Source organism: Collinsella sp. LCP19S3_D3, from assembly GCF_052121455.1.
Taxonomy (GTDB): domain Bacteria; phylum Actinomycetota; class Coriobacteriia; order Coriobacteriales; family Coriobacteriaceae; genus Collinsella.
Genome location: NZ_JBQKEF010000007.1, coordinates 57,672 through 106,305, shown reverse-complemented (window position 1 = coordinate 106,305; position 48,634 = coordinate 57,672). Strand labels below are relative to the sequence as shown.

The following is a 48,634-nucleotide window of genomic DNA, read 5'->3' as shown; positions in this document are numbered from 1 at the left end:
GCGCCCCCGGTCCCCGGGGCGCGGCCCTCTTGCTTAAACTGCTCAATTTTTCGTGCTCACGGTGCTCATTTCCCAGTGATCACTCGGACCACTTCTTAGTGAACATCAACATTTGCCCACAGGGGCGAGATGTTGAGGGCAGGTTGCCCGGAACGGAGGAAGACATGCAGCAGCTGATGACCGAGGAAATCGCCAAGACGGTGCCGAGGTTCTATAGGCAGGACGGGGCGTACGACCCCATCGTCCAACTTGCAGCTCGTCGGCCTAGCCGGCGAGCTTTTTTGTTATTCCGGGACCGTGTTCTCGGTCCAATTCTCGGCCTCTCAAACAAAATCTCAATCTGTAACATCTAGACCCGATTTGGGCGGCTAGGTGTTACAGATCGAGATATGCCGGTGGGTTGGGTCCCGTTTGTCTAAATCTGTAACACGAGGGACGGTTTTTGCCGAGTAACTGTTACAGATTTAGATCTTTCGGCAGGCTAGATTGGTTTGTCTTGATCTGTAACAGGTGGAGGCCAAAAGTCGGTCTAGATGTTACAGATTGAGATGTTTGGTCGGACCGAGTTTGTTCGTCTCGATCTGTAACATCTGGGGTCGTTTTTGGCCTGTAGGTGTTACAGATCGAGATTTTCCGACGGAACGCTTCCGTTTGTCTTGATCTGTAACAGGTGGAGGCCAAAAGTGGGTCTAGCTGTTACAGATTTAGATTGTTGAGGATGGGTTGATAGGAATATCTCGATCTGTAACAGTAAGACCCGGTTTTGCTGGGTAGCTGTTACAGATTGAGACAAACCGACGGGCCGCCCCGCCCCATCCGCCTGCCGCTGCCTGCTATCCGCCGATTTTCGTTGTGCCGCTGTACCCCCATGCCATATCCTCTAAACAACTACGCGGCACCATCGCCGCCGCGTCTACAAGAGAGGAATGTCCATGACCGCACCTGCGTCCAAGCTGCTCCAGCCCATTACGGTTGGCCCCCTTGAGCTCAAGAACCGCATTATGTTCCCGCCGCTGACCACCGGCTATGAGGAGCGCGACGGTTCCATCGGCGAGCGCAGCCTGGCTTTTTACGAGCGCCTGGCCCGTGGCGGCGTGGGCTACATCGTCATCGGCGACGTCGCTCCCGTCATGACCGCAAGCCCCACGCCCAAGCTGGCAACCGACGCCCAGATCCCCACGTTTAAGGCCCTGGCCGACGCCGTTCACAAGCACGGTGCCAAGGTCGCGCTGCAGCTGTTCCACCCCGAGTACGACGTGCCCGGTGTCGGCCGCATGGTCATGGGCTCCATGGCTGCAGCCAAAGCCGCGCAGGAGGCCAAGGCCGCCGGCGACGAGGAGACCTTTGCCGCCAAGATGGCCGAGTCCAACGAGATCCGCAAGCAGGCATACGCCAAGCTGCACCACGACATGCAGCACTTTGTGAACGAGGCGAGCGTAGAACAGCTCACCCAGATCAAGGAGGCCATCGCTGCCTCGGCCGCTCGCGCGCAGCAGGCCGGCATCGACGCCATCGAGGTCCACGGCGACCGCCTGGTGGGCTCGCTGTGCTCCGCGATCCTCAACCAGCGCACCGACGAGTACGGTGGCTCGTTTGAGAACCGTGTTCGCTACGCGCTAGAGGTCGTCGCTGCCATCAAGGAAGCCGCGCCGCAGCTGATGGTGGAGTATAAGCTCCCCGTGATTATGGAGAACCCCGACGGCACGCCGCGTGGCAAGGGCGGCCTGCAGCCCGACGAGGCCTGCGAGTTCGCCAAGCTGCTCGAGGGCGCGGGCATCGATATGATCCAGGTTGCACAAGCCAACCACACCGGCAATATGGGCGACACCATTCCGTCCATGGGCGCCATGCCCTACAACTGGACGCTGCCCGTGGCCGAGCGCGTCAAGGCCCTGGTCTCCGTGCCGGTGGCAACTGTGGGCCGTGTTGTTTCGGTCGAGGCTGGCGAGAAGATCCTGGAAGACGGCGCAGCCGATATCATCGCCTATGGCCGCTCGCTCATGTGCGACCCCGACATTGCGCTGAAGGCCGCCACGGGCGAACCCATCCGCGAGTGCCTCAACTGCAACAAGGGCTGCGTCGATGCGATTCAAAACCGCAGGTACATCTCGTGTGTGCTCAATGCCGAGAACGGCGACGAGGCTACCATCGCCATTAAGCCGGGCGAGGGCGACAAGAAGATCGCCGTTGTGGGCGGCGGTATTGCCGGTCTGGAGGCCGCGCGCGTGGCGGCCAAGCGCGGCTACGACGTGACCGTCTACGAGGCGAGCGATCATCTGGGCGGCCAGATTGTGCTGGCGGCCGCGCCTCCGCGCAAGGACGAGATCATGCGCTCGGTCGAGTATTACGAGAAGATTCTGCCCGGCCTGGGCGTGAAAGTTGAGCTCAACCATGCCGCTACGGCAGAGGACCTCAACGCCGCCGACGCCGCGATTGTGGCTGTGGGCGCGCACGACGTGGTCATCCCCGTTCCGGGTGCCGATTCTAAGAAGGTCGTCTCGAGCTGGGACGTGCTGGCCGGCAAAGTGGAGCTTACGGGCCGCGTCGCCGTCATTGGCGGTGGCCTGGTGGGCACCGAGACTGCCGAGTACCTGCTGCAGCACGGCTGCGAAGTGGCGATCGTGGAGATGCTCGACAAGATTGCCGCAGGCGAGTCCGAGACCATTCTGCCGCTGATTATGAGCGACTTTGCAGAGCACAACGTGGAGCAGCATGTTAAGACCCGTCTGACCGCCATTACCGACGAGGGCGTGGAGGTCATTCGCACTGCCGATGACGGCGCCGAGGAGCCGGTGAAGATCGCCTGCGATTACGTGGTGATGGCCGTCGGTTCCAAGGCCAACGCGTTTGACTTGGATGGCGTTACGGTGCCCGTGACCTGTGTGGGCGACTGCTCGGGCGAGCGCACCGCCGACATTGCGAACGCCATTCGCACGGCATATCACGCGGCCAACGAGCTGTAGTTTAACATCGCGGCCAGGTGGGGCGGTAGCACGGATCTGTCTCGCCCGGCCGCGTCCCATCGGGTGTCAATCGGGGCGGGGCCTGCAAGCGCAGCAGGTCCCGCCCTTTTTGTTTTGCCCCGGTGAACGGCAATGCGCGCTAATCATGGGGAGTGAGGCGTCTACTGCCTTGCAGGCTGCTCAAAATTATTGGAGGAGGGGTTAATAATCATATCCTCTATTCCAAAGGATATAAAGAGATGCCAATTTTGCTGGCAAGCGAATGACGATTAGCTGCGAGCTAGTTACCAGCGTAAATAATCAATAAAGAAATGTCGTAAATTGGTGTCAAATTCCCAGATAGCGCCGCGTCTATTTTAATTAACTGCTTTGAGCAAACAGTAAAATGCTACTATCTAACTTGCACGTAAGAAAGCAATTTAACGTTTAAGGCTAAGAAGTAGAAGTGGCAGGTATGTCAGAAACAACAAGGACTCGCACGCATGCGCCCGAGATTAGGCAGCGCGCTGTCGAGATCCTCCAAGAAGGGGTCGGCCATCGCGCGCTCGCCGCAGAGCTTGGCATCCCCCAGGCCACAGCCCGTCAGTGGGCCCGTGCGTATGCCGTGGGCGGTGCCGACGCCGTTCTCAATGCGGGCTCTCATCACCACACATATTCGTTTGACGTTAAGCTTGCCGTGGTTAAGGACCGCTTGGAACATGGTCTGACGGTGCGTGAGGTCATGGTCAAGCACAAGATCCCCAGCGAGTCTTCGGTTAAAGCTTGGTGCCGACAGTATCGCGACGGTGGCGAGGCCGCCTTGGTCGATAAGCCGCGGGGTCGTAAACCGCGCGTTAAAAAGGCGGAATAGCGAACGGGATGGTGCGTCCGCAGGGGCGCATTTTTCTTGCCGCGCCAACTTTTTGGACCGCCGCGAGTCTATCGGGACATCCTTCAAAGTGGTCAATAAACCGCGCGCAGTGGCCCGTGCGCCCGCCGCTACGAGAGGGGGAGCGTTGCCTCTCTACTCCAAAGCGGACATGTCCTTACCCCATACGCCTAAAACTCCCCAGTTGACCGAAAACCTGCCGCCTGAACTCCCAATTTGAGCTATAACGTTAAATAATTGCAGCGTTTTTGCATGGGGGAGTGATGGTATGACGCTACTGTATTTCCTTACCCTGTTTCCGCTGGTACCGGCGATGGGCATGCTGCTCGCGCGCAGTGACCGAGCCCGCGATGCGGTAGGGCTTGTAGGCTCCGGCATTATTATGGCGGTGACCGTTGTAGTTGCCGTCTTATTTTTTGGCACGGGTCCGCAGGGCTTTGAGGTTGCCCCCGGCACCTCGCATGTGCTCTCGATCATCAGCTCCGTCATCGACGTAATTCTGTGCGCCGTCATCCTGTACAACGCGTTCAAATATAGGAACGCGCTTACCGGTGTGCTCGGCGTGGTGCAGCTGGTGGGTTCGGTTGCCTTCGCTGCCATGACGCTGCCCACGGCCGAGGTCGTCACCGCCACGCCGCTCTACCTGGACTATATGAGCGTGATCATGGTGCTCGCCGTTGGCATTGTCGGCAGCCTGATCTGCGTGTATGCCCTGGGCTACATGAAGGACTTCCAGGCGCACGATGAGCACGAGGCCGCGCTGCGTGGGCAGACCGCGCCCGACCGACGCCCGCAGTTCCTGGCGCTTATGTTCCTGTTCCTTTCGGCCATGTTCGTCATCGTGACGAGCGACAACCTGGAGTGGCTGTTCTGCGGCTGGGAAATCACCACCGTGTGCTCGTTTCTTATGATTGGCTATACGCGCACGCCCGAGGCCATCAAAAACGCCTTTACCCAGATCATCCTCAACATGCTGGGTGGCATCGCGTTTTTGGCGGGCCTTATGTTCCTGCACGTCAACGGCGTACCGCTGACCATCTCGGGCATGATCGAGCTTTCCGGCGCCGGAACCGCGCAATCCGCGCTGCTGGTGCTGCCGGTCGTCTTGCTGTCGATCGCCGCGCTTACCAAGGCCGCACAGATGCCGTTCCACACCTGGCTGCTCGGCGCCATGGTCGCCCCCACGCCCACGAGCGCCCTGCTGCACTCGTCCACCATGGTCAAGGCCGGCGTGTTTTTGATGGTCAAGCTGAGCCCGCTGTACGCCACCTATCCCGTGACCGGCTTTATGGTCACGAGCGTGGGCGCCATCACGTTTTTGCTCGCCGCCCTCATGGCCGTCTCGCAGAGCAATGCCAAGCGTGTGCTCGCGTACTCCACCATTTCCAACCTGGGCCTCATCAGTGCCTGCCTGGGTGTCGGCGCGCCCGAGGCCGTGTGGGCCGCCATCTTCTTGATCTTGTTCCATACGGTGGCAAAGTCGCTGCTGTTCCTGTGCGTGGGCACGGCCGAGCATCATATCGGCAGCCGCAATATCGAGGACATGGACGGCATGTTCAGTCGCATGCCGCACCTGACGCGCCTGATGATGCTGGGCATCATGGGCATGTTCGTGGCGCCGTTTGGCATGCTCGTGTCTAAGTGGGGCGCCCTGGTGGCGTTTGCGCAGACCGGCAATGTGCTCATGATCATGGTGCTGGCCTTTGGCTCGGCCGCGACGTTCTTCTTCTGGGGCAAGTGGCTCGCCAAGCTCTCGGGCGTGGATTCTACGGCCGAAAACGTGGAGGGCAATGTCCATAAGACCGAATGGATAGCGCTCAACACTATCGCCGCGCTGCTGATTCTGTGCTGTGTAGCGTTCCCGATTATCTCGAGCGGTCTGGTGTCGCCTTACTTGGCCATGGTGTTTGGCCGCGTGCCGCATGTTATTGGCAAGGATGCCATGTATCTAATGGTGGTTATCGTGGCTTTTATCGCCGTGGTGCTGCTGACTTCATTCCGCGTGAGCAACAAACCGCACGTAAACGTATATCTTTCGGGCGCGGGAACCGACAATTACCGTCATTTCCGCGGCTCGATGGGACACGAGGTGAAGGCCGAAAAGCGCAATTGGTACCTGGAGGATGCCCTTGGCGAGAATCGCATTGGCCCCGCGGGCAGCATCGTGTGCTGCAGCATCATCCTGTTCGCGCTGCTATGCTGCGTATGGATTGGTCCCGATACGCTCGCCATGGGCGAGCCCTCGGTGCTGCGTGGAAAGTATTTCGAAGGCTCGGGCGTCGTGGGCATCTTTATAGGCACCGTGGCGTTTGCCCTGCTGGCGCCTTTGGTTGGTGGCCTGATCGACGGCATCGACCGCAAGCTGTCCGCCCGCATGCAGGGCCGCATGGGACCACGTCTGCTGCAACCGTTCTACGATGTAGCCAAGCTCCTGCGCAAAGCCCCTGCCAGCGTAAACACCGTGGACGATACCTACATGGCGTGCGCGCTCATCTTTACCGTGGTGGGCGGCGGCATCTTTGTGTCGGGTTCCAACACACTGTTATGCGCCTTTATGGTTACCCTCGCTGCGATCTTTGTGGTGCTGGCGTCCGCCTCGACGCAAAGCCCGTTTGCCCAGGTCGGAGCCGACCGCGAGCTGCTGCAGGTCATGAGTTACGAGCCCGCCGTTTTGCTGATGAGTGTGGGCCTGTACCTTGCCACCGACAGCTTCGATTCCATCGCCGTGACGGGGCAGTCGGCCCCCATCATCGTGTACAGCGCGCCCATCTTCCTCGCGCTGCTCGCGGTGCTTACCATCAAACTGCGCAAGTCGCCGTTTGACCTTTCGTACTCGCATCACGCGCATCAGGAGATCGTCCAGGGCGTCGCCACCGAGATGAGCGGCGGCACGCTGGCCAAGATGACCCTTATGCACTGGTGCGAGACCGTGCTGTTTTTGATGTGGGTGGGCATGTTCTTTGTTTGGGATAACCCGGTGAGCTGGGTCGTCGCTCTGGTCGTTATGGTCATGACGTATTTTGTCGAGGTACTGATCGATAACACCTTCGCCCGTAGCACCTGGAGCAGCTGCTTTAAGCTCGGCTGGGGTGTGGCGCTGGTGTTTGGCCTGCTCAACCTTATGCCCATCCTCGTCGACGTGTTTATTTAGGAGGCGGCATCCATGGATCATAAAATGTCGCGCTCGCCGTGGGTTATTCATTACGACGGCTCGAGCTGCAACGGATGCGATATCGAGGTGCTGGCCTCGCTCACGCCGCTGTTCGATGCGGAGCGCTTTGGCGTGGTCAACACCGGGAACCCCAAACATGCGGACATCTTTTTGGTGACGGGGTCGGTCAACGCCCAGAACTTGCCCGTCGTGCGCCAGATCTACAACCAGATGCTCGAGCCCAAGTGCGTGGTGGCGTGCGGCATCTGCGCGTGCTCGGGCGGCGTGTTCCGCGATGCGTACAACGTGATCGGCGGCGTGGACCGCGCGATTCCCGTGGATGTGTACGCGCCAGGATGCGCCATTCGTCCCGAGACGGTGATCGACGCCATTGTGGAGGCGTGCGGCATCCTGGACCAGAAGGAGGCCGTGATGCGCGCCGGCGGCGACCCGCTTACCGTGGGCGGTGCCGCTACCTGGGATGGTGGTGTTGAGCTGGGCGAGGACGGATTTGTGGCCCCGGCTGAGGCCGGCGACGCGCCCGCCGCTGGCGACGCACCTGCTGGGACGCCCGCCGCGTCCGCCGCTGCAAGGGGGGCCGAGTAATGCAAAAGGCAATCTATACCACCGTCGAGCTCGATGCGCTGCTGTCGCATGTCCAGGCGCTCAAGGGTGCCGGTGCCCGCTTTGTGCAGATGCACGCCGAGCGCAATGTGGACGACGGCACGTATCGCTTGGTCTATACGTTCATCAACGTTCGTGCTGCCCAGGAGCAGATCGCTCAGGACGGCAGTTATGCGATTGAGAACCTGGTAGTCGAGGGCATCGACCAGTACCAGGAGATTCCGTCCATCAGCTCGTACTACCCTGCGGTGTTCCCGTTTGAAAATGAGGCGCACGACCTGTTTGGGCTTGCCATTACCGACATGCAGATTGACTTTAAGGGCTTTTTCTACCAGGTCTCGACTGCCGAGCCCATGAGCGTCATCACGCCCGAGGTTAAGGCTGCGCGCGAGAAGGCCATGAAGGTCCGTGCCGCTGCCGAGGCCAAGGCGCGCAAGGCTGCGGCCGAGAAGGCCGCCGCGGCTGCTGCAGGGGAGGGCGCTGCGAGCGTCGGCGATGCTGCGGGCGCTGCCGTCGCTCAGCCCGATGCGGCTGCCGGCTCCGATGCTCAGCATGACGAGGCTGCCGCCAAGGCCGCGCTCAAGGCTGCCGAGATGGAGGCAAAGCTCGCCGCCATGGATCCCGAGAAAGCGGCCAAGGTTCGCGCGGCGCTTGCCGCCAAAGCCGCCCGCGATAAGCAGAAAAAGGAGGCGTAAGGTCCATGGCACATCGCTCCGTTATTCCGTTTGGCCCGCAGCACCCGGTGCTGCCCGAGCCGCTTCACCTGGACCTGGTGCTTGAGGACGACCGCGTTATCGAGGCAATTCCGCAGATCGGCTTTGTGCACCGCGGACTCGAGAAACTCACTGAAAAGCGTGACATGCACCAGTTTGGCTACATCGCCGAGCGCATCTGCGGCATTTGCGCCGTGGGTCACAGCTGCGGCTATGTCAGCGCCTGCGAGCGCATGCTCGATATCGAGGTGCCTGGCCGCGTGCAGTATATTCGCACCATTTTGCACGAGCTTTCGCGCATTCACTCGCACCTGCTGTGGCTGGGCCTGCTCGCCGATGCCTTTGGCTTCGAGGCGCTGTTCTATCGTTCGTGGACCCTGCGCGAGCAGATTCTCAAGATCTTTGAGAGCACGTGTGGCGGTCGCGTGATTCTGTCGATTAACGAGATCGGCGGCCTTAAGCATGACATTGAGGACTCCGAGCTGGCGGGCATTGTCCAGACGCTCGATGCCATGCGCCCCGACTACGAGGCCCTGGTGCATACGTTTTTGGACGACAACAGCTGCGGCGAGCGCCTGCATGGCGTGGGCGTGATCAGCAAGAAAGACGCGCTGGACCTGTCGATGGTCGGTCCGTTTGGGCGCGCCTCGGGCGTGGACTACGACGTGCGCATGTTTGGCGACGGTGCCTATGCGGACCTGGCTGCGTTTGAGCCCGTCGTTGCTACCGATGGCGACTGCTATGCCCGCTGCCAGGTGCGTTGCGCCGAGGTCACGCAGGCCATGGACATCATTAAGGAGCTTGTGGGCAAGATTCCGCATGACGGCATCGGCGGGCGCACCAAGCTTACGCCAGCCGATGGCGCGCGCGGCGAGGTTGTGATTGAGCAACCGCGCGGCGAGGCGTACTACTATGTGCGCGGTAACGGCACCAAGAATTTGGACCGTTTCCGTGTGCGCACGCCGACGTCGCAAAACCTGGCGGGCCTGACGCATGCACTGCAGGGCGTGCTCATTGCCAACGTGCCCATGATTATCCTGACCATCGACCCCTGCATTAGTTGCACGGAAAGGTAGGCGCGGCATGAGTTTGATGACATTTGCCAAGACGGCCTTGGGCTCTATGGTCAAGCAGCCGGTCACGGTGTGCTATCCGCAGGAGGAGCTGGCGGCGCCCGAGCGCCTGCGCGGGCATATCGTCAACGATATGGACGTGTGCATCTGCTGCGGTATGTGCGCGCGTCGCTGCCCGGCGGGCGCGCTTGCGGTCGATCGCAAGGGTGGTACCTGGTCGATCGACCCGTACGCCTGCGTGGTGTGTGGCGAGTGCATCGAGAGCTGCCCCAAGCACTGCCTGACTATGGACACCGCGCGCACTCCAGTCGCGGCGGACAAGACTCCCACGGTAGAAACCAAGCCGGAATAGCGCTGGAATAGGGGCCGGTGGGGCAAAAATACCCCACCGGCCCCGCGCTTAAACGCGCGGTTAGGCTGCCGCTAACAAAACTATGCCGGTTTACGGGGCTGGATAGCGAACCTCCGACCATACAGATAATTGCAAAAACAAAACCGCAGGTAGACAGCCTGCCGTTTTCCAAAAAATGAAGGTATGGATGAGGGTCTCGACTTTAGCTCCGTAATCCGGCATGGTTTTGAAATGGCACCATATCCGTAACAGCCTTTGATCTCCCGTGGACGGAGGAAAACGGACCATTTTGGCCTTGCGAGGGCCGCCTCGTGACCCGTCTGCCACGAAATGGGCCTATCTACTACGTTTAAGCCGTCGCCCTCAACCATGGCAAATAATGCGAAATAAAAACCGCAGGTAAAACTCCTGTGGTTTTTCATGAAACGCGGTTATGGTCGGGGGTGCAGGACTAAACGTAGTAGATGGGCCGATTTCGTGGCGGGCGCCGTCAGCCGATCTCCGCGGGCGGAAGAAAACGGATCACTTTGGTCCTGCGAGGCTTGCGGAGGCATTCGTGCAGGGGCGCCCGAACAAAACTATGTCGGTTTATTACGATAAATTCGACATCCCCGACCATGACTGCATTTTTCTAAATGTTGCAAGCGTTCTATCTGCGGTTTTGCAAGCTCGCAATTTGCTGTGGTCGAAGGTGGGCGATTCATCGTAGTAAACTGGCATAGTTTTGAAATGGCATTAAACTGGTAGCAGACATTTTGTTATGTCGGGGCGGTCGGTCTTCGGGCAACTACCCTCGCAGGTAGGCGATGGCGATCTGCGTGCGGTTGCGCAGGCCCATTTTGGCCAGGATTGAGCTGATGTGGTTTCGCACGGTGCCTTCGCCCATATAGGCGGTGGCGGCAATCTCCTTGTTATCGAGGCCGCGGGCGATGAGCTCGGCGACCTCGAACTCGCGGTCGGTCAGGCTGACGAAGGCCGCGGGCCGGCGGGTCGTGCCCACCTCGACGCCCGCCCCATCAAAGTTGATATCCTCGATCGCCTTACCCTCGAGCACGCGTTTACCGTCCATGACCTGGGCCAACGCCGGCGGGATGGCGGCGACATCGGTTTTGATCAGGTAGCCGCGGGCACCCAGTTTGAGCGCCGACACAATGTACTCGTCATCCGAGAATGTCGTCAGAAACACCACGCGCGCCGCAGGGTCGCGCTCAAGGATCTCGCGGGCCGCCGAAAGCCCGTCGCGCCCCGGCATCTGAATGTCGAGCAGCGCAATATCGGGTGCGTGTTCGGCATAAAGAGCCACTGCGTCGTTGCCGTCGGCGCCGGTACCCACCACCTCGATCTGCGGCTGGGCGCCCAGGATTATCTTGAGCGAATCGACCACCAAGCGGTCGTCGTCGACAACGATGAGCCTCATCGGCCCTCATCTCCTTGCTGTTTGGGAACGGTGGCAAACACACGCCAGCCGCCGGCGCCGGCGCGCGGGCCGGCGGTGAAGGTGCCGCCAAGCGCCTCGACGCGCTCGCGCATGGAGCCGAGCCCCATGCCTCCTGTGACGTTGCGGCCGCTTGCTTGAGCCCCGCCCGCGCCATCGTCGGTAACGATGAGCTGGTAAAACGACGGATGCTCCATGCATCGTACGGTGACGGTCTGGGCGCAAGCGTGGCGCATGGTGTTGGATAACGCCTCGCGCAGAACCGCCGCAAAGCAGTTGGCGACATTTGCGGGCGCATGCTCGGCCAAAACCTCAAGTTCAATCTGCGGCCCGCCATCTGAGCGCGCGCCCTCCACGATGCGCTCGAGCTGTACGGAGAGATTCGCCGCGTTGTCGTTGAGCGCGTGGACGCTCGAGCGCACGAGCTGAAGCGCTTCGTCCACGGTGCGCTTGACGTCAGCGAAGTCGGCGGCGACGCCGGGCTCGTTGGCGTGGACCACGCGTAGGGCCTCGGTTTGCAGCGAGGCGCGCGTGAGCTGGTGCCCCACGTTATCGTGGATCTCGCGTGCGATGCGGGCGCGCTCGGCGAGCGTTGCGAGCTCGACCTCGTAGTCCTGGCGGTCGGCAAGGTCGCGGTTGTGCGCCTCGAGCGCGAGGGCTCGCTCCTGCAGCTCGTCGCGGGTGCGACGCATGCGCTCCTGCTCGCGCTCCAGCTGAGCGGTGCGCAGAGACAGCAAGGTGGCGGCGACTGAAAGGATGGCGGTCAACAGCAGCGCACGGGTGGGAAGCGCGCCGGCGTGGGCATATGCGACGAGTGCGCAGACAAAGATGGCGCCGGCGCCCAGCGCGACCCAAACGTGTTCACGGCGCACGTATCGCGCGATGTCATAGAGGGCGAGGGGCGCAAACGGCACAAACGACGGCACAAAGACGGCCACCATAATGTAAGCGTAGCTCGCGGACTCACCGGCGCGGCGGGCACGTTCGCCTTGCGCAATTTCCGTAAGCGAGGCGACTGCGACGCCAAGACAAAACGCCGCAACCAAGCAAGCATCCACAGCAAGGCCCAGAGCGGCCGCGATACAGCACGCCAGCATGATCGATTTGTCGAATAGCCTGTTCATACGGGTATTGTACGCGATGGTGCGCGCGACGATTGCTCAGGTGCCGCAACCGTGACATTCCTCCCGCCCGCCCCCGCCGCACTCGTGACAAAGCTCACTGGTGCGCGCCGCCCGCACCTGCGATGATGCAATCGTACCGGGCCGAAATCAACAGAAGGGCCACCTCATGACAGACATCGTCCACGTCGAAAACCTCGTCAAGCGCTACGACGATCTTATCGCGCTCGACCACTTTAACCTGAGCATCGCCCCCGGCGAGATCTTTGGCCTGCTGGGCCCTAACGGCTCGGGCAAGACTACGTCCATCAACTGCATTCTGCAGCTGCTCGCCTACGACAAAGGCACCATCGAGTTGTTCGGCGAGCCCATGACGCCCGCCCGCTACGACCTCAAGCGCCGCATCGGCGTGGTGCCGCAGCAGGTGGCGGTGTTCGACGAGCTCACGGTGCGCGAGAACATCGACTATTTCTGCAGCCTTTACGTCAACGACCGCAAACGCCGTCGCGAGCTGGTCGACGAGGCCATCGACTTTGTCGGCCTGGGCGACTTTGCCAAGTTTCGCCCCGGCAAGCTCTCGGGCGGTCTGGCGCGTCGCCTCAACATCGCCTGCGGCATCGCGCACAAGCCCGAGCTCATCTTCTTCGACGAACCCACGGTGGCCGTCGACCCGCAGAGCCGCAATGCCATCCTGGAGGGCATCTGCCGCCTGCGCGACGAAGGCGCCACGGTGGTGTATACCAGCCATTACATGGAGGAAGTCGAGCAGATCTGCAGCCGCATCATGATCATGGACGGCGGGCGCGTGCTGGCGCAGGGCACCAACGACGAGCTCAAGCGCATGATTCAGATGGGCGAGCGCGTGACCGTCGAGGTCGGCGCCGTCGAGCTCGCCACGGTCGAGCGACTGCGCGCCCTCGAGCACGTGCTCAGCGTCGAGCTTTCCGGCGGCGAGCTCATCTGCACCTGCGAAGCGAGCCCGCACAACCTGGTTGACATCCTCGACACGCTGCGCGCCGCCGATGTGGCGCTCGGCCGCGTGTGGAGCGAGCCGCCGACCCTCAACGACGTGTTCCTCGAGATCACCGGCCGCGAGCTGCGCGACTAGGGGGCGGCCATGTTCAACACCATTATCATTACGGTCAAGACGCTGTTGCGTCGGCCGAGCACGTGGGTTTGGGGCGCGATCTTTCCCGTCGCGCTTTCCACGATGTTCATGTTTATGTTTGCGAATCTGAGCTCCGACGGCACGGTCGACCCGGTGCCGGTGGCCGTCGTGGCGGATGAGGCCTGGGGCGCCTCGACCTTTAAGGACGTGGCGACGTCGCTTGCCAAGGCAGGTGACGACCAACTGCTCGAGATCCACGAGTGCGACGACGCAGCCGATGCGAGCCGTGCGCTTAAGGCCGGCGAGGTCGCGGGCATCTATGCGGTCGACGACGCGGGCACGCCCAAACTCACGTTGCTATCGAGTTACGACAGCTCGCGTGCGACGTCGGTGCTCACCGACCGCAGCATCCTGGAGACGGTGGCAAGCTCGTATACGCAAAATGCCGAGCTCATGCGCCAGATTGCCCAGGACAACCCGGCGGCGCTCGCCGACCCGGAGGCGGTTGCGCGCGCCCTGTCGCTCGAGGGCGGAACCCGCCGTGTGAGCCTGACGCGTGCCACGCCCGATGGCACGGTCATCTACTACTACGCGCTCTTTGGCCTGGTCGCGATGATGTCTGCCGAGTTTGCCGCCTTGAGCGTCGTCGACCTGCAGCCCAATCTGTCTGGCCTTGGTGCGCGTCGCTGCGTGGGTGGCCTTTCCAAGACGGCGTCGCTGGCCGGCATCTTTGTGGGCTCGTGGTTGGTCTCCTTTGCCTCGATGACGATCGCGATCGGCTACGTGCGCCTGGTCGTGGGGGTCGACTTTGGCGGGCGCGAGGGGCTCTGCCTGGTGGGCGGCGCCGTGTCCGCGCTTGCCGCCACGGGTCTGGGCCTTTTTGTGGGCACGCTTCCCGTTAAGGGCGGCAAGGCGTCCAAGTCGGGCATCCTCACGGGCTTTGCCACCACGTGTGCCCTGTTCGCCGGGCTTTATGGCGAGCCGGCGATGGCGCTTGCCGACGACGTCGCCCGCGCCTGCCCGGCCGAGAGTTGGCTTAATCCCGTCAAGCTCATCTGCGACATGTTCAACCGCTTGTATTTCTTTGAGGACCTGGGCCCCTTTGCCGTTCGCGCTGGCGCGCTGGCCCTTATGGTGTTGCTGTTCGTTGCCGCCGCCACGCTGATCTTTGGAAGGAGCCGCTATGAGCACCTTTAAGACCGCGCTTCGCATGGCGCTGGCGCACCCGTTCTACCTGCTCATCTATACGGTGTTCATCTCACTCATGGGCGTATTCATCGCGGCATCGGTGAGCTGGAACTCGTCGCAGCTCACCGAGTACGAGCCCTACGACACCAACGTGATCGTGGTCGACCGCGACGACAGCGACCTTTCGCGTGCGCTTACCAAGCACCTGGACTCACGCTTTGACCTGGTCACGGGCGTTGGTGACGACACGTACGATCTTGCGGACGCGCTCTCCAAGAGCAACAGTGCCAAGGGCAGCGCCGACTGCGTGTTCTTTATCCCGGAGGGGTTTGAGGACGACCTCGTTGCAGCCGCCCGAGCGGGGGAGCCCCTGCCCAAGCTCGATGTGACCTACGGTGCCGGCACCATGGCGGCGGCGCTTTCGTCTGCCGAGGCCTCGCGCTGGATCTCGCTCGCGGGCGCTGCGGCCGCACTTGATCCTACTGCCTCCGACGGTGACGTCGCCAAGGCCGCCGAGCATGCCGCCGTCAAGCGCGCGGAGGTCGAGATTGAGCAGGTCAAGGTCGACTCGACAGCCGCCGCCACGCTTGAGTCGTACTTCAACTTTGGCACGTACGCGATTATCTCGTCGGTCATCGTATCGGTGGGGCTGGTGTTCTCGGGCATGAACGAGCCCGAGCGCGTGCGCCGCATGGAGGCCAGTCCGGTCTCCGAGCGTCAGCGCTCGCTTGCCGTGTTTGCGGCCGCCGCCGTGCTCGCCGTCTGCATCTGGTTTGTGTCGAGCATGATGGGCGTCGTGGGCTTTGCCGGCGCGGTCGCCGAGGTCGGCGTAGGTCGTGTATGCCTGGCGCTGGCGGCAACGTTTGCCCTGGCGTGCACGCCGCTGGCCGTTGGCTTTGCGTTGTCGGGCTTGGGCGCGCGCGAGGAGCTGCTCAACGGTGTGGGTAACCTGCTCGGCATGCTCATGACGTTTTTGGGCGGCGCCTGGATGCCGCTGTCGCTGATGGGCCCGGCCGTGCAGACCGTAGCGCACTTTGTGCCGACATATTGGGTGAACGACGCGATCGGCAAGGCGCTCGCCGCGGACCTGACGTCCGCCGTGCTGGGAGACATCGCCTGCGATCTGAGCGTCACGGTGCTCTTTGCCGCGGCCATCGCCGCCGTAGGCCTAGCCCTCGCACGCGCCAAATCCCACGCCTAGCCACCTAGTCATTGGGTGCTCATTGGGGACAGACTTAAACGACCAAGAGTGGTCATTGGGGACAGACTTAAACGACTAGTCATCGGGGACAGTCTTTGCCGATTCGCCGGCTCGCCGGCAGGGTTGGCAAGGGCTGTCCCCAGCTGCCGGCAGGAAAGGAACGTCCCTAGCCGCCAGGTGGCGAGGCACTCATTTAAGTCCGTCCCAACTGCCAGGTGTCGAGGCACTCATTTAAGTCCGTCCCCAATGAGTGGTTTCAGTCATTTAAGTCTGTCCCCAATAAGTCTGTCCCCAATGACTAGGCGCCGTACTTGACTTTGACCCCACTTTAACGGGTACCATCCTCTATGTCTGTAACGCCATATAGACCGAGGGGATATATATGACCGCAACTTCACCCGCAGCACCCGCTAAGGTGTACTTCACCAACTTGCGTACGCATGCTCGCGAGAGCCAGCTTGACAAGCTCAAGCGCCTCATCCGCCGCGCCGGTATTGAGCAGATCGACTTTGAGAACAAGTTCGTCGCTATCAAGATTCACTTTGGCGAGCTGGGCAACCTGAGCTTTTTGCGCCCCAACTACGCCCGCGCCGTCGCGGATGTCGTGAAGGAACTGGGTGGCAAGCCCTTCCTCACCGACTGCAACACGCTCTATGTCGGTAGCCGCAAAAACGCGCTCGAGCACATCGACACCGCTTATCAGAACGGCTTTACCCCGTATGCCACGGGTTGCCAGATCATCATCGCCGACGGCCTCAAGGGTACCGACGAGGCGCTCGTCCCGGTCGAGGGCGGCGAGTACGTGCATGAGGCCAAGATCGGCCAGGCGCTCATGGATGCCGATATCGTGATTAGCCTCACCCACTTTAAGGGCCATGAGCAGGCCGGTTTTGGCGGCGCCATGAAGAACCTGGGCATGGGAGGCGGCAGCCGTGCCGGCAAGATGGAGCAGCATGCCGCCGGCAAGCCGAACGTTGCGACCGAGCACTGCATTGGCTGCCGTGCCTGCGAAAAGATCTGCGCGCACAACGCTATCTCGTTCGACGACACCCGCGAGCGCGAGCTTGCCAGCGGCGCTACTCGCACGGTGCACGTGGCTGCCATCGACCACGATCGCTGTGTGGGCTGCGGACGCTGCATCGGCGTGTGCAACCAGGACGCCATCAAGCCCGTCTATGACGCCGCGGCCAACGTGCTCAACTGCAAGATCGCCGAGTACACCAAGGCCGTCGTCGACGGCCGCCCGAGCTTCCACATCTCGCTTGCCATGGATATCAGCCCCAACTGTGATTGCCATCCCGAAAACGATACGCCTATCGTCAACGATATCGGCATGTTCGCGAGCTTCGACCCAGTCGCCATCGACCAGGCCTGTGCCGATGCCGTCATGGCGTCCGAGCCGCTGCCCAACACCGAGCTCACCGATAGCGCGGCCAAGATGGAGCATAACCACGAGCATCTGGAGGGCGAGCAGGCGCGTGACCCCTTCTGCATCACGCATCCCGACACCGACTGGCGCGCGTGCATCGCGCACGCCGAGAAGATCGGCCTGGGCACGAGCAAGTACGAGCTTATCGAGGTCAAATAGCGCCTAGCTATTGGACAATATAAGCGCCTTTGTGGCGTAATTCGAGCAAAAGCCGCTCGCGAGCACAGCGCTCACGGGCGGCTTTTCGGAAGTGCGGGGAAAAGTCGAATACCGCCGACCACAAGGCGTTTTTGGCAACAAAACCCAGACGTTGCTTGTTGCCTAAAAATACTCGTCGAGGAAGTTTGTTGACTGTGTTCCAGTAGAGCTCGGGGTCAACTTGCGCACTCTTGGCGTGGGCGGCGCCGTGGATAAACAACATGGAAGCCGTCGCGTGTTTGAGTTGCTCCACACTGCTTGCCTTATGAAAGTCGTAGCCTGCGCGCACGTTGCACACCAAGTTTGCTACATCGAGCAAGGGAAAGCTGGGCAGGCGCGAGCTCGGTTCCGTCGCCCGCGGTGAGACTGCTGCTCTCGCGATTCTCTTTAAACCACGCCCGCGCCTCGGTTTCCTCGGCATCCGGCTGCTCACCTTTTTTGTCGTCTTTGCCATCCTGCATCATCTTCATGGTGTACGGCGCTTGGGGGTTCAGGGCAAAGTCAAACAAAAAGTTGCCGGCAAATCCGAGCAACGTGACAACGAGCGCCAGCGCAACAACGACGGTCATCTTAAGCTTTCGATGGGGGTGTGCGCTTTGAGACATTTACGGTTCTTCTTAAATATGTTGATACGTCAACACTTAAAACAAGCGCATTATGGATGTTCGCCGTTGATGCGTCAACAAGAAAAGAATGGGTAAACAAGGGGTCACGTATGGTGCAAATTTCGCACGTACCCAGACGCTTTGATATAGTGTTGAGAACTATTTACTTGGAGGATGTAACCGGCATGTCCGATTCGAGCGACAGTTCCAAGCCGCGACCCAAGGCCGCGGCCGTTCCGCACTACACGGTGGGCGAGGAGATCATGAACTCCGTCACCCATGGTGTCGGTTGCCTGCTGGGCATCGCGGGCTTGGTGCTCCTGATCGTATTTGCCGCTCTTCGCGGCGGAGGCCCGGCTCACATGGCCGCGGCGATTGTCTATGGCGTCAGCATTATCCTCGAATACCTAGCCTCTACGCTCTACCACGCGATTCAGCCCGCACGCGCCAAGCGCGTGTTTCGCATCATCGACCACAGCTGCATCTACCTGCTCATAGCTGGCAGCTATACGCCGTTTTGCCTCATCACGCTCGCAAACGATGGCGGCCCTATGCTGTTCTTTGCCGTATGGGCCATCGCCATTATCGGCATCGCCCTCGAGTGCTTTATGCGCGAGCGTCAACCGCACTGGGTAAGCGGCCTGGTCTACCTGCTGATGGGCTGGCTCGTCGTCTTTAAGCTGCCAGAGCTCGTGTCGCTGCTCAACCCCGTGGCACTTGCCCTGCTCGCTGTCGGCGGCGTGTGCTACACCGTGGGCGTGCCGTTCTACATCGCTAAAAACGTGCGCTACCTGCACAGTGTGTTTCACTTGTGGGTGCTCGCCGGCAGTATCTTCCAGTTCATGGCGGTGATCCTCTTCGTAATCTAGCGATCACGTCTGTGCCTGCGGACCCATCCAAGCGGCCGCCGGACGCAACTGCCCTATTCGTTATCTACGCTTACTACCTAACGTCCCGAATCTTGGAGGTTCGAGAAACTCCCGATGGACATAACCATCTCCCTTATCACCACCCTCGTTTTGACCCTCATCAACGGCTACTTCTCTATGTCCGAGATGGCGCTCACCACGGCAAAGCGCGCCGTGCTGGAGCACGAGGCCGAGGAAGGCGACAAACGCGCCGAGCGCGCCGTTAAGCTGGCTGCCGACTCCGACCAGCTGCTCGCCACCATCCAGGTCGCCATCACGCTCGTGGGCTTTGCCTCGTCCGCCGTCGCCTCGACGAGCTTGTCCGACCCGCTCGCCACGTGGCTCATGAGCTTTGGCATCGCGCCGCTCTCTGCCATCGCGCGCGGACTGGCGCCGGTCATCATCACCGTTGCGGTCGCCTTCGTGTCCATCGTGATTGGCGAGCTTGTGCCCAAGCGCATTGGTCTGGCCAATGCCGAAGGCGTGTCCAAGCAGGTCGTGGGGCCGCTGTCGTTTTTCCAAAAGATCGCCCGTCCGCTCGTGTGGCTGACTGGTGCTTGCTCCGATGGTCTGGCCCGCATCCTGCGCATCAAGAGCGCCGACGATCGCCAAAACGTCTCGGAGGAAGAGATTAAGTACATGGTCTCGGAGCAGGACGACCTGCTCGACGAGGAAAAGCGTATGATCCACGAGATCTTCGACCTGGGCGATACCGTTGCCCGCGAGGTCATGGTGCCGCGCGTGGACACCACCATGTGCGAGGACGACGAGACGGTCGCCGACGTGCTGTCCACTATGCGCCAGACCGGCTTTAGCCGCATCCCCGTCTATCACGAAGATCCCGACAACGTGGCGGGCATCGCGCACATCAAGGACCTGATTCAGCCCTCGCTCGACGGCGAGGGCGACCAGCCCATCGCCGGTTATTTGCGCGACGCCACCTTTGTGCCCGACACCAAGGACATCCTGCCGCTGCTGTCCGAGATGCAGACTTCGCACGACCAGATCGTGGTGGTCGTGGACGAGTACGGCGGCACGGCTGGCATCATTACCATCGAGGACATCGTCGAGGAGATCGTGGGCGAGATCGAGGACGAGTTCGACCCCGACAACAAGTACCTCACGCGTCTTTCGCGCCGTGAGTGGCTCGTCGATGGGCGTTTTTCGTGCGATGATGCGATTGAGCTTGGTTGGCCGCTCGAGGAAAGCGATGATTATGAGACCATCGCCGGCTGGATTTTGGAACTTTGCGACTCGGTGCCCGACATCGGAGAGGTGTTTGAGGTTGCAGGGTACAAGTTCAAGGTGCAGTCGATGCGTGGCCAGCGCATCTCGCTTATTCGCGTGATCGCTCCGGCCGAAACCGATAAGAAGGATTCCGAGTCCTCGGCAGATAAGCCGGCGACGCCGGGCGCGGGCTCTGCGGGCCCGCACGACGGCGACGAGTGGGGCAAGGAAGAGTAGGGGAGAGTTATGGCAGGCCTGTTCAACATCCTTAAGGTCACCGTCAGCGAGGACAAGATCTGCGCGCATGTGCTGGTGAACCCCGGCATGCCGCTCATGACCTCGGAGGACATCGAGGCCACGGCGCGCGTGTACTACCTGGTGCCCGCGATTGCCAAGCACCTGTGCCTAGGCGATTCCGGTCGTGAATTCCAGGACTGCATGGGCCAGACCGAGCTTTGCCATCTGCTGGAGCACGTGACAGTGGAGCTCATGAACGAGACCGGTCTCGCCGGCAGCATTTCGTGCGGCCGTACCCGCGTAAGCGAGCACGATGAGCGTGTCTTTGAGGTTGAGCTTTCATGCCCCGATGACGCGCTGGCCATCGGCGCGCTGTCTTCGGCGACCTTTATGATGGACTGGGCTTATCTGCACGCCGACCAGCCTGTCCCTGACGTGGAGGGCACGGTCGCGGGCCTGCGCAACCTGGTGCTGGGTATGCGCGCCGAGGCCGAGGGCAAGGATCCGCACGAGGCCATCGCCGCCGTAAACGCCGAGGACGGGGCCGAAGGCGAGGCTCCTGCCGATTCCGAACCCGGCGTCGAGGCAGCTGCTGAGGAAGCTGTCGAGTCCGAGCCCGCGGAGCCCCAGGGTGTCCCGAGCTTTGACGATGAGCTGCAGGAGGCAATCGATACCGAGGGCGCGACCGCCGAGAGCCACGAGGCCCCCGCTGCCGTCTACGGTGGCGCGGCGACGGTTCCGGCAGGCCCCGCACAGGAAGGTGCGCTTCCGCTCGTTGATGGCGCCGGCGAGGACCCGGCCGCCACGGTGGCCATGCCTGCCATACCGCAGGAGTAGGCTCACTCGCTTATCACCATCATGTACCTGCGCTTTTACCGTACGCAGATGAGCGCGACGGCAAGTGTTGCGCTGCGGGTATAATGGACAGCATTCAAACGGTGGGCATTGAGGTGCCCGCAGGAGAGGAATGATCATGGGAAAGACTTTCAGCTTTGTCTCCGGTGCGCTCTTTGGCGCTGCCGCCGGCGCTATCATCGGCGTTGCTCTGGCCCCGCGCTCGGGTGCCGAGACCCGTGCCATGGCCGCCGATATCGCCAACGATGCCTGGGACAACATGCGCGACACCTACGAGCACGGTGCCGAGGAGGCTCGTGCCGCGGTCAACGACTTTGGTCCGATGGTCGACGCCAAGACCGATGACCTGCGCGCCAAGGTCGACCTGGCCCGCGAGCGCATGGACCAGCTTCGCGAGCAGCTCAACGACGCCATCTCGGGCGGCAACGTGACGCCCGCTGCCGACGTCGTGGTCGAGAACGTCACTGAGGCCGACACCGAGGCCACGGAGCCCTCGACCGAGGCATAATGCGCGCAGGGGATTTTGTCGGCGTCAAGGTTTATCGTAAGCCTGCCGAAGACAAGCGCACCAAAAAGGACGGCACGCCGCGCAGCCCCAAAAAGCTCGGCAAGATTCACTTTCCGGTCTTTACCCCGGGCGGTACGCGCGTGGTGGGCTTTATGGTTCGCCAGTCCGATATCGCGGGCATGATCGAGCGCCCCGATCGATTTGTGGCGCTCGATGCCATCGGCGTCTATGAGGGTGCTGTCGCGGTCGACGACGTCAAGGGAACCTACGATGCCGCCGCGGCCAAGCGCCTCGATATCAACCTGGACGATTGCATCATCTGGGTTGGCATGGACGTGCGCACGGAATCGGGCGATGTCGTGGGCTACTGCTCGGACGTTGAGTTCAAGCCGCGTTCGGGTATCGTGCAGACGTTCTACGTGACCGCCGGCACTGCCTCGAGTGTGCTGGTGGGCGACACACAGATGCCGCCGACGATGCTGCGCGGCTACGAGAACGGCGCGATGATTGTCTCGGACGAGGTCAAGTCGCTCGGGTATTCGGGTGGCGCGGCCGCCAAGGCTGCCGAGGCCAGTGTCGTGGTGGGCGATAAGGTCAAGAAGGGCGCCAAGGTGCTCGATGACAAGGGATCGGTCGCCGTGGACAAGGGCAGTCGCGCACTGGGCAAGCAGCTCGGCAAGACGCGCGGTATGTTCAAGGCCTTTAAGGACGAATATCAAAAGGCGAGCGGGGGCTCGTCAAAAGCTAGCAAATAGCGACGTACCAAATGATGGGAGGCGAGCCGGAGACATGTTGCTCCGGCTCGCTGTGTTTATGGGGGAGGGCACATGCGCCAAAACGGATCTAACTTAAACGGGCGCTCGGGTGCGCGTCCGACGGCGCGACGCGACCTGGGGCAGCTGCCCAGCGGTCAGCGTCGACGTCGCCGTAAACCCGGCGCGATGTACCTCAACCATAGCCGTGGGTTTAGCGATCGCAGCGCGCGCATCGGCAACGGGCGCTCACCGCGCCGACCGTCCCGCCTGCCCTATGCGCTCATCGCTGTCGGCTGTGCGCTCGTGCTGTTTATCGCTGCCGTCGTGGGCTATGTCGATCGCAGCGTGGACATTGTGCTCAATGGGGAGCAGGCTTCGGTGCGCGTGGGCTCCACGTTGCAGAACCTTATCGATGATCAAGGCCTGACCGACACCTACGATGCCGGCGACTTGTTGGCTGTCGACGATAGCGTGCTTACCCGCCGTGGCGGCGAAAAGCTGTCGGTGAAGGTGGACGGCAAACGGGTGAAGCAGGGCAAGTGGAATAGCCGCGAGCTAACGGGCGGCGAGAAAGTGACGGTCAAAGACGGCCGCGACACGTACGAGAAGCACGAGGTCCAGGTCACGACCATTGAGCCCAAGTTGAAGGTCGAGGGCACGGGCGCTATCGAATACGTTAAAACCTGGGGCGTTCGGGGCCGCTCCGAGGTATGGGTCGGCGAGCAGTCGGGCAAGACGCAGGACCGCGGCGAGGTCGTGCCCGCCACCGACTGTGTAGTCGAGTGCGCGAGCGTAGCGCCCAAGGGCAACGAAAAGTACGTGGCCCTGACATTTGACGAGGGTCCGAGCGGCGCGACCAAGCAGGTCTTGCAGGTGCTCAAGGAAAAGGGCGTCACGGCGACGTTCTTCCTTTCGGGCGATGCTGCGGAAGCCTCGCCCGCTACTGCCAAAGCGATTGTCGATGCCGGATGCGAGATCGGCTCCAACAGCTACAGCGATGATTCGCTCAAGGGCAAGGATCGCGAGGCGGTGCGCAAGCAGATCACGAAGGGCACCGAGGCGATTAAGTCGGCGACCGGCGTCGAGACGATGTTGCTGCGTGCTCCCTACGCCGCGTTTGACGAGCAAAACTGGATCGATGCGATGGACCTGGTGTCTGCCGTGGTCTCGTGGAATGTCGATTCGGGCGACTGGCTGCTCAACGGCGCCGACGAACAGGTTTCGACAGTGCTCGAATCGGTGACTCCGGGCAACATTGTTTTGTTCACCGATAGCGACGAATGCTCCGAACAGACGCTCGAAGCGCTGCCGCAGATCATCGATGGCCTTGTCGCCAAGGGCTACAAGATCGTGACGCTGAGCGATTTGGTGAAGACGGATACGTCGCTGAGCAAAAAACTCACCTCGCTAACGAAGACTTCCATGCCCAAGAACGCCGCGTTTCCCCAGCTCGCCGAAGATAACGACACCGCAGACTAGTCATGGGGGACGTTCTTAAACGACTATGTCACGGATGCGTCAGCGTTTGGTATGCCTGCGATGTTTGGAGCATAAATTTGGCGTCACGGCGCGATGCTGATGCTATAGTTACTGCGGATAACAAGGGTCAAGAGAAAGGTTGCAGGTGAAATCCAAACCTCGACCATACAGTCGATGACCCCTTGCAGGTGCTTCTTGCGCATGCACGGGGTGTGAGCGCCGAGCGGTGTGCCGCCCGCGCATGCGTATACATATCTAAAAGTCCACGGATGGCGTGCCGGCATGGCCACGGTCCGAAGGAATAATGATGGGGAGCACCAGTGAATTATCTGAGTGAGATGCTCAAGCTGCCGGTCTTGGACGTCGATGGCGAAAAGCTCGGCGTTGTGAACGATTTTGGCATTGCTACCGGCGAAGTTTTTCCGCACGTGACGTCGCTCGCGTTCCGCGGTCCCGGCAAGACGCCGTTTATGATCAGCTGGCGAAAATGGGTCGACCGTATCGACGAGACGGGCGTATACCTTAAGACGTCGGCCACCGAAATCCGTTTTTCGTACCTGCAGCCGACCGAACTTTTGCTCGCGCGTGACGTGCTCAACAAACAAATCGTCGACACGCAGGGCATGAAGGTTGTGCGCGTAAACGACATCAAGTTTTCCATGTCAGGCGAAAATCAGCTGCGCCTGCTGGGTGCCGAAGTTGGTGCCCGCGGTCTGCTGCGCGCAATCAGCCCCGCTCTTGAACATGTCGTCGAGGGCTTTATGAAGCACCTGGGCAAACCGCTCGGCGAGGACATCATCGCCTGGTCCTACATGGACCTGCTCGATCGATCGACTAAGAACATCCAGCTGTCGGTTTCGCATAAGACGCTCGGCGAGCTGCATCCTGCCGACATTGCCGACATTATCGAGCAGCTCGATCCTCGCCTGCGCGCGCAGGTGTTCGCGCAGCTCGACACCGCCCAGGCCGCCGAGGCCATCTCGGAGTTCGATGACGACGAGCTCATGACCGAGATGCTCGAGGGCCTGTCCGACACGGATGCGTCGTCGATGCTGGCCATGATGGATCCGGACGACGCCGCCGACCTGATCGACGAGCTCGATTACGAGAAGGCCGAGAAGCTCCTGCGCCTGATGGGCGTTCAGGAGGAGAAGGCGATTCGTAACCTGCTGGGCTATGAGGAAAACACTGCCGGCCGCATTATGACCTCGGAGTTTGTCTCCCTGCCTGCCACGGCGACGGTCGGTGACGCCATCGAGGCGATCCGCAAGCTCGACGAGGATTTCGAAAGCGTCTACTACGTCTATACCGAGGATCCGAGCGGTATGCTGACCGGCGTGCTCTCGCTGCGCACGTTGATCGTGGCCGACCGCGACGCCACGCTGGGCCAGCTGGCCTACCGCGACCTGGTTTATGTGTCGCCCGACGAGGACCAGGAAGACGTAACGGACGAGATGACCAAGTACGACCTGGTCGCCATCCCCGTCTGCGATGAGAACCGCCACATCTTGGGCATTGTGACCTTCGACGACGCCATGGACGTTATCGCCGAGGAGCACCAGGAGGACCTGCAGATCGCAGGCGTCGGCTCGGGCGATAGCGCGTCCGACGACTCGACGAATGTGCTCAGCTGGTTTGTGCATCGCCAGTACTGGGTTGTCGTGTGGGGCATTGCCTCGTGCATCATGGCGGCAGTGCTGGGGACGGCGCTGGGCTCCGCACATCTGGTGGTGTTCCCCATGTGCGCCATGCCGCTCGTGCTGCTGGCTGCCTCGCGTATGGTGTCGTTCGTCAAGAACTACTTCCTGGAGTACGACGGCCATGACGATGAACCCAAGCCGTATCTGGGATTCTTCTTCCAGAGCACGGGCATGGGCCTGATCCTGTCGCTCGTGACCTACCTGTGCGCTCAGCTGGTGCGCACCACGGCGTTCCCCGACGCGCCCATGCTTGAGGAGCAGCTCTTTACCGGCTGCTTTAACATCGCGGCCATCGTCTGCCTGATTGGCAACATGAGCGCTGTGATTTACCTGATGGTGCTGTTCTGGCGTGACGAGCACGACCTCAATACGTCGGGTACCGCCATGAACGTCATTGCCGTCATGATCTCGTGCGTGGCGTACTGTGCCGCTGCGGTGTTGCTCACCATGTCGGTCATGGGTTAGGTGGTCGCGTGCAAAATAGCAAGCAAAAGCAGGGCACCAAGCAAAAGCTGACCATCGCGGCCATCTTTGGTGCCATGGGCCCTGGCCTTCTGGCGGCGCTTTCGGGCAATGACGCCGGCGGCATAGCCACGTATTCCAGCGCCGGTGCCAGCTATGGTTACAAGATGCTCTGGATGCTTCCCGTCATGACCGTGCTGCTCATCGTGACGCAGGAGACCGCGGCGCGTTGCGGCTGCGTGACGGGCAAGGGCCTGGCCTCGCTCATTCGCGAGCGCTTTGGCGTGCGCAAGAGCGTGCTGGCCATGGCGGCGCTGCTGATTGCCAACACAGCCGTGACCATTTCGGAGTTTGCGGGTATCGCGAGCGGCCTTGCCCTCTTTGGCGTGCCGGCGAGCATCTCGGTGCCGCTTGTGGCGCTGATGGTTTGGATGCTTACCATGTCGGGTAGCTTCCAGCGCATCGAGAAGATTCTGTTGCTGGTGAGCTGCGTGTTTGTGACCTACATTGTCGCTGCAATTATGGCTGGTCCCAGTTGGGGCGAGGTGGCGGTCGATCTGGTTGTACCCAACATTCAAAATGACCCCAGCTACGTGTCGCTTGTGGTCGCGACGATCGGTACCACCATCGCGCCCTGGATGATTTTCCTGGCACAGAACAACGTGGTCGATAAGAATGCGGGCGAGGACGATATCGTGTTGCAGCGCATCGATACCGTGAGCGGCTCGATTGCCGCCGATGTCATTGCCGGTTTTATTATCATCACGACCGGTACGGTATTGTTCCCCGCGGGCATTCAGATTAGCGATGCTGCAGACGCTGCCCGCGCGCTGGAGCCCATTGCGGGCCAGTGGTCCACGGTGCTGTTTGCCTCGGGCCTGGTTGCGGCGAGCTTCTTGGCCGCCTGTGTGCTGCCGGGCGTTACATCCAGCGCTATCTGCGAGGCGTTTGGCTGGGAGCGCGGTGCCGATCGCAGCTGGGACGAGGCCCCGGTCTATCGCGGCATCATTACGGCAATCATTGGCATTTCTGCCGTGCTGGTGCTCATGCCCGGCGTCGACCTGTTCCAGATTATGATGACCTCGCAAGTCATCAACGGCGTGTTGCTGCCCGTGGTTCTGGTGTTTCAGGTGGTTATTGCCGCCGATCGACACATTATGGGCGCCAACCGCAACGGCCGTGTGTGGAATGTGCTCACTTGGGCGACTATCGGCGTTATTACGGTGCTGACGGTCGTTATGTTTGTTCTGCAAGCGATGGGCTACAGCGCGTAGCATCTCTCTTGGACTCTAAACAGGCCGCTGCCATGGGCTGCGGCCTGTTTTTGTCTGCTATAGGGTGCTAGTTATATACCGATGTGCAGCTATAAAGCCGCCTCTGGGGTGAATTAACAGCCCAGAGGCGGCTTTGTAAGTCGCGGAAGTGGTCCCAAGTGCCGGATTGTAAGCAGATTTGGCTGTGCGTTACTTGTCGGTGCCTAGCTTGTGCGGTTTGTAGGCGAGGGCGTTGACGAGTGCCTCGGCAGCGGATTTGACAGCCGCCGGCTGCGGATCGTTAACGTGGTCCTCGGGGTGCACGGGTAGGTCCTTCTTGACGGCATCGTGGATGAGCTTAAGGTACTCGGTCACGCCGGTAGTCGACAGGTGCGTGCCGTCGCCATCGAACAGGTCGTTGCGGTTGGCGCTGTGCCCGTACCAGTCGATAACGCGTACATTCTTGTAGCGCGTAGCGGCGTTGGCGATGGCCTGGTTCGTGGACCCGACCCACGGCTGCGGGCTACGCGTGTTTACAAACACGACAATACGCTGATCACCGGCGTCGGCCATGATCGCGTCGACCTGGGCGTCCGTTACCAAACCGTTGGTGCCCAGGGCAAAGACCACGATCTTGCCGGCAAGGTTCTGCTGGATATAGCCCTCAAATGTCGCGCGGCCCGCATCAAACTGGCGGCCCTTTTCGGCATCGATGTGGCTGTGCGGGAACACGCCGTCAAAGGCATCGACGGCGCGCAGGGACACGGAGTCGCCAATCATTAGCAGGTCGTAGGCTCCGTCGGGGAAGCCGTCGTCGTCTTTGTCGGAGTCGTCGGCCGCCTGCTGATCTTGAGGCTTTGCATTTTTGGCCTCCTTGTTTAGGATTTCGGCGCCCTCACCGCTCAGCGCGGATGTGTCGGGCACAAAGACCAGGCCGCCCAGCGCCACAACAAGCGCGACGGCGCAAACGGCGCAGGTGGGGGCATGTGCGCGCATCCAGCCGGCGGGCGTGGTGGTGCCGTCGCGGAGCTCGGAAACGGTGCGCCCAAAAGCGCCCTTCCTAAACGGCGTTTCGATAAAGCGATAGGAGCACTCGGCCACGGCGACCACCAACAACACCTGCAAAATGTAGTGCCACCAGGGCGTGTCGTTAATGTTGGCGACCGGGTTCATAAGCAGCAGCAGCGGATAGTGCCACAGGTAGATGCTGTAGGAGCGCTTGCCGATCCATACGAGCGGCTCGGCGGCCAAGGCCCGTGCGACCATGCCCTGGGGCTGCACGCATGCCGCGATAACCATCAGTGTGAGGATGGAGCACAGCAGCGTGCCTCCGCGATACTGAAACGCGGTATAGCCGTTGGTGAGCGCGACCATGGCGGCGAGTCCGACCAGGCCAACGACGCCCATCAAATCGATGGATGCGGGGGAGGACCAAAAGCGTGCGAGCTCACTTGGCTTTGTCGTGGCGGCCTCGGCGGTGTCGCTCTTTGACTTGCCGTGCTTGGCGGCGCCGGCCAGTCGGTCGAGCCCCAGATGGCGGACAAGGCGCGCGGGCGCCAGGTCGCGGTCGGGGATAAAGGCCATCCAGGCGCCCAGCAGCAACGAGAACACGCGGGTGTCGGTGCCGTAGTACACGCGGCTGGGGTCGGTGGCGGGGTTGTAGAGCACCATCATGGCGAGGGCGGATACCGCGGCAAGGCCCAGGACCACGCGGCGCGTGTTGGGCTTGCTCACATGCATGGATACCATGGCAAACAGCAGTGGCGGCCAAATAAGATAGAACTGTTCCTCGATGGCAAGCGACCAAAAGTGCGTGAGCGGCGAGGGGTCGCCCAAGGCGTTAAAGTACGAAACGTCCTGCATGATCTGCCACCAGTTATTAAAGAACAGCAGCGACGGCAGGATGTCGGGGCGCATCTTGGTGAGCATCACATGGTTAAAGACAGTGCACAGTGCGCAGGTCACCACCACGACGGTTACCACGGCGGGGAACAGGCGACGGATGCGGCGGATCCAGAAGCTCTTGAGATCGATACGACCGGTCTTTGCGATTTCGTTGAGGAGCAGGCGCGTGATCAAGTATCCCGAGAGCACAAAGAAGATCGTGACGCCGAGCAGGCCGCCCTGAGCCCACGTGAGGTTGAGGTGATAGAGCACCACCGCGACAACGGCGAGCGTGCGAAGGCCGTCGAGGGCGGGGATGTAGCGAGATTTGGGACGCGTGGGCGCCTGTTCTTTTGCGGCGCTGTCGGTGCGGGCGCCCTTGTTGGCGGGCGAGCGATGGGAGCCTGCAGCGCGGCACGGCTCGGTGGTTTGGCGGTTAGTGCGCGAACGTTCGTGCGGCGCTTGTTGATCGCTCGCATGGCGTGAGCTGCGCGAGCTCGATCGCGGGAATTGTTCCATAAAACATCATCCAATGACGAGAATAATCAGCACGCTTTCATTGTAGCCGCCTACTCCTGTGAATGCTTGCTGCTGGCGTAAGCTCAAGCGCGCGTCCACATCAAAGTGAACTAAAGTTATAGAGGTGCGAGAGCGCACGATTGACGGCCGACAGCGGGTGCGGGGCCCGCGGACGAGGAGGTTTTCATGGCAGATTGCGGCATCGTTGCGGTGTTCGGCAGCATGAACATGGACCTTTCGGTGGCGTGCGAGCGCATGCCGCGTGCGGGCGAGACCGTCGGCGGCAGCGGGTTTATCACCAACGCCGGCGGCAAAGGCGCCAACCAGGCCGTAGCAGCTGCGCGCATGGGTGCGCGCACACGCATGATCGGCGCGGTCGGCCGCGACGCGTTTGGCTCGTCGCTCGTGGCGGGGCTCCAAGATGCTGGCGTGGACTGTGACTTTGTGGCGCGCCGCGACGACGTGGAGACGGGAACGGCGACCATCATTCGCTGTGAGGGCGATAACCGCATCGTGCTATCGCCGGGCGCCAACCATGCACTTGCGGGCGAGGACGTTGCCCGCGCGCTGAGGCGTCTGGTGACCGATGAGCTCGATGGCAACGCCAGCGAGATTGCCCCGGCTGCCGGAAGCGTCTTTATCGCCCAGGGCGAATGTGACCTTGCAGCGACGGCCGAGGCGCTTGCTTGCGCTCACGAGCTGGGGTTTTATACGGTCTTTAATCCAGCGCCAGCCTGCGAGTTGCCTGCGGAGGTCTGGCCTGCAGTCGACCTGGTCTGTCCCAACGAGACTGAGTGCCAGGTACTGACGGGCATCTTGCCTGCAGACGATGCGAGCTGCGTCGCGGCGCTCAATGCCCTGCTCGCCAAAGGTGCCGGAGCTGCGGTCATCACGCTGGGCGGCGCCGGCTCGGTTACGCTCGGCGACGACGGCGAGTTGCTGCGCATGCCGGCGCTTTCGAGCGCGGTGGTCGATACGACGGCCGCGGGCGATACGTTTATCGGTGCGCTTGCCGCGGCTCGTCTGGAGGGCCTGCCGCTCTTTGAGTGCATGGCCGCGGGTGCTCGCGCCTCGGCGGTGACGGTGTCGCGCCTGGGCGCGCAGCAGTCGATTCCCACGCGCCCGAAGTTGAGCGCGTGTTTGATTTAGACGGTTTAGTACAAGACGGAGAAGCGGAGTAGAACAATGGCAACCAAGAAGCTGATCCTTGATCTGGATATGGGTGTGGACGATGCGATGGCGCTTGCCTATGCCATCGCGAGCCCCGAGGTTGAGCTCGTGGGCATTACCACGTGTTTTGGCAACGTGCGCGTCGACCAGTCGGCGCGCAACTGCCTGGCGGTGCTCGACTTGTTGGGCCGTCCCGAGGTGCCGGTGTACCTGGGTGCCGACCGTCCTCTGCAGGCGACTGAGCCCTATACGCCGCCGGCGTCCACCGTACTCATCCACGGCAAGAACGGCATCGGCGGCGCGAGCGTGCCCGCGTCGCCCTATGAGCCGGTGGGGGCGACGTCGGTCGATGGCAACGCTGCAGTCGATTATCTAATCGATGCCGCGCGCACTTATGGTCCCGATCTGGTCTACGTAGCGACCGGCCCGCTCTCCAATCTGGCGCTTGCCCTGGAGCGCGATGCGACGGCGGTGATGTCTATCGGCCGCGTGGTGGTGATGGGCGGCGCCCTGACCGTGCCCGGCAACGTGAGCGCGGGCGCCGAGGCCAACATGGCAAGCGATCCCGAGGCGGCCGATGCCGTGCTGCGCTCGGGCCGCAAGCTCACCATGGTGGGTCTGGACGTGACGCATCGCGTGGTGCTCACGCGTCGCGACATTGCCGGATGGACGGGCTCGGGCACCATGGCGGGCTGTGCGTTTGCGAGCATGGTCGAGCACTACATTGGCTCGTACGAGATGAACGCACCCTACCTGGGTGGTTGTGCGCTGCACGATCCGCTGGCCGTCGCCGTGGCGATCGACCCCACGCTCGTGGGTGCGCTCGGCTGCAATCTGCGTGTTGATCTGCTGGGCGAGTATCGCGGCCGCACCATTTGCGACGAGCATCGCCTGTCCGATCCGGACAAGAGCGCGCTTGTGGCGCTGACCGTGGATGCCCCGCGCTTCCTGTCCGAGTTCAAGACGCGCATGGCCCGTGTTCTTGGCTAGATGATTTCCGTGCCCCGCCCCATGTAGTCAATTTGGGACGGGGCTTTTTTAGCTACCGAGTAAATGTGCCCGTTGGGGGAATAGTCGTGCCACTTCGCTTGACAACAGGCTAAACTAGCTCATAAACATTTACTACTCTGTTTAGATTGAATTTGCGGTCGTTTAGTTGTCGAGTCATCAAGTTGTGATGCTCCGCCACGGCCGTTGCTAGGGGGAACAATGGCCAAAGCAAGTGTTCGCGAGATCAGCCGCATCACCGGTTTTTCGCCTGCGACCGTGTCCAACGCGCTCAACCGCAAGCGCAGCGTGAGTGAAGAGACCGCCAAGGTCATCCTGGAGTGCGCGCAATCGCTTGGCTATCAGCAGTCGACGCAGCTCGAGAGCATTCAGTTTGTGCTCGCGCGCAAGACGGGCGCCATTCTGGACGAGAGCACCTTCCATCCCGCGGTCATCGAGGGCGTGGAGCGCCAGGCGCGTCGTCACGGCATGAGCACGAGCTTTGTCTCGCTCGACTTTAGCGACTTGGACGCCGTGCGTCCGCAGGTCGAGGGCCTGATCGCCGATCCGTCCGCCGCTATCGTGCTGATGGGTACCGAGCTGGGCGAGGAAGACTACGCCCTGTTTGCCAACGCTGCCGCCCACCTGATCGTGCTCGATGGCTGGAGCGATCGTCAGTACTTCGATGCCGTGGTCATTGCCAACACCGACTCGGTGCTGCGCGCCGTGGATCACCTCATCGAGAAAGGTCACAGGCAGATCGGCTATCTGGCAGGCGACCTTCGCATCCGCAACTTTAAGGATCGCGAGCGCGGCTATCGCCAAGCGCTTGAGGACGCAGACCTTGAGGCCAACCCGACATGGCGCGTTACGCTGGGCACCACGCTCGAGGGCGCCTATCGCGACATGGGCGCATGGCTCGACAGCGTCTCGCGCGACGACCTGCCGACGGCTTTCTTTGCCGAAAACGACGTGCTCGCCGTGGGTGCCATGCGCGCGCTCAACGAGCACGGTATTCGCGTGCCCGAGGATGTCTCGATCATCGGCTTTGACGACCTATCTCTGGGCGCCTTCTCCAACCCGCCGCTCACCACGGTGCACGTTCCCAAGCACGAGGTGGGCGAGATCGCGGTGCGCCGCCTGGTGGGCAACATCCGCAATCCCAAGAGCTATACCTGCAAGACAGCCGTATCGACCTATTTTGTCGAGCGTCAGAGCGTGCGTGAGATCTAGACAAAGGCAACGCCGGGCCGCAGGGCGGCAAAGCTCGCTAAGGCAGAAAAATAACGTCATCCAAAAGGGGTCCTTCGGGGCCCTCTTTTTGTTGCCCTTGTATGTTCAGTTTGTTTACATACCGTTTAGGCTGATTTCTCTACCGCCCACGGGTATTTCGCGTTAAACTTCTAAACACTGGAGTAAAAATTTAGTAAACAGAACAAAACGAAACATGCGTCTGTTTACTGAACATGTGATTAGGGGAGGACGTACATGGACAAGATCAAGCTCGGTTTTGTGCCCACGCGCCGCAGTATCTTTAGCGCGCCGGACGCAATCAAGTATCGCGGCCTGACGGCTGATCGCCTGCGCGAGATCGGCGTCGACATCGTGGATATCGACGACATCAATGACGAGGGCCTGCTGTTCGACGACAGCCACATTGAGCCTATCGTCAAGAAGTTCCGCGCCGAGGGCGTCGATGGCATTATGCTGTGCCACGCCAACTTTGGCACCGAGTACGTTTGCGCTCGCCTTGCCCGCGAGCTCGGCCTACCCGTGCTGCTGTGGGGCCCGCGCGACGAGCGCCCCGAGCCCGACGGCACCCGCCTGCGCGATAGCCAGTGCGGCCTGTTCGCCACCGGCAAAGTATTGCGCCGCTTCCAGGTTCCCTTCACCTACATGACCAACTGCCGCCTGACCGATCCCGAGTTCGAGCGCGGTGTTTGGGACTTCTTGGCCGTGTGCAACGTGGTCAAGACCTTCAAGCACACCCGCATCCTGCAGATGGCCACCCGTCCGTTCGACTTCTGGTCGACCATGTGCAACGAGGGCGAGCTGCTCGAGAAGTTCAACATCCAGCTTTCGCCCATTCCCATGACCGAGCTTGTCCAGGCCGTGCGCGACGCCCAGGCCGACGAGCAGGCCATGGCTGCCATGCTTGCCCACATCAACGACAGCTTTGAGATCTGCATCCCCGAGGATAAGGTTCCCGCGGTCGCCGGTCTTGCCATCGCCATGAAGCGCCTGGTCGAGAAGTACGGTTGCAACGCCGGCGCCATTCAGTGCTGGAACGCCCTCCAGGACGAGCTGGGCATTATGCCCTGCGCCGCCAACGCCATCCTCAACGAGATGGGCATTCCTATCGTATGCGAGACCGATATCCACGGCGCCATCACCGCGCTGATGGTCGAGGCCGCCGACCTGGGCCGTCACCGCGGCATGTTCGCCGACTGGACCGTGCGCCATCCCGATAACGAGAACGGCGAGCTGCTGCAGCACTGCGGCCCCTGGCCCTGCAGCTGCGCGGCCGTCAAGCCCAAGCTCACCTATCCGCTGGCTTTCGATCACCCCGGCGCGCTGACGGCCGAGGCCAAGCACGGCGACCTCACCCTTGCCCGCTTTGACGGCGACAACGGCGAGTACTCGCTGCTGCTGGGTAACGCCCGCGGCATCGACGGCCCGGCCGGCATGGGCACCTATCTGTGGGTCGAGGTCGACAACCTCAAGCGCCTCGAGGCCAAGATCGTCGAGGGTCCCTACATCCACCACTGCGTCGCTATTCACGCCAACGTGGTGCCGGTGCTCTACGAGGCGTGCAAGTATATCGGCATCCAACCCGACCTGTACGACCCCATCGAAGAAGACGTTAAAGCCTACCTGCGAGGAGAGTAGAAATGGCAACTATCGAAGAGCTTGAGTCCCTGCGTTGGGACCTTCGCCGCGATTGCGTCGATATCATCATGGCTGGCGCCGGCGGCCACATCGGCGGCGACATGTCGGTGATCGACGCCCTCATGACCCTCTACGCCAACCACCTCAACATTTCACCCGAGACCGTCGACGATCCCAACCGCGACCGCTTCGTGCTCTCCAAGGGCCACGCCATGGAAGCCTACTACGCGGTGCTCTGCCACGAGGGCTATCTTGACCTCGATGACGTCAAGGCCCGCTTCTCCAAGTTCGGCAGCCCCTACATCGGCCACCCCAACAACAAGCTCAAGGGCATCGAGATGAACTCGGGCTCGCTGGGTCACGGTCTGCCCGTGGCCGTGGGCATGGCGCTCGCCGGTAAGATGGACGGCCGCGACTACCGCGTCTACACCATCATGGGCGACGGGGAACTTGCCGAGGGATCGGTCTGGGAGGGCGCCATGAGCGGCGGCAACTACCAGCTCGATAACCTGTGCGCACTCGTGGACCGCAACCGCCTGCAGATCAGCGGCAGCACCGAGGATGTTATGAAGCAGGACTCGCAGGAGGAGCGCTGGGCCGCCTTCGGTTGGAACGTGCTCTCCATTCCGGGCAACGACGTCCGGGCCATCGACGCCGCGCTGACGCTTGCGGCCGAGACCTGCGGCAAGCCCACGGTCATCATCCTCAACACGGTGAAGGGCTATGGCTCGCCCGTCATGGAGGACAAGGCCGCCTGGCACCATCACCTGCCCAACGATGAGGAATATGCCCAGATCATCGCCGATTTCGCTGCCCATAAGGAGGCCGTCAATGGCTAACAAGATCGCCAATCGCAAGGTTATCTGCGACACGCTGCTCGAGGCCGCGAAGACCGATAAGGACATCGTCGTCCTATGCTCCGACTCCCGCGGCTCCGCATCGCTCACGCCGTTCTTTGATCAGTATCCCCAACAGTCCGTCGAGGTCGGCATTGCCGAGCAGGACCTGGTGAGCATCGCCGCCGGCATGGCTTCGTGCGGAAAGAAGGCCTGGGCCGCCTCGCCGGCGTCCTTTGTGACCACGCGCTCGTATGAGCAGTGCAAGGTCGACGTCTCGTACTCCAACACCAACGTCAAGCTCATCGGCATCTCGGGCGGCGTGTCCTACGGCGCCCTGGGTATGAGCCACCACTCCGCGCAGGATATCGCCGCTATGAGTGCGATTCCCAACATGCGCGTGTATCTGCCGAGCGACCGCTTCCAGACCGCCGAGCTCGTGCGGGCCCTGGTCGCCGACAACAAGCCGGCCTACATTCGCGTGGGCCGCAACCCGGTCGAGGACGTGTATACAGAGGACGAGTGCCCGTTCCAGATGGATCGCGCCACCTGGGTGCGTCGCGGCACCGATGTGACGCTCGTCGCCACCGGCGAGATGGTCCGCCATGCCGTGGACGCTGCCGACCTGCTGGCCGAGCAGGGCATCTCGGCAACGGTGCTCGACATGTATTGCGTCAAGCCGCTTGACGCCGAGGCCGTGATTGAGGCTGCCGGTGCCACGCGCGCCGTCGTGACGGTCGAGGAGCACAGCCCCTTCGGCGGCCTGGGTTCTATGGTCGCGCAGGTGGTGGGCGAGCATTGCCCGCGTCCGGTCAAGTGCCTCTCCCTGCCCGACGCACCGGTCATCACCGGCACGAGCCCCGAGGTCTTCGCACACTACGGCCTGACGGGTGCCGGAATTGCGCAGACCGTCGCCGAGTTCCTCGGCAACTAGTAGATACAGACGCTGCGCGGCCGCCAAGCACCGCACCTTGCCGTTCAAACCGTCGCTTGCGTACGCAAAGTACGCGGCGCTCCTCTTTCACGGCAATCTGCGGCACTTGACGGCCGCTCGCTCCTTGTCCGCCAGTCGTCTTTGATTTGGCGGAAGGAATGGGAGAGTACATGAGCAAATACATCATCGGAATCGATCAATCCACGCAGGGCACCAAGGCACTGCTGGTGGACGAGGGCGGCCATTTGATTCATCGTGCCGATCGCTCGCATCGCCAGATTGTCAACGAGGCCGGTTGGGTGAGCCATGATCCGGCCGAGATTGCCGCCAACGTGTTGGCCGTGGCGCGTGCCGTGGTGGAGGAGACCGGGGTCGACCCTGCCGACATCGCCGGCATCGGCATCTCCAACCAGCGCGAGACCACCGTTGCCTGGAACCGCGCGACGGGCGAGCCGCTGTGCGACGCCGTAGTGTGGCAGTGCGCCCGCGCCCGCGAGCTTTGCGACAAGCTGGCCGCGCGCGAGGGTGTGGCCGAGCTGGTGCGCGACACGACGGGCCTGGTGCTCTCGCCCTACTACCCGGCGGGCAAGATGGCTTGGATCCTCGCGAACGTTCCCGCTGCTGTCGAGGCTGCCGCGGCAGGCGAGCTGTGTCTGGGCACCATCGATGCCTGGGTGGTCTGGACGCTCACGGGCGGCGCGGAGTTTCGCTGCGACTGGTCCAACGCCAGCCGCACGCAGCTCTTTGACCTGCGCCGTGGCTGCTGGAGCGAGCCGGTGTGCGAGGCCTTTGGCGTCGACGTGGCCTGCCTGCCGCAGGTGACCGATTCCGATGGCCTGTTCGGCATGACGGACCTGGGCGGCTTTTTGCCGGCACCCGTGCCCATTCACGGCGTGCTGGGCGACAGCCATGCCGCCTTGTTCGCGCAGGGCTGCCATAGCCGCGGCATGGCCAAAGCGACCTATGGCACCGGCAGCTCGGTCATGATGAACGTCGGCGACGAGTTTGTCGCCAGCTCGCACGGGCTTTCGAGCTCGCTCGCATGGCGTATGGACGGCGTGACCGAGTACGTGCTCGAGGGCAACGTGAGCTACGCCGGCGCCGTCAAGACGTGGCTGCGCGACGATCTGGAACTCATCAATAACCCCGAGGAAGTTACCGACCTGTGTTACGCCGCCAATCCGGCGAGCCGCGTCTACTTTGTGCCGGCGTTTACCGGTTTGGGCGCGCCGCACTGGGCGAGTGACGCCGAGGGCTGCGTCTTTGGCATGACGCGCACCACGGGTCGCGCGGAGTTCGTGAAGGCCGCCGACGAGTCGATCGCCTATCAGATCTTTGACGTGATCGATGCGATGGTCGAGGATTCGGGTGCAACGTTGGCCGAGCTTCGTGTTGACGGCGGTCCCACGCGCGACGCGTACCTGATGCAGTTTGAGAGCGACTTGGTTGGCTCGCCCATCCGCATCGCGAGCAACGACGAGATGAGCGGCCTGGGTGCGGCCTGGGCCTGCGGCATCGCGCTGGGCATGTACACGCGCGATGTCGTCGATGTCTACGGCGCCCGCGGCATCGTGGAGCCGTCGATGCCCGCTGACGAACGCGCCAAAAAGATCGCCGGCTGGCGCCACGCCGTGAAATCAACAATTGCATACACTGCCTAGCATGATTTTTTTGGGATGGGATTAAAAACTCATTGATCCCCGTCTCGGGCAGCTCATTTGGGACGGGGCTTTTTTGACTGGTATGATTGGTGCGACCATTCGAGCCAGCTAAAAGAGCCCCGTCCCAAATTGACTATCGAGAGGATCTGCCATGGAGCGTATCGCGAGCTTTTCCGTTGACCATTTGCTGCTTGAGCCCGGCGTGTATGTGAGCCGCATCGACCGCGATCCGGCGACCGCCGCTGTCGTTACCACCTTTGACCTGCGCCTGACCACGCCCAACAAGGAGCCGGTCATGAACACGGCCGAGTGCCACACCATCGAGCACCTAGGCGCGACATTCCTTCGCAACCATGCCGAGTGGTCGAGCCGCATTGTCTACTTTGGCCCCATGGGCTGCCGCACGGGCTTTTACCTGGTCGTGTTTGGCGAGGTGACGAGCGAGGAGATTCTGCCGCTCGTGCGTGAGTTGTTTGAGTTTGTCGCCGACTTTGAGGGCGATGTCCCCGGAGCCGCTCCCGAGGAGTGCGGCAACTACCTGGACCAGAACCTTCCCATGGCAAACTGGCTCGCGCGCCGCTACCTCGACCGCGACCTGGCCGATATCGACGAGAAGCACCTGCACTATCAGCAGGCGTAAGGGTTTTATCGCCCAAAACGCGCGCATTGGGCGCCTTCGCTTATGCGGGGGCGCCTTTTTGTTGAGTGGTCTGGACGAGCGTTCAAAATCGCTCATGTTTGTTCTAGAATGTTCGTATAGTCACATTTACGAACAGGAGTGAACATGCATATCTACTCTGTCAACGATTCCGAGTTCAAGTCCTATGGCAACGTTTGGGATAACGTTCCGTTCGAGCTTACGTCGCCCGTGCTCGAGGCACTCTCTGCTACGCCCATCCCCGAGGGCAGTAAGTACGTAGCGAGCGCGCCGGAGCTCGAGGGCGTTAAGGGTGCCGATAAACTGGGCTTTCTCATGTTTGGCGGCCGCCCCTTCCAGCTCGGCTGGTGCAATGGCCACAACACGCGTCTCAACTGCCTGGAGTACCACCGTGCCAGCGAGTTCAACCTGGGTGCACGCGACTTTATCCTGCTCGTGGCGCATCGCTGGGAGATCGAGGGCGGCAAGCTCGACACCGCGTGCGTCAAGGCGTTTCGCGTGCCGGCGGGCAAGGTCGTCGAGGTTTTCAACACCACGCTCCACTACACGCCGTGCATGGTCGACGACGGTGGCTTCCAGGTGATGGTGGCGCTGCCCGCCGGCACCAACGGTCCGCGTCCCGAGGCTGCGGCCGATATGCCTGCTGCCGGCGACAGCTACTGCTACTGGAAGGCCGACAAGTGGGTTCTCTGCCATGCTGACAGCCCCAAGGCAGCCGAAGGCGGCTACGTAGGTCTCATCGGCAAAAACCTCGACATCGCCTGTGACTAGAATCTTCTGTCTCGATCTGTAACATCTAGCGGGCTAAATCGTCTCTACCTGTTACAGATCGAGACAAGCGGGCCCAACCCACCACAAAGGTGCCTGTCCCCTTTGCGGTGGTTGCCTAGAGCTGGCTGCGCAGGTAATCAGCCATATAGGGGACGGCGAAGCGCACGTAGCCGCGGCGCGCCTGCTCGATAACGCCGGCGTCGATGAGGCGCCGGCGATACTTTTGCGCATAGTCGGGTGTGACTGACATGCGCTTCGCAACATCAGAAATGCGAGACACAGCGTCTTCGTCATCAGTCATTGCGGAGAGAAACGCGACGTCTTGGTCTGACAGCGCGGCGAGCGTCGTTTCGCACACATCGTTTTCGAAATCGACTTTCGACGCCTCGATGGCTCCGTCGATTAACCCTTGCGTCGCACGTTCGCCTGTCCTGCAGCGATTGGCGATGTTATAGCCGATGAGTTGCAGCATATAGGGCGAGCCTTGGGTTGCGCGAGCGGCACGGAGGCGAAGATCGCTTGGAATATCAAGGCCGAGCTCATCGAAAGCCCGCTGGTAATAGGTATCGACATCTCCGACCGAAAGTGGCTCGAGCGTGACCTTTCGAGCGCGGTTGAGAAATGTCAGCACACGGTCATTGAGTGTTGCGCAGATGGCTCCCGGAAGGCCCGCCATGACGAGCGCGACGTTGAGTCGTTCGCCGACCAGCTCTTGATAGGCGGTGACGAGCTGTCTGATCTCGGGTGAATTTGCTTGGAGCTCGTCGATGAGGATGAGGATGCCGTGCCCCTGCTCGGTCAGTTTGCGCGCGAGCTGCGTGAGCTTGAACTGAAAGCTCTTGGTCTCCTGCACGTCTCGTGTGAACTCGAGGCCTGCCGAGAGCCCGAAAACACTTAGGCTGCCGCTCGCGAGTTTGGGAAGGCGGCGTTTGTTGACGTAAGGTTTGCCTGCTTCTTGGATTTTCTCGACAATGCGCTCGAGCATATCCTCGGAGGCTACGGTAGGCGTGGCGACAACAAAGCCGAGCTTGCGTGCGCGGTCGGCAAGTTCCCACAGAAGAACTGTCTTGCCGCTGCCTCGCTGTCCAAGCATGAGCATGGCTCGGTCGCGATTGCCCGGTTCCTGCTCAAGGCCGGATATGAATGTCGAAATTACAGTTTCGCGCCCGACGAGATAGGATGGGCGATTTCCAAATGAGGGGGAGAAGATGGTTTCAGTCATAAGTCTCCTTTCCTTTCTTTCCTATTTTTTCCTTTCTTTCCTATTCAGTCAAATGGTCTGCCACCCGAGGGCGCCTTCGCTGTTGTGGAGGCGCCCTTTTTTGCAAGTGAGTAGACTTTTTGGCTTAGTCTGACCACGCCGGAACATGCCAGGTAAGCTACCTGCGGTTTTGATGGCGTCAAAGGCGGGTCTGGTTGAGTTTTGCCAAAAAGTCTACTCACTTGACGTTCGCGGCGTGTGGGCGGGTGCTTTTTCGTGCACGCGAGGTATCAAAAAGTGTCAGGAGCGCACCGTCTGCCGATATGCGGGAGCGAAAAGAAGTGTCGACCTGCGCCGTTGCCGTTGAGCGACGTGCCGTTTATAGAGATACTGAGCCTATGACAACAGCGTGCGAAAGGATTGATACATGGCTTTCCGTAATGACTTCCTGTGGGGCGGCGCAACGGCTGCCAACCAGTGCGAGGGTGCCTACGACGTGGACGGCCGCGGCCTGGCCAACGTGGACGTGGCTCCGCACGGCCCCGAGCGCTATGCGGTGGTCTCCGGCCAGCGTAAAATGCTCGACTTCGAGGACGGCTATTACTATCCCGCGCAGACCGGCATCGATTTCTATCACCACTACAAAGAGGACATCGCTCTCTTTGCCGAGATGGGCTTTAAGACCTTCCGTATGAGCCTGGCTTGGACCCGCATCTTCTCCAACGGCGACGAGACCGAGCCCAACGAGGCTGGCCTGGCCTTCTACGAGGACGTATTCCGCGAGTGTCAGGCGCACGGCATCGAGCCGCTCGTGACCATCACGCACTTCGATTGCCCGATTCACCTCATCAAGGAGTACGGCGGCTGGCGCAACCGCAAGCTCATCGACTTCTACAAGAACCTCGCGACCACGATCTTTACCCGCTACAAGGGGCTGGTGAAGTACTGGCTCACCTTCAACGAGATCAATATGATCTTGCACCTGCCGTTTATGGGTGCCGGTCTGGTCTTTGAGGAGGGCGAGAACAAGGAGGCCGTCGAGTACCTGGCCGCCCACAACGAGCTCGTCGCCAGCGCTTGGGCAACCAAGATCGCCCACGAGATCGATCCCGAGATCAAGATCGGCTGCATGCTCGCCGCGGGTAGCTACTACCCCTACAGCTGCCGTCCGGGCGATGTGCGCCAGGCGCAGCTCGATAACCAGGACAACTACTTCTTCGTCGACGTCCAGAGCCGCGGCTACTACCCGGCATATGCCGTCAAGAAGCTCGAGCGTCTAGGCATCGATGTGGGCATGACGGACGAGGACCGCGAGATCCTGGCCGCTAACACCGTCGACTTCATTAGCTTTAGCTATTACAGCACCCGCTGCTCTGCCGGTGCCGATAACCCCGATGTCGAGCGCACCCAGGGTAACGCCTTCGCCGGCGCCAAGAACCCCTATCTGCAGGAGAGCCAGTGGGGCTGGGCCATCGATCCACTGGGCTTCCGCATCACCCTCAACGACCTGTACGACCGTTATCAGAAGCCGCTGTTTGTGGTCGAGAACGGTCTGGGCGCCAAGGATGTTGTCGAGGAGGATGGCTCCATCAACGACGACTACCGTATCGACTACCTGCGCCAGCATATCGCCGCGATGCGCGATGCGGTGACCGAGGACGGCGTTGACCTGCTGGGCTACACCACCTGGGGCCCGATCGACCTGGTGTCTGCCGGCACGGGTGAGATGTCCAAGCGCTACGGCTTTATCTATGTGGACCGCGACGATGCAGGCAACGGTACCCTCAAGCGTTCCAAAAAGAAGAGCTTCGACTGGTACAAGAAGGTTATTGCTTCTAATGGTGAGGACCTGTCCTAAGGAAGCTGAGACACTCAACTTCATAGCCTTCTAACCAAGGCGCCCGGCGAGTAGTTATTGCTCGCCGGGCGTCTTGCCGTCTGCGGATTTTGGGACATGCGGCCCGCTTTTTGGACCCGCCTGTCGGTACACTAAAGGGACTATGAGTACCCGCGAGCGACATATCGGCCACGCGGCCGCCCGGACCGCTCCGGTTGCGGATCCCAGGGGCGGCAGGCTCTTCGCCATGCCGCGATTCCTTGTTGGCATAACGCATCAGGTGTACCGTCACCGCGTCTTTGCTATCGCCGGCGCCATCACCGCGCTGTTCCTCATGCTTTTGGCAATCTTGCCGGTGCTGTTCGCCTTCGACCCCAAACTTTCTAACGCCGTGCCCGCCTATAGCGAGGTGTCCGAAGAGGTCGTGGATGGGCTCACCCATTCGAGCCCTCTCCTGCTGCTTGTCGCCGCAATTGTATTTTCGATTTGGGGCGTGTTGGTCTATCTGCGTTGTTTGGACTATGTGTTGCGCCGCCGCCTTGTTGCCATCGCCACCATCTGTGCCCTGTGGATGATCGAGGTCATTCTCAAGTACAAGTCGTACACGCCGTTCTATGCCACCTTGCTGTGGTACCTGTACTACGTGCCCATGACGCTCATTCCGCTGCTCTACCAGCTCTGCGGCCTGCGCCTTGCGGGCCTGGAGCAACGCCGCCTGGGTCGCCGCTACCGTGCTGCGCTGTGGATTGTGGCCATCCTGCTTATCGGATTTGTGCTCACCAACGATTTTCACCAGCAGGTCTTCCGCTTTGACCGTACAAGCGACACCTGGAGCAACGATTACACGTACGGCCGGGGTTATTTCGCCTTCCTCGTGTGGACGGCCTTTAACTTCGTGGCCTTTTTTATCCTGGTTGGTCGGTCCTCGTCCTTTCGCATCCAACGTTTCTCGGGCACGGCGGCGCTCGTGCTGCTGGGCGGCGCATTCTTTGGCATCTCATATGCTCTGCGCGTGCCCTGGGCATGGAGGCTCAACTTTTCGCTCGTCTATTGCATCCTGTGCGTGGTGGCGATGGAAATCTGTCTCGATTGCGGTGTCATTCCGTCGTACCACGATATCGCCGGCATCTTCGACACCTTGCCGCTTGACCTCAAAGTTCTAACGCGCGACCTGCAGGAGGTCTATGCCACGCCGGTGTCAAAGCCAATGCCGGTAGGCGTGCGCGAGGAGCTGCGGACCCAGGAGCACGGCCGCGCCCATGCCTTTACCGTGGCGTCCGATCCCGATGTGATGTATCGTGCTTTTCCGCTGCTGGGGGGATCGGCCCTGCTTGCCCAAGACGTATCGGAGCTCAACGAGCTCAATCGCGAACTGGCACATCGTCGCATGGAGCTGCAACGCCAAAACGAGCTGCTTGCCGCCGACTACGACCTTAAGACACATTTGGCAGATCAAGAGGCCGAGACCTTGCTAGTCCAAGACGTGGACCAGGCGCTTGCCCGCGCGCTCGAAGAGATGTACGACTTGTTGAGCTCGCTGCCGCCGTTGACTGACGAGGAATCTTCGCGCGAGCGTTACCGCATGCTGCAGCGCGCCAAGATGCTCGTTGCCTATTGCAAACGGAAGGGGTCGCTCACGTTGGCACAGCACGGGGAGAGCGGTTTTGACCGCGACCGCATTCAGCTCATTGCCAACGAGCTCGCAAGCGACCTGCGCACGATCGATGTCGATTGCGCCTCGATTATTGCCATACGGCGCCCGATGCACGCCAGTACGGTAAGCGCGCTGTACGACTGCGTGTATGACTTTGCGTTTTTTGCCTACACCACCGATCATCCGGCACTTATGTATCACTTGGGCGACCATGACCGATGCAGCGTCGAGCTGCGCGCCACACTTTTTTCCAACGATGATGAAGATCTTTCGCAGACGCCCGCTGCGCAAGAGCTCGAAAGCGCTTTGCAAGGGCGCAACGTGGCATACCGCCTTGAGGGCGAGTCCGGTCAGCTGCGCATGATCGTCTTGATGCCGAGGGCGGGTGAGTGACGATGCAGATTTCGCTCATACTTCCCCAAATCGTTGCGCTCGATGTTGTCTTTGCCCTGGCTGCGTGTCTGCAGACGATCCACGTCCCGCTCATCGCATCGCGCCGCTCGTCCTATAACCGTAAGGTGATTTGCGCCTACGAGGCGAGTCTTGTGCTTCACCTGATGATTTCGGCGCTCATCTTGTTCACGTCGTCTGGCTCGTATCTGGTGGCGCCGCTTGACGTTTGCGCCAGGGCAATGGGCGGAGCGTTGTGGCTCAATGCCGCAATCTTTGCCTATGGCGTGGTACTTATGGTGCACTATCGTCGTCCCGTCATGCTGGTCGAGCTGCTGCTTGTTGTCGCCGTTACACCACCGGTGGTTTTTGCCATGGGCTCGGCGTGGACCGTTGTCCTTATCGCAGAGGGAGCGTTCTTCCTGTTCCGTTCCATCGCAGCGCTCTTGATGGACGTCCGTAACCGCCAAGAGGATATCACCATGTTCTCGACGATCGAGACCATCAACGTGATTCCCGTGGGCATCCTGTATCTAGACCCGAGGGGCCGTCCGCTGCTCATGAACCGCTGCATGCGCAAAAACCTCGTAGAGCTCCATATGCCCACCGACCTGGGCGACATGAGCAGCACATGGAACGACCTGCGCAAACTGAGCATGCAAATGCCCGAAAGCAGCGCTAATCGCGCCCATATCGACCTTGATCGCTTTGGTAGGGATCGCGCCGTGGTCGAGATCTCTCCTTCCGAGATTCGTCTGTTCGTGCGTGACTCCGTTACGGTCTCGAGCCGTCCGTTCGAGCGCGTTGTCGGCCTGGACGTGACGGAATACGCACACGCCTACGACCGTCTGGCGCAAGCCAACCACCTGCTTGAGCGTGCTGGCCAAGAGCTCCAGGCCCAGATCGAAGAAGCCAAAAAGGTTGCCGACAATGCGGCCTACCTACGTATGCGTGCCCGCGTTCACGATGTGATCGGCCAGCGCCTGTCCATTCTTCATCGCTATTTGGAGGAGGGACGTCTGGATGATGAGTCGCTCGAGCAGATTGACCCGTTGCTGCGCTCAATCGCCGCCGATTTGCGCAGTGGCGGTGCCAGCGAGCCTGCAGAGCAGCTGAGCGATATCGTCCACGCCTTTGGCTTGGTGAGTGTGCAGATCGATGTTGAGGGTGCGCTGCCTGAGGACGCGCGTGTCGCCGCCGCATTTTTGCAGATTATTCGCGAGGCCTCGACCAATGCCACCAGGCATGCGCAGGCGCATCGGGTCCACGTGCGCCTGTGGCAGGAGGGGACGAATGCTAGCGCCGTCGCGCGCATGACGATTTCTAACGACGGGTCCCCGGCCCCCGTATCGTATCGCGAGGGAACGGGTATCCCAGGTATGAGACATGTCGCGCAAGATTTGGGCGGCGGTCTGGAAGTCCACGCCGCCCAGCCCTTTACGCTTGCGGTGTCCATCCCGCTGAGCTCCAACGCCACGGTCCAAAGGAGAAGTTCATGATCCGCGTGTTAATTGTCGAAGATCAGGCCATTCTGCGCGAAAGCCTGGCGCGCTCCGTTGGCGACCAGCCCGATATGACCGTCGTCGCCGCGATCGCCGATGCCTCCGAGGCCTTGGGTGTCGCGCTCAAGGAGCGCCCGGACATGATATTGATGGACGTGTGCACCGAACACGATTCAAACGGCATCGTGGCGGCGGCGCGCATCAAGGAGCAGCTGCCCGAGTGCCGCGTCATCATCATGACAGGCATGCCCGAGATCACCTTTGTCGATCAGGCTCGCGAGGCGGGCGTCGATAGCTTTGTGTACAAGAACGTTGGTATCGACGAGCTGTTCGCCGTGATGCGCTCCACGCTGGCGGGCTATTGCACGTTTCCCAAGCCGCCCGAAAGCATTTTTTCGGGCACGGCGGCACTCGACGATGTCGAGCTGTCGATTTTGCGCCTTGCCTGCGAGGGCAAAAGCCGCCGCGAGATCGCGGCCGAGCTGTTTATGAGTGAGGGTACCATCAAGCGTCGCATCTCGGAGATTCTGAGCAAGACCGGCTACGACAATATCATGCGTCTTGCCGTGCGTGCGGTAACGGAGGGCAGCATCGTCCCCAACATGGAGCGCCCGTAATCGACGCGCTCGCCGTGTTCCGGCGCCGTAAAGATAGGCCGCCCGCCGTTTTGCATCAGAAAACGACGGGCGGCCTGCTTGTGCGGCTGTGCTGTCGGCATTAAAACGACGGGGCCGCAGGATCAACTCCTGCGGCCCCGCCTGGCAAGTGCGCGGATGCGTCCGCCAATCCGCGGCTGATGTTACGTGCCGCTACGCGATGGTTGCGGTGTAGGAGGCGACGTCCTCGTAGGAATCGGTCAGATAGGCGTCGATGCCGATGGTCGTGTTGACCAGGTCGTCAAGGCTGTCAAGCTCGCCGCTCGAGAATGTGAATTCCTCGGTGGCGTTGGTGCCGGGCATCAGGTTAGCCGAGAACCAGGGTTCCTTCATGGTGCCGTTGACGTTGGTCTTGCCGGAGGGAGCGTAGAAGGTCAGGTCCTTGTCGCTCTTGTTGGTGATGTTGACGACAAAGCCGATGTCGCCCCATTCGTCCTTGAACTTCTCGGTGATGGTGATGGTGCACAGATCGTCATCGGCGACGGTGACGGCGGGGGAGATTTCGACGCTCTGGACGTCGTCGTCTTCGACGGCCTCATCGATCTCCTCTTCCTTCTCGGCCGCCTCGCGATCCTTTTTTAGCGTACCGGACAGATCCTTGTCGGACTTCGTAAAGATAAGCTTGTCGCCTTCCACCTCGAGGACGAGCTTGCCGTCCTTGAGTTTCATGTCCTGCGAATCGCCGTCGGCGGTGATGGTTGCAGTGGTGGCGTCCTTGGCCTCCCATTTCAGGTCGGCGACCTCAAGGAACATGTCGAGGACGCCCGTGCCGTCTTCGTCGAGGATCAGGATACAGTTGAGGCCCCACTCCTTGAGCATATCCATGTACTCATCGGTGAGCTCTTCGCCCTCCAGGGTTCCACCCGAGAGTTCCCAGCTGCCGACGAAGTTGGCCTTGGGGTCCTTGCCGCCGCCGCTGCAGCCCGTCAGGGCAAAGGCGAGCGCCAGGACGCATGTCAGAAATGCGAGTACGGACTTTTTGAACGTTGTCTTCATGGTGTCCTCCTTTATCGAACGAAACCCATAGAAGCAAATGCGGGGGTGGCGGACCTCCCCGCCAATTACCAGGTAGAGGGGCTAGGGCCTGGGCGTTCCACAGTTGCTGCAGAACTTGCCGCCGTTTTCGCTGCCGCAGTTGGGGCAGAACCACTTGGTCGGTGCCGGGGCGGGTGCGGGACTGCCACACTCGGGGCAGAACTTGCCGGTGTTGGTGGCACCGCAACTGCAGGTCCATGCGCCGGCCGCGGGGGCAGCGGCAGGAGCCGGTGCGGGGGCGGGTGCCGGAGCCGGCTGTGGGGCGGCCTGCTGCTGTGCCTGGCCGGCGGCGAACAGCTGGCTGGCGTTCATGCCGCCCATGCCGCCCGCCATACCCATGCCCATAAAGCCGGCCATCGCGCCGTTGGGGTTGGCGGCTGCCGCGCGCATCGCATCGCTCTGGGCGCTGGCGATGTTGGCGGCTGCCATGGTGGGATCGCGCATGACCGCGGCCTTCTGCAGGTCCTTGATCATTTGCTCGTCTTCTTGCGAGGCGGCGATGGAGTTGACGCCAAAGCTCACGATCTCGACGCCGCGCAGGTCGCGCCAGTCGGCGGAGAGAACCTCGTTGAGCGCGCGGGCGAGCTCGGTGGTGTGGCCGGGGATAGCGCTGTAGCGGATGCCCATCTCCGAGATC

At 61.4% G+C, this 48,634-nt stretch carries 40 protein-coding genes (1 of these 40 running past the window's edge); 33 read left to right on the top strand and 7 right to left on the bottom strand.

What is annotated here, in order from left to right; translation table 11 throughout:
• Positions 1 to 932: 932 nt before the first annotated feature.
• From bilR to ACTQXM_RS04485, 7 genes are all read left to right on the top strand, one after another.
• Positions 933 to 2,963 (top strand): bilirubin reductase, long form, encoded by a 2,031-nt coding sequence (gene bilR, locus ACTQXM_RS04515; RefSeq protein WP_441537109.1) that lies wholly within the window; start codon positions 933 to 935, stop codon positions 2,961 to 2,963.
• A 454-nt stretch (positions 2,964 to 3,417) separates the two neighbouring features.
• Positions 3,418 to 3,813: a helix-turn-helix domain-containing protein gene (locus ACTQXM_RS04510; protein WP_229770663.1), complete on the top strand. Its 396-nt coding sequence runs from the start codon at positions 3,418 to 3,420 to the stop codon at positions 3,811 to 3,813.
• A gap of 286 nt (positions 3,814 to 4,099) precedes the next feature.
• Positions 4,100 to 6,982, top strand: a complete 2,883-nt coding sequence (locus ACTQXM_RS04505; protein ID WP_441537108.1) for a proton-conducting transporter transmembrane domain-containing protein — start codon at positions 4,100 to 4,102, stop codon at positions 6,980 to 6,982.
• A gap of 12 nt (positions 6,983 to 6,994) precedes the next feature.
• Positions 6,995 to 7,588 carry an NADH-quinone oxidoreductase subunit B family protein gene (locus ACTQXM_RS04500; RefSeq protein WP_154516632.1) on the top strand — a complete coding sequence of 198 codons (594 nt, stop codon included), beginning with the start codon at positions 6,995 to 6,997 and terminating at the stop codon, positions 7,586 to 7,588.
• A complete protein-coding gene (locus tag ACTQXM_RS04495; RefSeq protein WP_441537107.1) occupies positions 7,588 to 8,301 on the top strand; it encodes an NADH-quinone oxidoreductase subunit C in 714 nt (237 codons plus the stop codon). Before ACTQXM_RS04500 ends, ACTQXM_RS04495 begins: the two co-directional genes overlap by 1 nt.
• A gap of 5 nt (positions 8,302 to 8,306) precedes the next feature.
• Positions 8,307 to 9,395: a hydrogenase large subunit gene (locus ACTQXM_RS04490; RefSeq protein WP_441537106.1), complete on the top strand. Its 1,089-nt coding sequence runs from the start codon at positions 8,307 to 8,309 to the stop codon at positions 9,393 to 9,395.
• Positions 9,396 to 9,402: 7 nt separating this feature from the next.
• Positions 9,403 to 9,744: a 4Fe-4S dicluster domain-containing protein gene (locus tag ACTQXM_RS04485; protein WP_441537105.1), complete on the top strand. Its 342-nt coding sequence runs from the start codon at positions 9,403 to 9,405 to the stop codon at positions 9,742 to 9,744.
• 787 nt (positions 9,745 to 10,531) lie between these two features.
• Here the strand turns inward: ACTQXM_RS04485 and ACTQXM_RS04480 are convergent.
• Positions 10,532 to 11,161: a response regulator gene (locus tag ACTQXM_RS04480; protein ID WP_441054772.1), complete on the bottom strand. Its 630-nt coding sequence runs from the start codon at positions 11,159 to 11,161 to the stop codon at positions 10,532 to 10,534.
• Positions 11,158 to 12,303 carry a sensor histidine kinase gene (locus ACTQXM_RS04475; RefSeq protein WP_441537104.1) on the bottom strand — a complete coding sequence of 382 codons (1,146 nt, stop codon included), beginning with the start codon at positions 12,301 to 12,303 and terminating at the stop codon, positions 11,158 to 11,160. The genes ACTQXM_RS04480 and ACTQXM_RS04475 overlap by 4 nt, the downstream gene beginning before the upstream one ends.
• Positions 12,304 to 12,469: 166 nt before the next feature.
• On the opposite strand from ACTQXM_RS04475, the gene ACTQXM_RS04470 reads away from it, so the two are divergent.
• The 4 genes from ACTQXM_RS04470 (at position 12,470) to ACTQXM_RS04455 (ending at position 17,385) form a co-directional block, all read left to right on the top strand.
• The gene (locus ACTQXM_RS04470) at positions 12,470 to 13,408 is read left to right on the top strand and encodes an ATP-binding cassette domain-containing protein (protein WP_441537103.1); all 939 of its coding nucleotides are present in this window, start codon (positions 12,470 to 12,472) and stop codon (positions 13,406 to 13,408) included.
• A gap of 9 nt (positions 13,409 to 13,417) precedes the next feature.
• A complete protein-coding gene (locus ACTQXM_RS04465; protein WP_441537102.1) occupies positions 13,418 to 14,605 on the top strand; it encodes an ABC transporter permease in 1,188 nt (395 codons plus the stop codon).
• Positions 14,592 to 15,797 (top strand): ABC transporter permease, encoded by a 1,206-nt coding sequence (locus tag ACTQXM_RS04460; RefSeq protein ID WP_441537101.1) that lies wholly within the window; start codon positions 14,592 to 14,594, stop codon positions 15,795 to 15,797. Before ACTQXM_RS04465 ends, ACTQXM_RS04460 begins: the two co-directional genes overlap by 14 nt.
• Positions 15,798 to 16,179: 382 nt before the next feature.
• A complete protein-coding gene (locus tag ACTQXM_RS04455) occupies positions 16,180 to 17,385 on the top strand; it encodes a DUF362 domain-containing protein (protein WP_441537100.1) in 1,206 nt (401 codons plus the stop codon).
• 7 nt (positions 17,386 to 17,392) lie between these two features.
• Here the strand turns inward: ACTQXM_RS04455 and ACTQXM_RS04450 are convergent, their stop codons facing one another.
• Positions 17,393 to 17,677 (bottom strand): hypothetical protein, encoded by a 285-nt coding sequence (locus ACTQXM_RS04450; RefSeq protein WP_441537099.1) that lies wholly within the window; start codon positions 17,675 to 17,677, stop codon positions 17,393 to 17,395.
• A gap of 37 nt (positions 17,678 to 17,714) precedes the next feature.
• On the opposite strand from ACTQXM_RS04450, the gene ACTQXM_RS04445 reads away from it, so the two are divergent.
• The 9 genes from ACTQXM_RS04445 to ACTQXM_RS04405 all read left to right on the top strand — a co-directional run bounded on the left by ACTQXM_RS04445 (position 17,715) and on the right by ACTQXM_RS04405 (position 27,434).
• Positions 17,715 to 18,125, top strand: a complete 411-nt coding sequence (locus tag ACTQXM_RS04445) for a hypothetical protein (RefSeq protein ID WP_441547611.1) — start codon at positions 17,715 to 17,717, stop codon at positions 18,123 to 18,125.
• 89 nt (positions 18,126 to 18,214) lie between these two features.
• Positions 18,215 to 18,898 (top strand): PAQR family membrane homeostasis protein TrhA, encoded by a 684-nt coding sequence (gene trhA, locus ACTQXM_RS04440; protein WP_441015314.1) that lies wholly within the window; start codon positions 18,215 to 18,217, stop codon positions 18,896 to 18,898.
• Positions 18,899 to 19,012: 114 nt separating this feature from the next.
• Positions 19,013 to 20,401: a hemolysin family protein gene (locus ACTQXM_RS04435; protein ID WP_441537097.1), complete on the top strand. Its 1,389-nt coding sequence runs from the start codon at positions 19,013 to 19,015 to the stop codon at positions 20,399 to 20,401.
• Between the two features lie 9 nt (positions 20,402 to 20,410).
• Entirely contained in the window at positions 20,411 to 21,238 is an 828-nt protein-coding gene (locus ACTQXM_RS04430; RefSeq protein ID WP_441537096.1) for a cyanophycin synthetase family protein, read from the top strand.
• Positions 21,239 to 21,374: 136 nt separating this feature from the next.
• On the top strand, positions 21,375 to 21,764 hold the full coding sequence (locus tag ACTQXM_RS04425; protein ID WP_154516595.1) for a YtxH domain-containing protein: 390 nt from the start codon (positions 21,375 to 21,377) through the stop codon (positions 21,762 to 21,764).
• A complete protein-coding gene (locus ACTQXM_RS04420; protein ID WP_427718078.1) occupies positions 21,764 to 22,519 on the top strand; it encodes a PRC-barrel domain containing protein in 756 nt (251 codons plus the stop codon). Before ACTQXM_RS04425 ends, ACTQXM_RS04420 begins: the two co-directional genes overlap by 1 nt.
• A gap of 72 nt (positions 22,520 to 22,591) precedes the next feature.
• Entirely contained in the window at positions 22,592 to 23,998 is a 1,407-nt protein-coding gene (locus ACTQXM_RS04415; protein ID WP_441537095.1) for a polysaccharide deacetylase family protein, read from the top strand.
• A 320-nt stretch (positions 23,999 to 24,318) separates the two neighbouring features.
• Positions 24,319 to 26,163, top strand: coding sequence for a magnesium transporter (locus tag ACTQXM_RS04410; RefSeq protein ID WP_427718082.1), 1,845 nt, complete (start codon positions 24,319 to 24,321; stop codon positions 26,161 to 26,163).
• Positions 26,164 to 26,237: 74 nt separating this feature from the next.
• Positions 26,238 to 27,434 (top strand): Nramp family divalent metal transporter, encoded by a 1,197-nt coding sequence (locus ACTQXM_RS04405; RefSeq protein WP_427747655.1) that lies wholly within the window; start codon positions 26,238 to 26,240, stop codon positions 27,432 to 27,434.
• Positions 27,435 to 27,623: 189 nt separating this feature from the next.
• Here the strand turns inward: ACTQXM_RS04405 and ACTQXM_RS04400 are convergent, their stop codons facing one another.
• Entirely contained in the window at positions 27,624 to 29,816 is a 2,193-nt protein-coding gene (locus tag ACTQXM_RS04400; protein WP_441537094.1) for an acyltransferase family protein, read from the bottom strand.
• A gap of 186 nt (positions 29,817 to 30,002) precedes the next feature.
• Between ACTQXM_RS04400 and ACTQXM_RS04395 the strand changes: the two genes are divergently transcribed.
• The 9 genes from ACTQXM_RS04395 to ACTQXM_RS04355 all read left to right on the top strand — a co-directional run bounded on the left by ACTQXM_RS04395 (position 30,003) and on the right by ACTQXM_RS04355 (position 39,722).
• Positions 30,003 to 30,965: a ribokinase gene (locus ACTQXM_RS04395; RefSeq protein WP_441537093.1), complete on the top strand. Its 963-nt coding sequence runs from the start codon at positions 30,003 to 30,005 to the stop codon at positions 30,963 to 30,965.
• Positions 30,966 to 31,001: 36 nt separating this feature from the next.
• Positions 31,002 to 31,976, top strand: coding sequence for a nucleoside hydrolase (locus ACTQXM_RS04390; protein ID WP_441015326.1), 975 nt, complete (start codon positions 31,002 to 31,004; stop codon positions 31,974 to 31,976).
• A 219-nt stretch (positions 31,977 to 32,195) separates the two neighbouring features.
• Positions 32,196 to 33,206: a LacI family DNA-binding transcriptional regulator gene (locus ACTQXM_RS04385; protein ID WP_427793677.1), complete on the top strand. Its 1,011-nt coding sequence runs from the start codon at positions 32,196 to 32,198 to the stop codon at positions 33,204 to 33,206.
• A gap of 255 nt (positions 33,207 to 33,461) precedes the next feature.
• Positions 33,462 to 34,862, top strand: a complete 1,401-nt coding sequence (locus tag ACTQXM_RS04380; RefSeq protein ID WP_441063924.1) for an L-fucose/L-arabinose isomerase family protein — start codon at positions 33,462 to 33,464, stop codon at positions 34,860 to 34,862.
• 2 nt (positions 34,863 to 34,864) lie between these two features.
• A complete protein-coding gene (locus ACTQXM_RS04375; RefSeq protein WP_427718096.1) occupies positions 34,865 to 35,701 on the top strand; it encodes a transketolase in 837 nt (278 codons plus the stop codon).
• On the top strand, positions 35,694 to 36,632 hold the full coding sequence (locus ACTQXM_RS04370; RefSeq protein ID WP_427718099.1) for a transketolase family protein: 939 nt from the start codon (positions 35,694 to 35,696) through the stop codon (positions 36,630 to 36,632). The genes ACTQXM_RS04375 and ACTQXM_RS04370 overlap by 8 nt, the downstream gene beginning before the upstream one ends.
• 170 nt (positions 36,633 to 36,802) lie before the next feature.
• Positions 36,803 to 38,293: an FGGY family carbohydrate kinase gene (locus ACTQXM_RS04365; RefSeq protein ID WP_441537092.1), complete on the top strand. Its 1,491-nt coding sequence runs from the start codon at positions 36,803 to 36,805 to the stop codon at positions 38,291 to 38,293.
• A 151-nt stretch (positions 38,294 to 38,444) separates the two neighbouring features.
• The gene (locus ACTQXM_RS04360) at positions 38,445 to 38,933 is read left to right on the top strand and encodes an S-ribosylhomocysteine lyase (protein ID WP_441015328.1); all 489 of its coding nucleotides are present in this window, start codon (positions 38,445 to 38,447) and stop codon (positions 38,931 to 38,933) included.
• A 144-nt stretch (positions 38,934 to 39,077) separates the two neighbouring features.
• Positions 39,078 to 39,722, top strand: a complete 645-nt coding sequence (locus ACTQXM_RS04355; protein WP_441537091.1) for a DUF4867 family protein — start codon at positions 39,078 to 39,080, stop codon at positions 39,720 to 39,722.
• A gap of 115 nt (positions 39,723 to 39,837) precedes the next feature.
• Here the strand turns inward: ACTQXM_RS04355 and ACTQXM_RS04350 are convergent, their stop codons facing one another.
• Positions 39,838 to 40,944 carry an ATP-binding protein gene (locus ACTQXM_RS04350; protein ID WP_441537090.1) on the bottom strand — a complete coding sequence of 369 codons (1,107 nt, stop codon included), beginning with the start codon at positions 40,942 to 40,944 and terminating at the stop codon, positions 39,838 to 39,840.
• A gap of 406 nt (positions 40,945 to 41,350) precedes the next feature.
• On the opposite strand from ACTQXM_RS04350, the gene ACTQXM_RS04345 reads away from it, so the two are divergent.
• The 4 genes from ACTQXM_RS04345 to ACTQXM_RS04330 all read left to right on the top strand — a co-directional run bounded on the left by ACTQXM_RS04345 (position 41,351) and on the right by ACTQXM_RS04330 (position 46,923).
• Positions 41,351 to 42,781, top strand: a complete 1,431-nt coding sequence (locus ACTQXM_RS04345; RefSeq protein WP_441537089.1) for a 6-phospho-beta-glucosidase — start codon at positions 41,351 to 41,353, stop codon at positions 42,779 to 42,781.
• Between the two features lie 226 nt (positions 42,782 to 43,007).
• Positions 43,008 to 44,807: a histidine kinase N-terminal 7TM domain-containing protein gene (locus ACTQXM_RS04340; protein WP_427793668.1), complete on the top strand. Its 1,800-nt coding sequence runs from the start codon at positions 43,008 to 43,010 to the stop codon at positions 44,805 to 44,807.
• Positions 44,804 to 46,303, top strand: coding sequence for a sensor histidine kinase (locus ACTQXM_RS04335; protein WP_441537088.1), 1,500 nt, complete (start codon positions 44,804 to 44,806; stop codon positions 46,301 to 46,303). The genes ACTQXM_RS04340 and ACTQXM_RS04335 overlap by 4 nt, the downstream gene beginning before the upstream one ends.
• A complete protein-coding gene (locus tag ACTQXM_RS04330; RefSeq protein WP_418825693.1) occupies positions 46,300 to 46,923 on the top strand; it encodes a response regulator transcription factor in 624 nt (207 codons plus the stop codon). Before ACTQXM_RS04335 ends, ACTQXM_RS04330 begins: the two co-directional genes overlap by 4 nt.
• A gap of 192 nt (positions 46,924 to 47,115) precedes the next feature.
• Here the strand turns inward: ACTQXM_RS04330 and ACTQXM_RS04325 are convergent, their stop codons facing one another.
• On the bottom strand, positions 47,116 to 47,958 hold the full coding sequence (locus ACTQXM_RS04325) for a hypothetical protein (protein ID WP_427727291.1): 843 nt from the start codon (positions 47,956 to 47,958) through the stop codon (positions 47,116 to 47,118).
• Between the two features lie 81 nt (positions 47,959 to 48,039).
• On the bottom strand, positions 48,040 to 48,634 hold the final stretch of the coding sequence (locus tag ACTQXM_RS04320) for an SPFH domain-containing protein (RefSeq protein WP_427747636.1). 647 nt of this gene lie beyond the right edge of the window; the window shows 595 of its 1,242 coding nt (coding positions 648-1,242); the start codon falls outside the window, past its right edge; it ends in the stop codon at positions 48,040 to 48,042.

Coding starts and splice junctions, on each gene's coding strand:
- ACTQXM_RS04350 (WP_441537090.1), bottom strand. CDS start 40,944: ATGACTGAAACCATCTTCTCCCCCTCATTTGGAAATCGCCCATCCTAT.
- trhA (WP_441015314.1), top strand. CDS start 18,215: ATGTCCGATTCGAGCGACAGTTCCAAGCCGCGACCCAAGGCCGCGGCC.
- ACTQXM_RS04465 (WP_441537102.1), top strand. CDS start 13,418: ATGTTCAACACCATTATCATTACGGTCAAGACGCTGTTGCGTCGGCCG.
- ACTQXM_RS04430 (WP_441537096.1), top strand. CDS start 20,411: ATGGCAGGCCTGTTCAACATCCTTAAGGTCACCGTCAGCGAGGACAAG.
- ACTQXM_RS04475 (WP_441537104.1), bottom strand. CDS start 12,303: ATGAACAGGCTATTCGACAAATCGATCATGCTGGCGTGCTGTATCGCG.
- ACTQXM_RS04415 (WP_441537095.1), top strand. CDS start 22,592: ATGCGCCAAAACGGATCTAACTTAAACGGGCGCTCGGGTGCGCGTCCG.
- ACTQXM_RS04360 (WP_441015328.1), top strand. CDS start 38,445: ATGGAGCGTATCGCGAGCTTTTCCGTTGACCATTTGCTGCTTGAGCCC.
- ACTQXM_RS04460 (WP_441537101.1), top strand. CDS start 14,592: ATGAGCACCTTTAAGACCGCGCTTCGCATGGCGCTGGCGCACCCGTTC.
- ACTQXM_RS04510 (WP_229770663.1), top strand. CDS start 3,418: ATGTCAGAAACAACAAGGACTCGCACGCATGCGCCCGAGATTAGGCAG.
- ACTQXM_RS04480 (WP_441054772.1), bottom strand. CDS start 11,161: ATGAGGCTCATCGTTGTCGACGACGACCGCTTGGTGGTCGATTCGCTC.
- ACTQXM_RS04330 (WP_418825693.1), top strand. CDS start 46,300: ATGATCCGCGTGTTAATTGTCGAAGATCAGGCCATTCTGCGCGAAAGC.
- ACTQXM_RS04505 (WP_441537108.1), top strand. CDS start 4,100: ATGACGCTACTGTATTTCCTTACCCTGTTTCCGCTGGTACCGGCGATG.
- ACTQXM_RS04395 (WP_441537093.1), top strand. CDS start 30,003: ATGGCAGATTGCGGCATCGTTGCGGTGTTCGGCAGCATGAACATGGAC.
- ACTQXM_RS04435 (WP_441537097.1), top strand. CDS start 19,013: ATGGACATAACCATCTCCCTTATCACCACCCTCGTTTTGACCCTCATC.
- ACTQXM_RS04420 (WP_427718078.1), top strand. CDS start 21,764: ATGCGCGCAGGGGATTTTGTCGGCGTCAAGGTTTATCGTAAGCCTGCC.
- ACTQXM_RS04375 (WP_427718096.1), top strand. CDS start 34,865: ATGGCAACTATCGAAGAGCTTGAGTCCCTGCGTTGGGACCTTCGCCGC.
- ACTQXM_RS04365 (WP_441537092.1), top strand. CDS start 36,803: ATGAGCAAATACATCATCGGAATCGATCAATCCACGCAGGGCACCAAG.
- ACTQXM_RS04405 (WP_427747655.1), top strand. CDS start 26,238: ATGGGCCCTGGCCTTCTGGCGGCGCTTTCGGGCAATGACGCCGGCGGC.
- ACTQXM_RS04500 (WP_154516632.1), top strand. CDS start 6,995: ATGGATCATAAAATGTCGCGCTCGCCGTGGGTTATTCATTACGACGGC.
- ACTQXM_RS04490 (WP_441537106.1), top strand. CDS start 8,307: ATGGCACATCGCTCCGTTATTCCGTTTGGCCCGCAGCACCCGGTGCTG.
- ACTQXM_RS04495 (WP_441537107.1), top strand. CDS start 7,588: ATGCAAAAGGCAATCTATACCACCGTCGAGCTCGATGCGCTGCTGTCG.
- ACTQXM_RS04325 (WP_427727291.1), bottom strand. CDS start 47,958: ATGAAGACAACGTTCAAAAAGTCCGTACTCGCATTTCTGACATGCGTC.
- ACTQXM_RS04455 (WP_441537100.1), top strand. CDS start 16,180: ATGACCGCAACTTCACCCGCAGCACCCGCTAAGGTGTACTTCACCAAC.
- ACTQXM_RS04380 (WP_441063924.1), top strand. CDS start 33,462: ATGGACAAGATCAAGCTCGGTTTTGTGCCCACGCGCCGCAGTATCTTT.
- ACTQXM_RS04390 (WP_441015326.1), top strand. CDS start 31,002: ATGGCAACCAAGAAGCTGATCCTTGATCTGGATATGGGTGTGGACGAT.
- ACTQXM_RS04425 (WP_154516595.1), top strand. CDS start 21,375: ATGGGAAAGACTTTCAGCTTTGTCTCCGGTGCGCTCTTTGGCGCTGCC.
- ACTQXM_RS04370 (WP_427718099.1), top strand. CDS start 35,694: ATGGCTAACAAGATCGCCAATCGCAAGGTTATCTGCGACACGCTGCTC.
- ACTQXM_RS04340 (WP_427793668.1), top strand. CDS start 43,008: ATGCCGCGATTCCTTGTTGGCATAACGCATCAGGTGTACCGTCACCGC.
- bilR (WP_441537109.1), top strand. CDS start 933: ATGACCGCACCTGCGTCCAAGCTGCTCCAGCCCATTACGGTTGGCCCC.
- ACTQXM_RS04400 (WP_441537094.1), bottom strand. CDS start 29,816: ATGGAACAATTCCCGCGATCGAGCTCGCGCAGCTCACGCCATGCGAGC.
- ACTQXM_RS04470 (WP_441537103.1), top strand. CDS start 12,470: ATGACAGACATCGTCCACGTCGAAAACCTCGTCAAGCGCTACGACGAT.
- ACTQXM_RS04355 (WP_441537091.1), top strand. CDS start 39,078: ATGCATATCTACTCTGTCAACGATTCCGAGTTCAAGTCCTATGGCAAC.
- ACTQXM_RS04385 (WP_427793677.1), top strand. CDS start 32,196: ATGGCCAAAGCAAGTGTTCGCGAGATCAGCCGCATCACCGGTTTTTCG.
- ACTQXM_RS04485 (WP_441537105.1), top strand. CDS start 9,403: ATGAGTTTGATGACATTTGCCAAGACGGCCTTGGGCTCTATGGTCAAG.
- ACTQXM_RS04345 (WP_441537089.1), top strand. CDS start 41,351: ATGGCTTTCCGTAATGACTTCCTGTGGGGCGGCGCAACGGCTGCCAAC.